Here is a 57,264-nt window from a genome sequence, read left to right on the forward strand (position 1 = left end):
GAACGAAGAAATCCGAAACCATCTTGTAAAATTTCTAATACACCATCACCAAAAATATCCTCACCACTTTTAGCATGCTGTTTGAAAATAGCAAAAATAATATCTTGCTTACGCATACGAGCTAAATTTTCTAATCCCATGCCTTCACCAAGAATTACTAACTCAGGAACCGGCATATTTTTTAATTCGGTAAGATTCATAATTTTGAATTCTTAACTTGCGATAATACATCTTGCTCGAACGTAAAATGACATGACAAATGGTAATATGAATAAATCATATTTTTAAAAAAAGTAAACAAACCAAACCACCACTTCATAATCTTTTCAGATATGAAGAAACAATAATAAAGTATTATAATCAGACACAATTCAATTATAAAAAAATAAACAACACTCAACAAAATAATCACACACTTAACATATACCTAACTCATAAACAGTATAATCATACAACACTAAATCCTCCATAACCAGTATATTATTAAAAACAACGACAACCAGAAAACATTATAATAACACAAACATCAAAAAACGTCTACACAGATCATAACAAAAATAATTGCACATATCAAAATCCTACTACTGAAAAAAACTTTATAAATTAATATTTAAAAACTCACATAACTCCTTTTTTGATAACACACCAATTTTACTAGAAATCATCACACATTTTCGAAATAACAACAATGTTGGAATACTACGAATATTATATTTCTTAACTGTTAATGAATTCCCATCAACATTGAACTTCCCAAATTGCACTGTTTCATGATATTCAATAGCTATTTCATCAAATACAGGAGAAAATATTTTACATGGATTGCACCATTCTGCCCAAAAATCAACCAAAAACAATTTATTCTCCTGTGCCTGAAGATAACTATCAAAATTAACATCGTTTAACACAAGTACCAAACTGGTCTCTATCATAACTATTACACCTCATCATAACTACATAATAACTATCTATATTTATATTTATGATATAAAAAACTATCAACCCTCATCTATAATCCTCAAATAACTTCAACCACCTTCATATCCTGCATATTACTACGAAGAAACTTACCAATTTTTTCAATTGGATGATTGCGAATAATATGATTAACTTTATATAAATTAATGTTATCAACCTTAATATCTTTAACAAACATCCCTAAATCCTCAATTGTCAAATTAGAAGACATAAAACTACTTAACACAGGCGATGCAGAATCACTAAATAAATAACTACCATATTCAGCCGTATCAGAAATCACTAAATTCATTTCATTCAATCGTTTTCGAGCAATAGTATTAGCAATTAAAGGCAACTCATGAAGGGACTCATAATACGCTAACTCCTCACTAATACCACATTGCACCATAATTTCAAAAGATAACTCTACACCAGCACGTATCATAGCGACCATAAAAATACACCGATCAAAATACATCTGCTCATCAATATAATCTTGACACACTGGTGCTTGCTCAAAATTAGAAAAACTATTTTTTTCACGCCATTTTCTCAATTTAACATCATTATTTTTCCAATCTGATATTATTTCCTGAGAAAATGTACCAGTAATAATATTATTCATATGCTCTTCAAATAAAGGACGCAACAACACTTTTAACTTTTCAGATAAATCAAATACACGTATTTTACTACTATTAGACAAACGATCAAACATTAATGTAATCCCACCATGCTTTAAAGATTCAGTAATTACCGACCAACCATACTGAATTAACTTACCAGCATAAGATGCATCAATACCATTAGAAACCATCTTGTTAAAACATAAATCAGAACCAATTTGCAACATACCACATAATATCGTTTGTTCACCCATTAAATCCGATTTCACTTCCGCAACAAAAGATGTCTCTAAAACTCCAGCACGATGACTACCAATTGATTCTGCCCAAGACATTGCTAATAAAATACCTTCATGTTGTGGATCATTCTCAGAATGTACAGCAATTAAAGACGGAACACCAAACCCTCGACAATACTCCTCACGAACTTCAGTACCAGGACATTTCGGGGCAACCATAACAACAGTAATATCCTTTCTAATTTGTTCACCACACTCTACAATATGAAAACCATGCGAATAACCTAAAAAAGCTCCATATTTCATTAATGGTTGAATCCGTTTAACCACTTCAGAATGACACTTATCAGGAGCTAAATTAATTACTACATCAGACGATGGCACTATATTTTCATATGTACCAACCAAAAAACCATGTTTAAGCACATTCCGATAAGAAACTGTCTTGTGAACAATCGATTCATCACGTAAAATATATGAAACATCAATACCAGAATCCCTCATGTTTAAACCTTGATTTAAACCTTGCGAACCACATCCAATAATTGCAACTTTTTTAGTTTGTAAATATCCTACAACCTTAGAAAATTCTGAACGGTGAATAAATCGACACCTTTTTAAGTGCTTTACCTTTTGAAGAAACGTTAACGTACTAAAATAATCAACCATAATTTATCACTCCGCACTTAAATTTATAAATTACACCTAATTCAAAAAATATAAAAACAACATAAATAATCAAACAACATAACGTAATACAACTTTTGTAATTGTAATATATCACTTTTAAAATAAAAATACACAAAAAATCAAAAAAATGACAAAACATACAAACGCTAACAAACCACAATACAACAAATAAACAAACGCTTACACACAAACACACCTCAATAAAATATTCACGTATATCATAATCAATAATATAACAACAACACCTAGTTTTTCATCACTAACAAAAAAAAATCATCAACATCCTCACAACAAAATAATTTACTACACAAATTCTCATTAAAAATTATCACATACTTTATTCGATAAAAAAAAACGATATGCTGGACTAGCTGTCACGTCATGATAATTGTAACCTAATTTTGATAAATGATCATTGAATTCAGGTTCTTCAACATCTAACTCAAAACCAGCTAAAACGCGACCATAATTAGTACCGTAACTACGATAATGAAATAAAGAAATATTCCATCGAGTACCAAGAGTATGAAGAAATTTTAATAAAGCACCAGATAATTCCGGAAAATCAAAACTAAAAATACGTTCACGCAATCCTTTGGATAATTTTCCACCTATCATATATCTTATATGCAATTTAGCCATTTCATCATCAGACAAATCTACAACATCATAACCACCAACTTGTATTTCTTTAAGTATCTCCGTCTTTTCAGAACCACCTCGTAATAAACGAACACTAACAAATATACAAACCGTATTTGAATCATTATAACGATAATTAAATTCAGTAACAGATCGATTACCTAATAATTTACAAAACTCCAAAAATCCACCTTTCACTTTAGGAATAGTCACAGCCATTAATACTTCACGTTGTTCACCCAATTCACACCGTTCCGAAACATAACGTAATTCATGAAAATTAACATTCGCACCAGAAAGAACATGAGCTAACCTCTCCCCCTGAAGATTACGCACCTGAATATATTTCTTCATTCCAGCTAAAGCTAATGCCCCTGAAGGTTCAGCAATAGCACGAACATCTTCAAACAAATCCTTAACAGCCGCACATATAGCATCACTATCAACGGTAATAACATCATCTAAATACTTTCGACACAAACGAAACGTTTCATGACCCACACAACGCACAGCTACACCTTCAGCAAATAAACCAATTTTATGCAAATATACAGGACCCCCCGCAGATAAAGCCGCACACAAAGATGCAGACTCTTCAGCCTCAACACCTATAACTTTAATATGGGGCATTAAATGCTTAATTAATACAGAAACTCCTGCAGCCAATCCACCACCACCAACAGGTATAAAAACACGATCTAAACTAGTATCTTGTTGCAATAGTTCCATTGCTAACGTAGCTTGCCCAGCAATAATTGCAGGATGATCAAATGGAGGAATAAAAGTTAAATTACGCTCTTTAGCTAATCGTATAGCCTCCAATTGTGCTTCATCAAAATTAGCTCCCCATAATATCAACTCTCCACCAAATCCCCGTACTGCATTTATTTTAATATCTGCAGTATTTTTAGGCATTACAATTAACGAAAAAATACCAAGTTTTCTTGCAGAAAGAGCTACCCCTTGAGCATGATTACCTGCTGAAGCAGTAATAACCCCACGAGACTTTTTTACATTACTTAAACTGGAAATCATCGCATAAGCACCCCTCAATTTAAAACTATGTACCAACTGTCTATCTTCACGCTTTACTAATATAGTATTAGAAAAACGTTCAGAAAGATTTTTCATAATTTGTAACGGGGTAACTTTAACTACCTCATATACTTGAGAACGTAAAGCAGCACGTAAATACTCCACCGGACGGGGCATAGCAGAAAGACCACCATTAAAATCTTTCATAATCATTAAATCACTCACCTTACTTACAATAACTGAGATTTATCACGTACCGCACCTTTATCAGCACTAGTAGCTAATTGAGCATATGCTTTTAAAGCAAAAGAAATATTTCTAATTCTACTACGCGGAGTCCACGCTCGATGCATACGAGCTAATTCCATACTTTTACGACTTTCTAATTCAATATCTGAAACATTTAAAACAATACTACGATCAAAAATATTAATATCGATCATATCTCCATCACATACTAAACCTATCAAACCAGCACTAGCAGCTTCTGGAGAAATATGACCTATAGATAAACCAGAAGTACCACCAGAAAAACGACCATCTGTAATCAACCCACAAGATTTATCTAACTTCATAGATTTAAGAAAAGAAGTGGGATACAACATTTCTTGCATACCTGGGCCACCCTTTGGCCCTTCATAACGAATCACTATTACAGTACCTGGTAAAATCCCACCAGACAATATAGCGTCTGACGCTTCCTCCTGACTTTCATATACTTTCGCTGTACCAGAAAATTTTCGCATATTAAACGCCACCCCTGCGGTTTTTATTAAACACCCATTTGCAGCGAGATTCCCATAAAGTACTGCTAAACCTCCATATTGACTATATGCATATTCACAAGAACGAATACAGCCATAACGGCGATCAGTATCCAATGAAGGCCAGCGACATCTTTGAGTAAAAGCCTCACTAGTACGAATTCCTGCAGGTGCTGCAGAATACATGCTTCTTACAGAAGCATTATTAGAAACCATAACATCATAACATGTTAATATTTCTGATAATGATTTTCCAATCACATTACAAACGCCCTGATTTAAAAAACCTGCACGATCTAATTCCCCTAAAATACCTATCACACCTCCCGCACGATGAAGATCTTCCATATAATATTGATTTGTATTTGGAGACAACTTACACAAATGAGGAATATTCCGAGATAAACGATCCACATCCGATATTGTAAAATCTATATCACCTTCCTGTGCCGAAGCTAATAAATGCAAAACAGTATTAGTTGAACCACCCATAGCAATATCCAACATCATAGCATTTTCAAAAGCTAATTTATTAGCAATACTTCTCGGTAATACAGTGTCATCATTGTCCTCATAAAACGACTTGGTTAATTTAACAATATAGCGACCCGCATCTACAAATAATTTTTTACGATCATAATGAGTTGCCAATAAGGAACCATTTCCAGGCTGAGCCAATCCTAAAGCTTCAAGCAAACAATTCATAGAATTAGCAGTAAACATACCGGAACATGAACCACAAGTTGGACACGATAAACTTTCAATGTAACGACTATCACCATCAGAAATAGTAGAATCAGCCCCATAAACAATAGCATCTACTAAACTTAATCTAACATTCTTATTAAAGAATACAGCTCTACCAGATTCCATGGGGCCACCAGACACAAAAATTGTTGGAATATTTAAACGTAGAGCAGCCATCAACATCCCAGGAGTAATCTTATCACAATTAGAAATACACACCATTGCATCTACACAATGAGCATTAATCACATACTCTATAGAATCAGCAATTAACTCTCTAGACGGCAAAGAATATAACATGCCACTATGTCCCATCGCAATTCCATCATCTATAGCAATAGTATTAAATTCTCTCGCAATACCACCACAAGCATAAATTTCTTGTGCTACCAACTGCCCTACATTTCGCAAATGAATATGACCAGGAACAAATTGACTAAAAGAATTAACAACAGCAATAATCATTTTTCCAAAATCAGAATCAGTCATACCAGTCGCACGCCATAAAGCACGAGCACCAGACATATTTCTACCAGAAATAGTAGCAAAAGAACGGTACTTAGACATAATTAATTACAACCCCGCCGGTAATATTATAGATGTTTATTATTGTAACCTACATATATATATTTATAATACAACAATAATACATCTATATTACAACAATATTAATAAAATGTAACTATAAAAATATATTACTATATATTAACTCGATCTAACCAATGCCATTTATCACGTGTTATTCCAGTAAATAACCCCAAAAATAATTCCTGTAATTTCTTTGTAACTGAACCTCGCTTACCAGTACCAATAAAAATACCATCAACACTACGAACCGGAATAATTTCAGACGCAGTCCCAGAAATAAAAATTTCATCTGCCAAATACAAAGATTCACGGGAAAACACCTCCTCTTTAACAACTAACCCAGAATCCTCCAATAACTTTATTATCGCAGCACGTGTAATACCGGGTAAAATAGATGAACTTAATGGAGGAGTAAAAACAATTTCATCTTTAACTATAAATATGTTTTCACCAGAACATTCCGAAACATAACCATGTATATCTAAACCAATTCCTTCTTGATAACCATGACGACGCGCCTCATTACTAATTAATAATGATGATAAATAATTACCTCCTGCCTTAGACATAGTAGGAATAGTATCGGCTGGTACGCGACGCCAAGAAGAAACCATTACATCAATACCTTCCTCAAAAGATTTGTTACCTAAATACACTGGCCAATAAAATACTGCAATAACAACATCAGTGTGATAATGATTATGAAATGTTGGATCAATGTCTATCCCAACATCTCCATTAAAAATTAATGGCCTAATATAAATATTATTATTATTAACCAATTTATTTTTTTTTAAAATAGAACGACATGCATCCATTAATTGATCTATACTCCAAATAACCGACATACGATAAATTTTAGCAGAATTAAGCAATCGCTGCATATGTTCACGATGACAAAAAATCACTGGTCCTTGATATGAATCATAACAACGAATACCTTCAAAAACTGATGTCCCATAATGCAAAGCATGAGACATCACGTGCACTTTAGCTGCATTCCATAATATAATTTCTCCATTAAACCAAATAAAATCAGTTCTCTTTATTGTCATTTTTATCTCTAATTAAATGTTATTTATGCTAGTTAATACGATTATAATTTTTAGTAGCACCTTGTACAACCACACATGAAACATCTATTAACTTATTTAAATGTTCACATAATACATCAATAGAACGTTTGCTCATCAAAGTTATATAAATATGCAATGTGTTATTTGTTAAATGACTGCATGGTAACATATTTAATGCATATAACACAAAACCTCTATGGCGAATTACACGAAGAATCCTTTCAACCACCTCTGGACGAAATTTAACTTCAATATATAAAAAATAATAAATCATCATATTATCTGTGTACCTATCCAATCAACATGACATCATTAGCAGCTCCTGGAGGTACTAACGGCCAAACATTATCAAATTCATTAATTATCACATGTAACAAAAAAGGAACTGCATCAGCAAACAATATATTAATTGCATTCTCAATTTGATCCTTATTGGATATAGACAAAGAACCAATCCCAAATGACTGAGCTAATATAACAAAATCAGGATTATCAAACAAACTTGTTTCACAATAACGTTTATCAAAAAATAATTCTTGCCACTGTCGTACCATACCCAAACGTTTATTATCTAATAAAATAATTTTGACAGGTAATTTTTTCCTCTTAATGGTACCTAATTCCTGCACATTCATCATAAAAGAACCATCACCAGAAATACATATTACTGTACTCTGAGGACGACCAACTTGCGCTCCTATAGCTGCTGGTATACCAAACCCCATTGATCCCAGACCACTAGAAGTAATAAAATTTTCTGGATAACTAAATTTCATATGCTGAGCAACCCACATTTGATGTTGCCCAACATCTGTAGTGACAATAGTATCACTTGGAAGATGATCACTAATATGTTTTAAAAAAACTGGAACAGAAATAGATTGATTACCTACATTATCATCATATAACCAACGATATTTTTGCCTTAAATCCTGCACTTCTAATCTCCAAGCATCAATAGATAACGACTGAGACAACTTTTCCAAAAAATCTTTTAAATTACCTAACAAAGTTACATCTGCACGACGTAATTTATTAAACTCAGATGGATCAATATCCAAATGAATAACTTTTGCCATGGGAGCAAAAGAACTAACTAAACCAGTTACACGATCATCAAAACGAGCACCTATAGCAATTAATAAATCACATCTTTGAACAACCAAATTAGCAGCTCGATTACCGTGCATACCTAACATGCCTAAATAGCACGGATCATGATAATCTACAGACCCTAAACCTTTCAAAGTCACCACAACTGGTATACCTGTCACACAAATAAATTCACGTAATTTCAAAACTGATCCTGAAATACCAACACCCCCCCCAACATATAATACTGGCCTAAGAGATTTAGTAATTAATGAAAATGCTACATCTACACCCGCATTTGATACCACTTTACTATCAATACAAGCTGTTTCTGAACTTAAAAAATTACAATTTATATTATTATCAGTCAATAATTGAATATCTTTAGGAATATCAATTAATACCGGGCCAGGTCTACCACTGGTAGCAATAATAAATGCTTGCTGAATAATATTAGATAATGCACATAAAGATTCCACCAAAAAACTATGCTTTGTACAAGCTAAAGATAAACCAAGAACATCAATTTCCTGAAAAGCATCAGTACCAATAAAATTTAGCCCAACCTGACCAGTAATAGCAATCACTGGTACAGAATCTAAAAGTGCGTCAGCTAATCCAGTAACAAGATTGGTAGCACCTGGCCCAGAAGTAGCAAAACATACACCTACCTTACCAGTTGCACGTGCATACCCAATCGCTGCAAAAATAGCACCTTGTTCATGGCGACACAATAAATGTTCTATCCCCCCATCAAATAAAGCATCATATATTGGCATTATAGCACCACCAGGATATCCAAAAACTACATCAACACCATGATCCTTTAATAATTGAACCACCCATTGAGCTCCATTCATATTACACTGCCTCATATTATTTATACTATTTATGATGCTATTTTTTATATAATGATACCTAAAATATTAATAGTAATTTAATATATTAATAAAAAACATAATAATTAATATGTTTAATTTTATTTTTTATAAATAATCATATGACACATAAAAATCAATTAATTATTTCTAACATTAGCCCACAAACTATTTTACAACAAATAACAAATAAACTAACAACACAATAAAAAACAACACACTTTATATTAATTACTTGTGACTCTCATTCAATTACATAATGAAAATCAATAAACTACATGACACTGATAACTAATTTAAACACAACAATAATAAAAAATAATACAAATAAAATCTCTAACTAATAACATAATTGTTTTATTCTAAATAACAAATTACAAATATCATTAATATAAATATGAAACATAAATAAAATTACATATTAAATAAAATAAATCAAATAATTTACAAAAATATATCAAATATATCTCGTTCACTCTAAACATCATATTGTTAAAATATTCCTAAATACTAATACAATATATAATTAAAATATTAATAAATATAAAATAATCACACTCACAAAACACCAACCACGACAAATTACCATCGTAATATTAATCCTCTTTTAAACAATACTTAAAATAAATAAATTACCTAAAAAAATTTAACATACAAACACTACATATAAACAAAAACAAAAAACGAACAAACAAAAAAACACATTACTTCTCATCAATATTATATGGTATATAACAATCACTCATTCAAACTTAAATTTAGTATATTTCATGTTTGTTTAAATATAATACACACTTGCACTCATACTATATCACTATATCAATATCAACACACTCCTGTAATCCATTAATAACAAAAATATTAATCGTTTAATTAATATTATAACATTTAAAAACATAATCACACTATAATAAATATAAAATTTATATATCAACACTATCAACACAATATGAAAACAACAAAAAAAATAACACCATACTCTATCATCTTAAGATAGTATCTTAAATCTTAAAATATAACAAAATCGTGATTAACCGAATAAGTATAACAACTATAAACGACTAAAAAAACCAAACAGGGGTGAAGAGACTTGAACTCCCAACTTCCGGTTTTGGAGACCGCCGTTCTACCAAATTGAACTACACCCCTTTAATCTGGCGGTGCGGACGGGATTCGAACCCGCGACCCCCGGCGTGACAGGCCAGTATTCTTACCATCTGAACTACCGCACCATTATTTTATTATAATCAAAAACCATACACAAAAAAATACAACACGATCATCTGCCACGCATTAAAAATTACTGGAGCTAAGCGGGATTGAACCGCTAACCCCCTGCGTGCAAAACAGGTGCTCTACCTATTGAGCTATAGCCCCATGAAATATAACCATACATCAGTAGTCAAATAAATAATATTTTATTATATCATTAAACATAATAAACATCACACCATAGAAATATCACCGCTATAAAACAAAAACACACATACCAACATTATTAACATTTTACAATATCCAATATACAGTTACTTATACCGATATCTCTGCCAAAGAAGAAAAACCATAACGATATAACACTAACGACCACTGCATAAACACTGTATCCGTAATAACAGAACAATACGCTTGATTTTCTATTGTTTTTACTCCAATATTTCCAACGTACATATTACTATTTTTTAATAAACAAGCAATACGATAAGCTAAATTTTTAGAAGAACCTACTAAACAAACTCTTTTTTGAAAAATCAATCGAAATTCATATTCTAAATGTAAAAAATGAGTACACCCCAGGATAATTGTATCAGGTTTCTTAGAAAGACTCAACCATGGACTAAAAATTTCATATAATAAATTAATAGAAACTTGTTTATTATTTAATACTTTATCTTCAACACAACGCACTAACTCAGAAGCACTTAATAACAAAATATTACAATGTGTTGATAATCGATTGATTATATTCAATATTAATTTACTATTGATGGTTCTGTAAGTTGCTAACAAACCCACAACACCATTACGCGTACACCTAATCCCTAATCGAATATCAGGTATTATGCCAATAATCGGAAAAAAAAAACAACTCCGCACTGTTTCTAAAAACGTCACTGTTGCAGTATTACAAGCAATAATTACCAAATCTAACTTATGATATCGACATACCGCCCTAAAAATACTATTCACACGATCTAATATAGATAAGTGTGAACTTTCACCATAAGGAAACACCTCATTATCAAAAAAATATAAATAACGTATATAAGGTAATAACACTCTAAGTTCCTGATAAATAGATAAACCACCTACTCCAGAATCAAATATTAAAACTGTTAACTGATGATTATTTAATCTAACGCAACAATTTATATCATTAACAACAACAACCATGCCAATATACTCATATACAAAAATTTCTAAATATCACAATTTTAACCAAAATCATTAAAAAATAATCATTATACACCAATAACATTAACTATATTAACCTACAATCACAAATAGCATTAAATAATAACTACCCAGCAAGCAATTCATCATTACACACCTTAAATAACACCACTAATCAGATTATTAACAAAATACTATCACAACAATTACATTTTACTACAAAAAATAAAAAACTAATATATTCTATCATATCAAACTGAACTAAACACCTTTACTATTTTTTCTTACACCTAACATAGAACATATAGCATAAGTAAGTTCAAAACGATTTAAAGTATAAAAATGAAAATCCCTAACTTCTTCACGAATTAAAATCCGTATTATTTCCATAGCAATGACAATACCAATCATTTTTTGAGTATTTTTATCAGACTCTAACCCATCAAACACACTTAAAACCCATCTTGGCAACACTACTCGAGTAAAAGTTAAAAAACGCTTTAATTGACAAAAATCAAACACAGGTAAAATACCAGGTACAATTGGAATTGATATGCCAGAAGATACACATAAATCTCGAAATTTTAAATATTTTTCAACATCAAAAAAAAATTGAGTAATCGCACGATTAGCCCCAGCATCAATTTTCTTTTTCAAATACAATAAATCAGATTGTGCACTAATTGCTTCAGGATGTACCTCTGGATAAGCTGCAACAGAAATATCAAAATTGGCAATTCTTTTCAATAACACAACTAAATCTATAGCATACATAGCTGATTGACAAACCTTATCCACAGGATCACCTCTTAATGCTACAATATGCCGGATACCATTATTCCAATATTTTTCAGCTAAAGCTGTTAATTGCTGCAATGTAACATCAATGCATGTTAAATGAGGTGCAACTGTCCAACCAGTACGACACTTAATCTCCTGAATAATATTATAAACATAATCACTATTTCTAAAATTCACACCAGAAGTAACAGAAACAAACACAGGTGCTAATTCGGATAATTTTGTAATAGATTGCCAAAAAATTTTCTTCATCCCTTCATTATGAGGCGGGAAAAACTCAAATGAAACATTAATACCATTGGATACATTTAACATAAATTGATCATCTAATAATTCTGAACCAACATATAATACATCCATATTATCCCCTAGCTAGTAACTTAAACATCATATAAAATAATGATTTTATTCGTACTAATAAAATAATATTGATATCTATTCTATTCGTAATAAAATATTAATTCAAAATTAAAAACACTGAACAATACTACCAATAATTAAAAAATTTACTTAGCAATCAATCTACTTTTGTCTATTCAATAAAATATTTTATAAAAATATTTACTCATTTTTTTAATTACAAAATATATACACCAAAACATAAAATAGTAAAAAAAACTAAGAAATATATTTTAAAATATAAATTACAACATCTCGAATAAGATCACATAAAAATATTTTACATATAAATAAAATTAAATAATACGTATTAAATAGATAATTTATACTTTTAACAACACAACATTTCAAACTAATATTACATTGTCTACCATCATAAATAATACATCATATTTAATAACACAAACGAATAAGATTTTTATAATATTCATACACAAAATAACAAAAAAAATCATATTCGATAAATCTTTCAAATATTTTAAATTAAAACATAAATTCTAAACTTCAACACCAACTATCATCAAATAACATTTCACAAACTAAATTTTTTTTAAAAATATACAAATATTATAAAATACTTTACCAAACTTAATTTAATACGAAAACAGTAATACACCCATTGTATATTTAAGTATATATTTTTAATACCTTAATCTAATCAAACGTCACTAATATACACTACATGATACCTAACGCATTCTTTAAATCATAAATTAAATCATTACTATCCTCAATACCCACAGAAACACGAAATAATCTATCACTTATACCAGCCCTATCACGCACTTCCTTAGACATAGCCGCATGAGTCATAGTAGCAGGATGTGCAATCAAACTTTCTACACCACCAAACGACTCAGCCAAAGTAAATAATCTTAAAGAAGACAAGAAATCGTCAATACTAACCTTAGTAATATCCAATTCAAAACTAAATATTGCACCAAAACCACGTTGTTGTTGAACAGCAATATTATAACCACTATTATTTAATAATCCCGGATAATACAAAATCTCTATTTGTGGCACATTTTCTAAAAAACAAATAATATCTTGAGCATTACGTTGTTGTTGTAAAATACGAGGCGTTAACGTACGAACACCCCGTAACAATTGATAACTATCAAAAGCACTAGCACTAATACCTAAAACATTAGCCCACCATGTTAACTCAGATAAATACTTAGAATCTTTAACAACAACAACTCCAGATACTAAATCAGAATGCCCATTTAAATATTTTGTACAGGAATGTATCACTAAATCAGCCCCTAAAACTAACGGCTGTTGAAACACCGGACTCATAAAAGTATTATCCACAATACATAAAGCATTTTTATTACTCTCATGAACCATTTTACAAATAGCAGAAATATCCACAACACGCAACAATGGATTACTTGGAGTTTCAATAAAAACTAATTTCAGACGAGGAGATAATGAGAGTTTCATTAATAAACAATAATCACTTTGATCAACAAAATTCACTTCATATAAACCACGTTCATGCAAAGCACATAACAGCCTATAAGTGCCACCATAACAATCATGCGGTGCTATTACTAAATCACCAGGCTTTAAAAAAGTCATACATATCAAATAAATAGCAGACATGCCACTACTTGTTATAATTGAACCAATTCCACCAGTTTCCAATTCCGCTAACAATCTTTGCACAACATCACGTGTTGGATTACTACGACGCGAATAATCATACGCACGAGGTTTATTAAAGCCTAAAAAATTATATGTGCTAGAAAGAGTAATAGGAGGAACAACGCAACCATATTGTTCATCATTATTTAATCCTGCACGTACCGATACTGTTGCCTGACTAAATTTACGATCCATTCAAAATGCCCATTTACACAACAAAACAAAACATATTTACTAATACTAAGTATGTAAAATACCCTCAACATTCAAAATATTTAATTATACAACATAAAAAAACATCAAAAAACTCAGTATACATGAATTTACCATTTTAATATAACATATTAAACATAATATTACAAATACTCATCAATTATTCTAAAAAAATTTAAAAAATTAATACAAATTAATGTAACTGAATCTCCTTTAAACAAACAACTCACACAACACTTTTCGAACATACTAAAATAATATTACATTCAATATACTACTAATTCACCAGCATAATATTTACATAAACACAAATATCTTAATGTTTAACAAAAATATTTTTTCATAATTTATGAACGAAATAACATATTAAAACGTTTATTAAATTTATTTATACGACCATGAGAATCAATAGTACGTTGTTTGCCAGTATAAAATGGATGACAAGCACAACACACATCTAGCACTATATCACGACTTAAAGTAGACTTGACACTAATCACATTACCACATGAACAAACTGCAGTAATTTTACCATATTTCGGATGAATACCATATTTCACAATAATACTCCAAAAATTAAGCGACCAATCTTTGTCTATTAAATAAAGACATTTAAATCAATCATATTTTATTTTTTCAAACACATAATATATTGTAATTATAATACCACATATAACCAAAAATAAAATAAATAACAAAACACTTAAAATAAAATCATGATCATTATTTCATATAATAGAGAACATCACTACGCTATAATTGTATTTAAATAATTTACACAAAATAACATTTTACTTTAAAAAATATACAAAACTAAAAAAAATCAACAACATATTATACAATTTTTACATACATACTTACATCATCAATATCTTAATGTTTAAAACATTTAAACTGCACATTCAATGAAATAGAAAATACTCAACATAAATAACAAAACAATACAAATTAAGTCATTAATATAATTGACAAATATTCACATTTGAATACAATGCATAACATTGTAGTTTTTATTAAAATTTTACAACCTAATGATTAATAAAGATTATGTATATATAAACACCTTCCAATATAAAATAAAAAAAAATAAAAATTATTTCATAAAAACATTATACTTAATCATCACTTGGATATTGATCGGTATACTGATTTTGCTAAATTGTTTTTGTACATATAAAAAAACATATATCAAAAATTCAAATATTACAACCACTGAACACATCACAAACAACCAACAGCAAATAAACGTAAAAATACAAACACTAAAAGAACGATGGAAATATATTGAAACACTACACAATCTGAATGCTGAATAAATAATAATACACACACGATGAATTTATTATATTAACATATAATATAATAATAATACATACACATAACATAATAGATTTATTATATTAACATATCATCCATCCGCAGAATAATAATCTAAATTAGCAATATTTTACATACTACAATATAAAATTACAAAAATATAAAAAATCACAATATAATAAAAAAAAATACGAACATATTCATCATATCACTCATAATACTCTACATAAAATAATCAACACTTCAAAAAATATTTTTAAAATATACTTAACATTATTAATTAAAAAATACCTCATTCAAAAACAAACAATCATAGCGTATAACACTAATCATAACACTTCAAATAAAAACAACCAATTCTACCATGGAGACAAAATAATGACTATATGGATTACTGGAGAAATAATAAACAACATACATTGGACCAACGAATTATTCAGCCTAACCGTACGAGCACCAATCGAACCATTCATAGCAGGACAATTCACAAAAATTAAATTAACAATAAACGGACGGAACATTCAACGACCATATTCATACCTAAATTCTCCAACCAGCAAAAATTTAATTTTTTATCTAGTAACCGTCCCTAAAGGAAAATTGACTCACACTTTATATAAATTACAAACCGGAGACACCATAAAACTTACAAAACAATCATACGGAAACTTTGTAATAAACAAAATTCCACAATGTGAAAATTTATGGATGATTGCTACAGGAACAGGAATTGCACCATATTTATCAATTTTAACACATGGAAAAGGATTAGAAAAATTCACTAATATTATATTAATATACGCAGTACGATTTTCAAAACATTTACATTATACAAATATCATCAATCAATTAAAAATAAAATACCAAAACAAACTAACAACACAAACTATTCTAAGTCAAGAAAAATCACCAGATACACTCACCGGACATGTACAAGAACTAATCGCTAACGGTGAACTAGAAAAAAAAATAGGTTTACAATTAAAAAATAAAAACAGCCATATAATGCTTTGTGGCAACCCCAATATGATTTACGAAACACAAACACTATTAAAAGAATATTATAATATGAATCATCACTCTAATACACACCCAGGACATATCACTACAGAACGTTACTGGTAATATATTAGTAGTATAATACATAATCGTAATATATAATTTATACAATTATAATATCAACCAAAAAACATATTCATATAAACTGTCAAATTAAAAAACTAAATCGACAAATATAACATATGATTATATAAAAAACAACAAAAACAATAAATCATCAAACCAATATCTAAAATTAAACATAAATAAAAAAATAAACAAACAATAGGTATTATACAAAACATATCAAACCAATCTAATATAATTTTAGAAACAAGTAAAAAATCACATGTATATAATAATACAAAGGAAAAAACAATGCGAAAATGTTTAATAGTCGCTAACTGGAAATTAAATAACAATACAAACACCATCAAAAAATTCTTTCACGAACTAAAAAAAAACGACCACATCATAATTAATACCGCTTGTCATATTGCGATCGCCCCATCATTAATGTACTTATATTTAATCAAAAAATATACTATCAATTACCCAAATATCGACTTAGCTGCTCAAAATGTAGACATCCATCTATCAGGAGCATTTACTGGTGACATATCTGCAGCAATGCTAAAAGATATTGGCGTACGCTATGTTATCATCGGCCATTCCGAACGGAAAAAATATCATAAAGAAAACAATAAAAACATCGCTAAAAAATTCGAAATTTTAAAAAAAACAGGACTAACTCCAATCTTATGCATTGGAGAAAACCAACAAGAAAAGAAAAATGGACAAACCGAATCCATTTGTGCTACACAATTAGAAACAATATTTAAATTACTTGGTCCACAAGCATTTGAAAATGCCATAATCGCATATGAACCAATTTGGGCAATCGGAACAGGAATCACCGATACTCCAGAAAACATACAAGCTACGCATAATTTCATCAGAAATTATATTGCCCACTACAATACATCAATAGCAAATCAAACAATTATTCAATACGGAGGATCAGTAAATCATACAAATATTAACAATTTATTAATACAACCAGACATCGATGGAGTTTTAGTAGGTACCGCTTCTTTAACAGCTTCAACTTTCACAAAAATTATAAAACATGCTCAAAAAATTAAATATTCATCCCTCAAAATTAATAACATATAAAACATTCGATGACTCATAAATAACTATTTTTATACATAATCACTATTTTTATAAACTATCAATGATAACCATCCTCATTATTAGCACCAAAATAATTAAAAAAATAAAAAACAAAAACATCATATCATTACATCACTATTAACACTATATATTCAATATAATACAATAAAACAACCGAAAATAATTTTTTTGCCATCCTTAATACATCATGACGAAAAGGACGCTTCATATACCGTATAGCAGTAACAATATCATGATGCACTAAACGTTCATCCTGTACACCAACACAACGCCCAGAATAACCACTTAACAACAACTCAATTGAATACGCGCCCATACGAGACGCTAAAATCCTATCATATGCAACAGGCTTTCCACCTCGCTGAATATGTCCTAAAACAGTAGCTCTAGTTTCCCTGTTAGTTTCCTTCTCAATATATCTTGCTAACTGAAACACATCACAAATATGCTCAGTAATAACAATAATTGCATGTTTTTTCCCTTTAGAAATACCTGATCTTATCTCACATACCAAATCTTTTGGTCTAAACTCGACTTCAGGTAAAACAATAAACTCACAACCACCAGCTATAGCAGCCGCCATAGTTAAATCACCACAACAACGACCCATAACTTCAACAATAGAAATTCGCTGATGCGAAGAAGAAGTATCACGCAAACGATCAATAGCTTCAATAATCGTTTCTAAAGCTGTAAAATAACCAATAGTATAATCAGTGCCAGCAACATCATTGTCAATAGTACCTGGTAAACTAATACATGGAACACCCATTTCAGTCAACCTACTCGCACCAATATAAGAACCATCACCACCAATAACAATCAGGGCATCAAGACCCCGCCGTTTTAAATTTTGAATAACAATTGATCGAATTCTATACTCACGTAACTCAGGAAACCGAGCAGAACCTAAAAAAGTACCACCACAATTAATAATATCAGAAACACTATATCTATCTAACCGCACCATCCGATCTTCAAATAAACCAAAATATCCATCATACACCCCATACACCTCTAACCCCTCAGATAAACTTGTTCTAACTACACCTCGAATAGCTGCATTCATACCTGGCGAATCACCACCACTAGTTAATACAGCAATTTTTTTAATCATATTCGCCTCTATAATCCATAAAAGTATTTTACAGAATTATAAATCTACTTAAATATATTGAAATATCAAAAATTTAACATCAAAAATATTTACTCACCCACTTAAATCAACAAAGTATTCCAAATATTTAACAAATAAACACCACAAAAAAACATTAAACATTACCATATACAACTTACATGCAAAATAACTACATATATCAATAAAATATAATATAACCTTAACAACCAATAACACAAATAACGATCATTAACATAAAATTCACTCCATAATATTTAATATTAAAGTATTATCAACGCACTACATGTATGTATCAAAAAACAAAGATTTCATGAAAAATACAGTATAAAAAAATAAACTCTTCATCAACACAAAACTTATTTATATATAAAATATATAATATTATTATCATGACAATGTCTATTTCAATACTCTCTAATTCTTAATTTTTCCCACCAACAACAACTTTTGCTGGATTACCAGCAACAGTGGTATACGCAGGCACAGAATGTAGCACCACCGACCCAGCACCAACTTTAGCATAACAACCTATTTCAATATTTCCTAAAATAATCGCACCAGCACCAATCATTACCCCCATTCGGATTTTCGGATGACGATCACCAATTACTTTATCCCCTCTGCCACCTAAAGTAACAAATTGCAATATAGATACATCATCTTCTACTATAGCTGTTTCACCAATAACAATACCGGTCGCATGATCAAAGATTACACCAGACCCAATAGACGCCGCTGGATGAACATCAACACTAAAAATACATGCAATACGACTTTGAAAGTATAATGCTAATAATCTGCGATTATTTTTCCATAACCAATGAGAAATTCTATAAGCCTGCAAAGCATGAAATCCTTTAAAATATAAAACAGGCACACAATATTTATCCACAGCTGGATCACGTAACCAAATAGCATGAATATCTCTCGCTGCACAAAGAACTATTTCGGGATCATTACTATATGATTCTTTAATTAAAATCATCATTTCTTGAAATGACATAATAGTACTACATAACTTATAAGCAAGTATACAAGTTAATACATCGGATAAATCCTTATGTTTTAACAACATATCCCATAATAATTGCGAACACATATACTCACTATCAACCAATATTTGCGCCTCAGATTTAATATTATTCCAAACAAATTCCATTATTTCTAAAGACATACAATATTCCATAAACTACGAATATTTCGTAAAACAACACCAATATCATTAAAATCGAGGATGTTGCACAACACCACACATTTTCTGTATTGTCCTATGAACGATCTAATAAACTTACAGCCGCATCATACACACTCTTATGATGGTATAATATATAATATACTTGTTCAGTGATTGGCATATACACACTATATTTAATAGATAGCAAATGTACTTCCTTAACATTACGAACTCCCTCAATAACCTGATTAATTCTCTTTTTGGCTTCAAATATACTCAGACCTTTCCCTAATAATAAGCCAAATTTTCGATTACGTGATTGATCATCCGTACACGTCAAAACTAAATCTCCTAAACCGGACATACTCATAAAAACATCAGACTGAACACCCATAGATTCACCTAAACGGGACATTTCTGCTAATCCCCGAGTAATCAATACTGTACGAGCACTAGCACCAAAACCAATCCCATCAGAAATACCAGAAGCAATAGCAATAATATTTTTTACTACACCAGATAATTGAACACCAATAAAATCTGAATGACAATATACTCTGAAATTTTTATTAGAATGCAATAACTGTGTTAAATCCGCAGAAAAACTACTATCTGAAGCCACTAATGTAATAGCAGTTGGCAAACCTGCTGCAAGCTCATGTGCAAAAGTTGGACCAGAAATAACCGCACATGGAATATGTGCCCCTAAAATATCACGAACAACATCACTTAAAAATCGACCAGTATCCTTTTCTAAACCCTTTGTAGCTATAATAATTCGATTATTACATCGCAAATACAACTTTAAATAGATCATAACAGTAGTAAAAACATAACTTGGCACAGCCACAAACACGTCTTTACAATTGCTCAACAACCCTGCAGATAAAGTATCCTCTACAGTTAAAGACGGAGGAAACAATATATTCGGCAAATAACTACGATTACAACGATCCTGCTTCATTTTTTTTATATGCAAGGGGTTATGTCCCCATAAAACAACATTATAATGCTTACGGGCTAACACAACAGCCAACGCCGTACCATAAGCACCAGCTCCTAAAACAATCACCGAAGGAACACTAGAGATCATCACTAATACCATAATATGCATCAAAAACAAAACATTTAAATAAAGAACTCCCACTAATTTCAAAGCTAAATCAATAATACACAACATTTTAAATTAAAAAATTTTAACAGCTATAACAACACATCTAAAAATACAATACACATAATCCAATCTATACAAAGTAAAAATACAAATAAACACATACAACACACAAAATAAAAATAATAAAAAAAAATAAAAAAACGTATATAACAAATTTTCTACACATCTACTATTTTTTATTTCCGAATATCTAACTACTACAACATATATTCTTAAACTTAATATTCACTATAAATTTTTATTTATTTATGTATAGCACTGATTAACATAACATCTAATTTCCCCTGATCATCCAAAACATACAAATCATCAGAACCGCCTATATGCTCATTATCAAAAAAAACTTGGGGTACCGTTGTACGACCACAACGATTTACCATTTCTTCATATAATTTCACGTTATCATCAATAACAATCTCTTCGAACAACACAGATTTTTTAATTAGCAATTCCTTAGCTCGCCGACAATAAAAACAATATTTCTTTGTATATATTTCAATTTTCATAATCATCTAATACCTAAATATAATTTTAATTTAAAAATTTTTATTAAATAAGTTAGTTACTAATTCATTTTAAATACACAAAAACTCACTTTTTACCTTGTACCAGTGGTAAAGATTCATTTTTCCAACTTGCAATACCACCTGCAAGCACATATATTGGACTAAACCCTAATTTATATAAACACCTTGCTATTGAACAAGACACAATACCGTTACTGCAAACCAATATCAATGATTTCCCTTTAAATGTAAATAATTCACGAGAACCATAAACACGAATATCTTCAGCATATAAATGTACACTACCAATAATATGCGATTGATAAAAATCATTCTGATTACGTACATCAATAACTACAGATCCTTCGGTGTTAATCAATCGAATAACATCATAACATGATATCTCTGAAAAATTAGACAACCACTTTAAAACAATTACATAAACCAAAGCAATAAACAAAAAACACCACGCCAAACTAATCAATACATGATCAGCAATAAACTCAATAAAATCTTTTATCATTAAAATTCATCTATAAAATAAAAATACCAAAAATAAACATACACATTACACAAAAAAACAACAAACAATATTAAAAAAATACGATATTTAATTAAATAACCTGGACGAAAAAGTGTATAATAACTTTATTGTTATTGCAAACTATATCATCGATTAAATTGATTAAATACTCACTACTATAATATTTAAAACAAATACACAAGAATAGATCAACATGATTATCGTTACTGGCGGAGCCGGATTTATTGGCAGCAATATCATTAAACATCTAAACAAACAAAACCATACAAACATTGTAGTTGTAGACAATCTTTCTAACAGCAAAAAACACACTAACCTAACAGATCTAAAAATTGTAGATTACATAGATAAAAAAGATTTCACTACAATCATCAACGTATCAAAAAACAAAATGAAAAACATACAAGCTATATTTCATCAAGGAGCATGTTCATCTACTACCGTTCAAAATGGACGTTACATTATGAAAAATAACTACCAATATTCAAAAAACATACTTCAATACTGCTTGAAATATAAAATTCCACTTTTGTATGCTTCTTCCGCAGCAGTTTACGGCAAACAACACTCACAATGCACTGAACATCATCAATACGAATACCCAATTAATATTTATGGATATTCTAAACTCTTATTTGACCAGTATGTACGCTCCATACTACCACAAGCGCAATCACAAATCTTTGGAGCACGTTATTTTAACGTTTACGGACCACGAGAACAACATAAAAACAAGATGGCTAGCATAATATTTCAAATTATTAATCAAATCAACAATAATAAACAACCCACACTGTTTTCCGGTAGTGAAACTTTTTCAAGAGATTTTATCTATATCGATGATGTTATTGACGTTAATATATGGGCATTTAAAAATAACATATCAGGAATTTTTAACATTGGAACTGGAATTTCAACATCATTTACCGAAATTGCTAACACTACATTAAATCTCTACAATAACGAAAAAAAACACACAATAAACTATATAAACTTTCCTATACAATTAAAACATTCCTATCAAACTTTTACACAAGCCAACATTAAACATTTACAACAATCTGGATATAACAAAAAATTCATTCCAACAGATCAAGGAATAAAAAAATATATTTCTTGGTTAAAAACTAATAACAATTAACATCATTATAAATGTTACCCCAAATAGCTACACCCTAAAACAACATAAATAACATCACATGTTAATGTGAATGTATTAACACAACCCCATTTAATAAATATTTTTTTACATTAAAATACACTCACTCAAAGTCAAATGACAATAAAATCTATCTACATATCATGAATTAATTATTAACAATTCAAATTAAATCAACTAACAATCAACAATTATGAGAATATTGATTATCGCACCATCATGGATCGGTGACGCCATAATGTCACAGACTATGCATCGTTTACTCGTACAGCAGGATCCAAAAATAAAAATTGACATTATAGCATCTACCTGGAACCAAGCCTTATTCTATAGAATGCCAGAAATTCACAAAGTTTTAACTTTAACACATGCTAAACATGGCTCATTTCCAATAAAAAAATATTATCAATATGGAAAACTATTACAAAAAAGTCAAAAATATCAACAATCCATAATTTTACCAAACTCATTTAAATCTGCACTTATCCCATTTTTTGCTGGTATACCAAAACGTACTGGATGGCGCGGAGAAATGAGATATGGAATAATTAATGATATGCGTATATTACACCCTAAAAATTTTCCTCTAATGATAGAACGATACGCCGCATTAGCTTTCAAAAAAGAAAATATTAACAACACCCTTGATTTACCACATCCACTCCCTTTGCCATATCTACATTATAATCCACAAGAACTACATGCCATATCAAACAAATTTAATATCACTGATAATACAACCAAAATAAGAATTGGCATCTGTCCCGGCGCTGAATCTAACCAAGCTAAACGTTGGCCAATACATCATTATGCTAGGTTAATATTAAAACTTATTAATCAAGGATACCAAACTATTTTGTTGGGTTCCTATAAAGAAATAAAAATTGGAAGAAGTATAAAAAACAGTATTCCTAAAAATCTACAAACATACTGTCATAATTTAATCGGCCTCACCTCACTAGATGAAGCGATTCTATTAATTAAAAAATGTCATGCAATCATAAGTAATGATTCTGGACTAATGCACATAGCTTGTGCACTACACAAACCAGTCGTAGCATTGTACGGTCCTAGCGATCCAAACTGTACACCACCATTATATCATCATACAAAAATAATAAAAATAAAAACTCATAACACCTACAAACAACAAACACAACACTCTTATTATAATCTAGACAAATATGATCCCAACTTAATAAATATTCAACCACATACAGTCCTAGAAACACTACACAAACTTCTATAATATGCAAACAAAAAAAAAAGTACTTATTATTAAAACATCATCAATGGGAGACATCATTCATACCTTGCCTGCTATTACAGATGCAGGAAAGGCTCTGCCATATATAGAATTCGACTGGATACTAGAAAAAAATTTCTCACAAATTCCAACTTGGCATCCACAAATAAAAAATACAATACCAATAACTCTCCGAACTTGGAAAAAAAAATATTATAACCTTAAATCATATCAAGCCTATTTCAAGTTTATCAACCAACTGAAAAACAAGAAATATGATATTGTTATCGATGCTCAAGGACTAATAAAAAGCTCTTTTTTAATTACCTATTTCACTCAGGGTGAAAAACATGGCATGGATTATAAAAGCATACGAGAACCAATCGCAAGTTTATGCTACAATAAACAACACAAAATACCAAAACAACAACACGCCGTTGAACGTATACGACAATTATTCTCTTTGAGCTTACAATATCCACTACCAACTAGCAAAATTAATTATCATATTTCACATAATTTTAAAACAAAAAAATACATATCACCATATTTAATATTTTTACACAGCACCACACACGCTAAAAAACATTGGCCAGAGTCTCATTGGAGAGATATATTACAAAAAACTATCACAGCGGGTTATAAAATTAAATTACCATATTGGTCATACAATGAACAATTACGCATAAAAAGAATAATTAATGGACTAAACAACAACATCATGATATTGTCACAACCCACATTGACAGAAATTGCTAAAGAAATCGCCTCAGCACGTGCTGTAATATCAGTAGACACAGGACTAAGCCATTTAACTGCTGCACTATCTCGACCTAACTTAACACTGTATGGACCTACTAATCCTCAACTAATTGGAGTATATGGTGATCATCAACAAAAAATACACTCAACAAAAAAAATTATGGATTCTATTACACCAGAAGAAGTTTGGAAAAAATTTCAAAAAATATTAAACAAACAAATATAATTATTTACATATATTTTATGTTTATTATGTAATAAACTACATAGTTATTAGTCAATAATCTGTGCATATTAAAAAATTACACACTGCTTACTAGCTTACTACATATACCACTAAAATATACTGCACAACAAAAAAATGATAGATATATCTAATTAATATCCAGCGTCAATTAACAAACAAATATGATTTCATTATTACACTAAACTAATATCAAATTTTCTTAATTATCCCAACTAAAATTCAACTATAAAATAACACTTTTTAATGACAAAAAATATCATTCAATTAGCAATTATACGACAAAAATACCGCATAGACGGAGGGGGGGAAAAAATTATTTTATCAATCTTACAAGGACTGAATACGTACAAAATACAACCACATATAATTACTAGATATTGGCCAAAAAATATACAACACATCAAATATAACGTCCACATATGTAATCCATTTATATGGAATCGAATATCAAGAGAAAAACAATTCTCTAAAACTGCTATGGAATATTGTGAAAAAAAATTTAACATCATCCAAAGTCATGAACGCATCCCTCATTGTGATATTTTTCGGGCTGGAGATGGTGTACACCAAGCATGGTTAACACAACGAAACCGCGTTTTACCCCGACATCAACAATGGTACCAAAATATAAACAACTACCATCAATACATATTACAAACAGAACAAAAAATGTTTGATTCACCCAAATTAAAAATAATCATTTGTAACTCACATATGGTAAAAAAAGACATAATAAATTTCTACAATATCAAACCAAATAAAATTAAAATCATTCATAATTCTGTAGATTCAAAAAAATTTTTTCCGGCAAACAATACACAATATTATCAAGCAAAAAAAAAATTGCAGATTCCACAACAATCTTGTACATTAATTTATGTAGGATCAGGCTTTGAAAGAAAAGGATTGCAACGAGCAATATATGCTATTTCACTTACTAATAGATATTTAATAATTGTAGGATATGATAAATATATAAAACGTTATCAAACACTATCAAAAGAACTCGGATGTTTCCATCGTACACGTTTTATAGGAATATCTAATAATTTACTGCCTTATTATCATGCAGCAGACGCTCTAATTTTACCAACATTATATGACCCATTTCCTAATGCAATACTTGAAGCTATGTCATGTGCATTACCAATTATAACTACTTGGCAATGTGGAAGTTCTGAACTTATTAAAACAGGACAAGAAGGATTTATATGCGATGCTCTTGATATAAACAATTTGCAAAAATTTGTTCTAGAAATTCCTTTAAAAAACAAATATCCTTATATGGGACTCGCTGCTAGAAAAAAAATTATTAATTTAAACAATAATATTCTTACTAAAAAACTAATCACCCTATATACAAACATTATTAATCATACTATTTAAATAATTATAGATTGTAAAAGTAATTTAAAATAACAACTAACTTCACTATAATTAAAAACTACATAACACTCTCAATATAAATTACTATAAACATTTCAAAACATATTATTTATCTACTATGCTATACTACATTATATATAACACTATTATATATTTAATACAACCAATAATACTAATACGACTATTGTGGCGTAGCATTAATATCCCTGCTTACCGAAAAACATGGAATGAAAGATATGGTTTTTATAATACAATAATACAACCACGAGGAATCATACTTCATGCTGTATCAGTTGGGGAAACATTAGCAGCTATTCCATTAATTCATGCATTACAAAAAAAATATCCATCTCTAAATATCATGCTTACATCAATGACACCAAGCGGAAAAGAAGTAGCACAATCCATACTTGGCAACACCATAAATTATGGTTATCTACCTTATGATCTACCAGGTGCAATACGACGATTCATACATCATACTCAACCAATATTAGTAATTACATTAGAAACAGAACTATGGCCTAATCTTATAAAAATATTATATAAATACCACATTCCATATATCATTGCTAATGCTCGACTATCTTCACAATCGGCTAATAACTACAAAAAAATAAAAAAATTTATCACTTTAATAATGCAATATGTTACTTTGATTGCTGCACAAAATAAAAAGGACGCCGAAAGATTCATTTCATTAGGATTACAAAATAAAAAAATAGCAATTACCGGCAACATAAAATTTGACGTTCCAATTAATAATAATTTACTCAAAAAAAGCCAAACGTTAAAAAAACTATGGGCTAACAACAGATATGTATGGATAGCTAGCAGCACACATAAAGGCGAAGAAACACTACTTTTACAAGTACATGAAAATTTACTAAAAAAAATTCCTAATTTACTCATGATACTTGCCCCACGCCACAAAGAACGATTCATTTCAGTACATAAAATTATAACAAAAACTAAACTTAGATTTATCACACGCAGCAGCGGTCAAAATCCAACATACAATACACAAGTCATTATTATCGACACTATAGGAGAACTTACGTTATTATATGGCGTAGCTGATTTAGCATTCATAGGGGGCAGTTTAATAAAACACGGAGGACATAATCCAATAGAAGCTGCGGCACATGGAATTCCCATATTAACAGGACCTTATGTCTTTAATTTTCATGCTATTTACAATATAATGATTAAAGCAAAAGCTTCAATAAAAATAACCAACATAACTTCGCTAGAAAACAAAATTTACACATTGCTAACAAATCAAACATATCGACTTTATTACGGGAAAAATGCCACTCATGTACTACGAACCAATCAAGGTGCCATAAAAAAATTACTACCCTTATTAGATCATTATATTCTAACAAACGATAAACTATCAACATATCAACACATAAAAAAAAATAAATACTCCACTAATGTCTCATAACCGACTATCTGTAGTAATAATTACACGCAATGAAGAAAAATCATTACCAGATTGTTTACAATCAATAAACTGGGCACATGAAATTATTGTACTTGATCATTTAAGTAGTGATGCAACCCGACATATTGCTAAAACAGCTGGAGCACGCGTATATAATTCAAAAAAATGGGAAGGATTTGGCAAACAAAGACAAATTGCTCAACAGTATGCAACTGGCGATTATATCCTAACACTAGATGCCGACGAACGCGTTAATACACAACTTAAACAATCAATATTGTCAATATTAAATCAAAAAATAAACAATAATATTGTATATGCATGTGCAAGACGCAGTCTATTCCTTAATCACTGGATGCGACACAGCGGATGGTATCCGGATTTTGTGATACGACTGTACCCTAAAAAATACTCATATAACTCAATGAAAGTACATGAATCACTAAACACTCATGATGCTAAAATAAATATATTGACAGGCGAACTACTACATATTGCTTGTCAATACTTACCAACATTTCAAAAAAAACAACTACAATATGCAGAGATTTGGGCACTAGAGCATTTTAAAAAAAAATGCAACCTACTCACTATATGCCTACACACCATAGGAACATTTTTAAAAGTACTATTGCTACAGATGGGATTTTTAGATGGAAAATATGGGCTACTATTAGCCCTTGTTAAATCTCAATACACATTTAATAAATACTCAACCATTTGGTCACTACAACAACAAATAAAACATGATATACACAACAAAAAAATAACAAAAAAAATAACAATATAAATTAAACTATATCTCCTTCCTTAATAATAATATCCTTACTGATAATCTAACTCTGTCAACCCAGACACACTAAATAAACATCCTCAAACAAAACATAAAAAATATGTAAAACAAACAAACACTGATGAAAAAAACAAACATATAATAAAAATATAAAATAAAACTACTTACCTTCTACATAAACTACATGCTTTCGAACGGTCGGATCAAATTTTTTCAGTTCTATTTTCTTAGATGGCCCCCGTTTACTTTTTACAATACTATAAAAATGACCAGTACCAGCTGAAGAATACAATCTAACTACCCCCCGAGTTCCTTTCACCATAATATTATCACCACTTACTATTCTGTTAATAATGCTATCATTAAATATTATTACCTGAAATTTAACAAAAATTACACATTACTGTTTTTTTTACAACGACGAAAAACAGAAAAAAAATGATTAATACCTTTCTTATCAATCATACGTATCCCCTTAGTAGAAACACGCAATTTAATAAACCTGTTTTCCTTTTCCACCCAAAATCGCCGAATATGCAAATTTGGATAAAATCGACGCTTCGTAGCATTCATCGCATGTGAACGACGATTACCAAATAAAGGACGCTTTCCAGTAACTTGACAAACACGAGACATAACTCATTCACCCCATACATCAATCATAATATACTAAAACAATAAAACCTAACACTAAACATCAACCACAAAATAAATCATCACTAAACTAACTGTCCTAACAATGTTAATTATAATCGCAAACATAACATAAACACTCTTAAATATAAAATGCAAACACATTATAACAAACAACTACTAAAAACCCAATCAACAATTAAAATTAAACACACAAAAATTAAACACATAAAATAAATTTATCTAACAAATATCATTTTCACCCAACATAATACACCCACAATATTATATTAAAATCTTTAAAATATTACGAATTACATACGCAACTCATTTAATCCTAGTTGTAAAAAATCAACTTTTATTATATAGTAAAAAATAAAGCCATACACATTTATATCTAAATCATTATAATTGCTGCAACATTCCATAGAAATACAAAAATTTCATAATACACAAATATTATTATTATGATATCATCAATAGAATTATGATATCGTCAATAGACTATTATTATATTATAGACATAATTTAATTGTAGACATAACATTATATATTTATAGATGTTATTATAAAATAAAATATATATTATTATAAAATATAAATTATCTCATGACTTCAAAAAAAACTACATAATATAACACACTATGCAAAAAACAATTGATATAAAGATTTTTGATAAACGTATAGGAAAACAATTCCCATTACCAAAATATAGTACAAAAGGTTCCGCCGGATTAGATCTACGTGCTTATTTGCACTTTCCCCTAAAAATATTACCAGGAAAAACATATCTCATCTCCACTGGATTAGCTATCTATATTGCTGATATAAATATAACTGCTATGATTTTACCAAGATCAGGGTTAGCACATAAACATGGAATCATACTAGGAAATTCAATAGGTGTAATTGATTCAGATTATCAAGGACCACTAATGATATCTATACTAAATAGAAGTAAAAAGATCACTTATATCAATCCAAATGAAAGGATAGCACAATTAATATTCATACCAATTATTCAAGTTAAATTTAACATTGTTACATCTTTTCAACAAATAACAAATAGAGCTTCCAACGGATTTGGAAGCTCTGGAAAATATTAAAAAAATAAAACTTTTCATCAATCAATTAACCAATAGTAATAATAATGTATTATTTTATTGTGATAACACACTAATAATGAATGTTGCATTGTAATACAAAAAATATAAAAATAACCGAACAAATAGAATTATTTTTTACCTTAACATCTTTCATATATATGCCATATATACACAATAATTCACTAATAAATATACCATTATAAGTTCTTCATGTAGGAAATATTATCTATGATTCGTAGTATGACAGCATTTATAAAAGAAGAAATACAACATGAAAATTTCACTGGCAGTTGGGAAATACGCTCTGTCAATCAGCGTTATCTGGAAATTCACATATACTTACCAGAACACTTTCGAAATCTTGAAACTAAAATAAGAACATTAATTATCAATACTCCTAATATCACCCGAGGACGAATAGAATGCAAATTGCATATTTACACATACTATGAAAATGAACAAAATACAATCAATTTAAATAACACACTAATTAAAAATTTAATAGAATCAATAAAAAAAATACACTATAAAAAAAATATCAATAAAATAGACCCAATCAAAATTTTATCTTGGCCAGGAGTAATTATTCACAAAAAAATAAATAATGAAATTAATTACCCAATAATAATTGGGTCATGTAAGACAGCATTATGCAAACTTATTACACTCCGTGAACTTGAAGGTTCAGCTTTGAAACCAATAATTGAACATAAATTATCTAAAATACAAACTGAAATAAATAATATTAAAAAAGAACTTCCAAATTCAATATTATATCAAAAACAAAAAATCTTAAAAAAAATAACAGATATAAATATAACAATAGATAACAAACGATTTGAAGAAGAAATACTTCTTTACACACAACGAATAGATATCGCAGAAGAAATAGATCGAATAGAAATACATATCAAAAATACCATTTCTACACTTTTATCAGAACAAGTTATCGGACGAAAATTAGATTTTATTATGCAAGAACTATATAAAGAAACCAATACAATATCAGCAAAATCTACAAATATCAAAATCATACAATCCAGTATTGAAATAAAAATACTTATCGATCAAATACGTGAACAAATACAAAATATCGAATGAAATAATATACTATAAAATAAAATAAAACTTGAATTTCACAAATCATTATATAATACTAAGACTTTCAGTATTTAAAATTTATTTTTATAGAAAATATCGATATAAAAATTAATATTTTATAATAATTTATAAAAAAATTATATTTATTATTTTGAATTTTAATATATTTACACGATTAACAAACAATATAAATAATTATTTTTCAATAATAAAATAAAATACTTTAATATTAATTAAATACTAAAAACCAAAAAAATACCCAACACCAACACAAATTTATTATGTTTATTATGTACATTACATATTTATAATTCACTAAATTTAATATTAGGATAAATAAATTCTATTTAAAATTAAACAACAAAAAATCACAAAATATAAAAATTTATTTTATATATTTAAATATAAAAAATTTTACTAAAAGTAACATTTGAAAATATGACTAATTAACAAAAATAATCTTATAAAATTTAATTCACTTACATTTTAAGTAAAATATAATCAAAAAATATACTGGAGGACACAAAAAAACTAAATTAATATACACTAATAAATTAACTTAAAAAACATTTTAAAATACATATATTAATATTAATAAACAAATAACATAAAAAATGATACTATCACTTCATTTTCAATAAATTATAAAGTACATAGTTATAAAGTACTACATAAAAAAGTACGCTGTATATTATGTTATTTATGTATATTTATATTTATGTATATGTAAAAAAACCATAAAATTAACTTTAACTAAAAGTAATTTATACTCTTACATTAAATAATATAGTAAGTTATCATTATATAGAGAAAATTAATCATGAATAGATCAAAAAATATTTCCAATGTGGTAGAATCTATATCACGAATTTATCATCGACTTCGTAAAGAAATAAATGGACAACTAATTAACGAAGGATTATCGATGTCAAAAATGAAAATTTTACACCTCATCACTACGGGAAAAACTAGCGCTACTGATATTAAAAATTACATGGGATTTTCATCACGTACTGTAGTAACAGTACTTGATGCATTAGAAAAAGAAGAAATGTTACAAAGACAACAAAGTGCAAGCGATCGAAGAGTAAAATATGTATATATCACAGAAAAAGGCCAAGACAGATTAGAAATTGCTAAAGAAACACACAAAACGATACTCAATCGCATATTTTCACCATTGTCTGATGCACAACTCGAAAATTTTAATAAGGTATGTAATTTAATTGAATCTCAACAAGGATAACATCCTAACATGAATAATTTAATATAATTATAGTATATTAATATAATACTAGTAATAAATAACATTAATAAAAAAATAAATAATATATAATCATATAATCGATTATGTACGTTATAATTATGAAAAAATCCTCAGTAAAAAATTTATCTATAATAACCAGAAATATATCGATTATCGATACTGAATATATATCTAAATTATCTACACATTGAAAATGCAGCATAACATTTTACTGACGGATTTTTTCAATTCATATTCTTTACTTTATACTCAACAATATTAAATATTTACACTATATAATTTTTTTTAACAACAAAACTTTTTATATGAAACAAGGTACTTTGTATATAATTTCAGCACCAAGTGGAACAGGAAAATCTACTCTAATAAAAAAAATTATTCAAAAAAAATCAACATTATACAATATTACACACTCAATTTCTTATACAACACGAAATATACGACCTACAGAAACTAACGGCATACATTATCATTTTATAACAATAAAAAAATTTAAAAAAATGATATCCAAAAATATTTTTTACGAGTATGCAAAAATATTCGGCCATTATTATGGAACTTCCAAAAAAAAAATACACCCTATATTACAATTAGGAATTGATATCATACTTGATATCAATTGGCAAGGAGCAAAACAAATTAAAAAAAAAATACCAAACGTTATAAGCATATTCTTACTACCACCATCAATGCAAGAACTCAAAAAACGTTTATACAAACGAGCAGAAGATTCAGAGAACAACATTTCAAAACGAATCGAAACAGCAAAAAATGAAATACAACACTACAAAAAATACGACTATATAATCATTAACGATAATGAAAACACAGCACTACTACACTTACAATCTATCATTATTTCCGAAAAATTACGTTACATACATCAAAAACCATGTTTAAAACAATGGCACGAAAATTTATTCAATAACTGAAATTTAAAACTCTCAATATCTCAATTTTTAACTAAAAAATTACATTTTTAATACATAATAATTTTGAACAATGTAAAATATATCGCAAAATATTACATTCTAATGTCAAATATAAAAAATAATCACTAAAAAACCATCATAGTGCTAATCTAATTTACAAAACATGAAACATTTTTAATATAATAATAAACAGTATATAGTAAATTTTAAATGATATTTCTAAACACATAATACTAAAACTAAATAATATATATTGAAAAAAATAAAAAAATATAAAAAACATCCATTAAAACCCATATTACACCAATATACAAAATAGAAAACAAAAAAGGAATTATATTACAATATCACATAATTTAAAATATATAATATACATCATGCATGTATATTGTATATAATCACTACTCACTACCTAACAAACACGTACACATATAATAAAATCACTAAATAAAAATACAACTTGCCCAATTATAAAATATTACTATATTTTATTATTATCATGACAAATTATAATCACATTTTTAAGGATCAACAAATGACATCTAACATCAACGAAATTTTACATGCTATCAATGAACAAAAAATAAAATTTGTTGACTTACGGTTCACAGATACAAAAGGAAAAGAACAACATATCACAATTCCATCTCAACAAGTGAACGACACTTTATTCCACAATGGAAAAATTTTTGACGGCTCATCTCTTCATGGATGGAAAAATATCCATGAATCGGATATGATTTTAATGCCCGATAGTAACAATTTTATAATAGATCCATTTTACACAGAAAAAACTATAATCCTACGATGTGATATCCTTGAACCTACAACAATGAAAAATTATAATCGAGACCCTCGATCAATAGCTAAACAAGCAGAAAAATTCCTAAAACACTCAAAAATAGCTGACGATGTATTTTTCGGCCCAGAACCTGAATTTTTTTTATTTGATAATATTTATTTTAAAACAGATATCTCTGGTGGAAAAGTATTTATTGATGATATCGAAGCCACCTGGAATAACGATAAAATTTACCCCAATGGCAACAAAGGACACAGACCGAACATAAAACATGGTTATGCACCAGTACCTCCAGTAGATTCCTCACATAACTTACGATCTACCATGTCTGTGATTATGGAAAAAATGGGATTAAACGTAGAAGCACACCATCACGAAGTAGCACACGTCGGACAAAACGAAATAGCTACACAATACAATACATTAACAAAAAAAGCTGACGAAATACAAATATATAAATATGTCGTACATAATGTAGCACATAATTTTAATAAAACAGCAACATTTATGCCAAAACCCATTATAAATGATAATGGATCTGGTATGCATTGTCATATTTCACTACTAAAAAATAAAAATAATATATTCGCTGGAAATAAATATGCAAATTTATCCGAAACAGCATTATTTTATATTGGTGGAATTCTTAAACACGCTAAATCACTTAATGCAATAACAAATCCAACAACAAACTCATACAAACGATTAATTCCAGGATATGAAGCACCAGTGTTATTAACTTATTCTGCATACAACCGATCTAGCGCAATTCGGATTCCAACAATTACTCACCCAAAATCCACAAGAATTGAAGTTAGATTTCCTGATCCTGCTGCAAATCCATATCTAGCATTTTCAGCTTTATTAATGGCAGGATTAGATGGTATTATAAATAAAATTACACCCGGAAAAGCTATGGATAAAAATTTATACTCTTTAACACAAGAAGAAATTAAAATAATCCCAAAAATGGCACACTCACTTGAAGAAGCACTATGCTCACTAAACAATGATTATCAATTTTTAACTCGAGGAAACGTATTCACTTACGATAGCATTCAAGCCTATATTAAATTGAAAAATGAAGAAAACATTCAAGTGTGCACAACCCCGCATCCCGTAGAATTTGAACTTTATTATAGTATATAAAAAACAAAAAATAACACACCCTACATAATAATAAACAATAAATGAGCTTATTTTTAATTGTAAAATTAAATCCCAATAACAAAAAAAATAAGCTCTATACACTTTATCATAACACTATTATATAAAATATATTTATATAATATAATATATATAATATAATACAAATATACATTTATAAAGTAAAAATAATAAAAATATCATCAAATTAACAGAAAATAATCTATAAAAAACATGTTCAACATATAAAATTTATAGATAAATAAATATTGTTATCTCATGTAAAAATAGTTTTTTACCTGTTATGAAGAAATATACGAATCACATAATAAATTATCTATTAAGTGCTCCAAATATTAACCAGCTCCCAAATGATCACATAACTGAAATCGCCTTTATGGGACGATCTAATAGTGGAAAATCAAGCACAATCAACATACTAACTAATCAAAAATTAACAAAAACAAGCAAAAAACCTGGATGCACAAAATTAATTAACTTATTTGAAATACCAACATTAAAAATTAGATTTATAGATTTTCCTGGATATGGATACGCTAAAACACAAAAAACAATAAAAACAACATGGGAAAACACTATTAATCAATACTTAAAAAAACGAAAAAACCTAATTGGTGTAATTCTTCTAATAGACATACGTCGATCCATTAACCAGACAGACAGAGCTATTGTACAACAAAACAACCAAAACAATACCCCTACACTTTTATTATTAAATAAATCAGATAAAATCACAGATCATTCATCATCTATACAATTACAAGAAATCTCAAAAACAATCAATTCACAAAATACACAAATTTTAATATTTTCATCACGTACAGCAAAAGGAATAAATAAGTTACGATACATTATTAAAAATTGGTGCTGCAATAAAAAAAACAATAACTACAAAAAAAATTATAATAACAATGCTTGTTTATAATTTCTATAATTACACTAAATATTTAATAAATTCAAAATACTATAAAAAATTTTCAAAAAAAAATAAAAAAAAGTAAACCATAAAAAATATACAATATATACAAATGTTATTTTGAAATACCGTTCCTACTATCATTACTATTCCACGATACATATTACAATTATTATTATATATTCAAAAAATGCATCTTAAAATACATAACAACAATAATCATGATCTAATACTGCACAAATATAACATGATTTATAATTATAATCTCATATATATTGTACATACATATCAATAAAAACACTCCATGATTTAAACTTTTTTACAACCATTTTCCTGTACTCAAATCACTTAACCAACGCTTAAATTCATATCGTTCAAAAAAAGACATTAAAACTTCAATATCTAAAGACTTTATAGATAAATCATCACACGATGATATACCTAACAACACATCTTGTTTAATAGTAACTAACTCATACGATAAAAACGCCAAATCACGATATTTTTCTAATCTCAAAAATATTGACTTTGCGCCTCTTAATCCAACTAATAAAGGAATCATCTCCAAATTCTGATATATAACATCAATACCCCCAAAATGTTGTAACAAAAATTTAGTTGTCACTATTCCTATCCCAGGAACACCTGGAATATTATCAGAATGATCACCTAATAATGACAAATAATCAATCATCATACTTGGAGATACCCCAAATTTTTTTCTAACTTCCTGACAAGTAAACAAGGTATCAACTCTGGTGTTCATCACAAAAACATTAGACGTTACCAACTGCATCATATCTTTATCACCACTAAATATATAAATATAACTATTCTGACAGTTATGAGAAAACAACACCGTTAAAGTGCCAATAACATCATCTGCTTCTACTCTGGGAACAACTATAACCGGAAAACCTATAGCTTGAATTATTTTATATACCACAGGAAGTTGTACAGATAGATCTAACGGCATAGATTTTCTATATAACTTATAATCCTGAAATAAATCATCCCGAAATGTACGACCAGGAGCATCAAAAACAATTATCATATACTTAGGCTTATACTTAATGAACACATTTCTTAATATACTAACAACACCATATATCACTCCCGTCGGTTCACCTGAACTATTAAATAAACTAGGAAATGCATAATACACACTATAAACATAATAAGAACCATCTACTAAAATCACTAAATCTTTTCCCATAATGACACAGATACTCACTAAAATTTAATTCTTACAATATCATTCAAAATAAACAAAACACTTTTAAACCTTAAACAAAAAATTAATCATATATATATCCACAATACAAACCATAGTATATTCCCCATATAAAGACAAATTACTTATCTAAAAAAACCATTAAAAAAATTATTTACATAAAAAATTACAACAATAATTAAATATCATGCAACAATAACTGCAATTTAATAATTATATATACATGTTCTACAAAAATTATTACAAAACAACAAAAATACTATCTAATATATATACCAACATCATTGACAACATCAACTTATTATCTTAAAAATTAACACACGTATTACCTCAGAACATTCTCTAATATAAGCATCCATGGACGACGTATCTAATCCATCACTTCTAATCATATACTTCCCATTCACAAAAATCGCAGGCACTCCATGTAACTGAAAATTAGATACCGCTTGCCGTTGCTTAAGAACTAATGATTTAACCTGCACACTATTCCATAACACATCATACTCTTCATCAGTAACACCAAACTTAATAAATAATAAACGAATATCCCGTATAGTATGAATAGCCTGCTTATGTAATTCAGAAAACATTGCAGCACTCATTTTATCTTCTATACCTAAAACCACTGCAACTGCCCACGCCTGAGTAAACTCTTTTCCTAATTCACCCAAAAAATCAACATGATACTTCACAATATTAATACCTTTCGGCAACGTTTTATTTATATTTTTTGAAATATGATATACTTCTTCAAACTGATAACAATGAGGACAATAAAAAGAAAAAAACTCTAATAACTGAGGAACATTGTGCACTGATTTTTCCAAAGAAATATATTGCTGCCCTTCATAAAACTCGGTCCCAAAAACATGAGTTAAAAACATAATACTGACCATCATAATAAATAAAGATTTCACAAAACACCACACTTAAAAAACAATATAACTATTTGTTCATAATATCTAACATCTCCCAAATAGTATCAATATAAATCTTAGTTTTATCATCCATCTTAACAGGAACCCCCCAATCCCTAGTTGTTTCACCCATCCATTTATTCGTCGCATCTATACCCATTTTAGAACCCAAACCAGAAATTTGAGTAGAAAAATCTAAAGAATCCACCGGGGTATTCTCAATAATAATAACATCACGCACCGGATCCACACGAGTAGTTATCGCCCATATTACATCTTTCCAATTACGTGCATCAATATCATTATCACATATAATAATATATTTAATATACATGAATTGCCGCAAAAAAGACCAAACACCAAAAAGAATCTGCCGAGCATGACCAAGATATTTTTTATTCATGACAACTATAGCTAATCTGTATGAACAAGCTTCAGGAGGTAAATAAAAATCTACAATTTCTGGAAACTGCTTTTGTAAAATGGGAATAAAAATTTCATTCATAACCATAGCAAGTATAGCTGGTTCATCTGGAGGCCTGCCTGTATAAGTCGAATGATAAATAGCATCCATTCTTTTTGTAACATGCGTAATAGTAAATATTGGAAAAGAATCTACAGAATTATAATATCCTGTATGATCACCAAAAGGACCTTCCATAGCCATTTTGTCCCGTTCAAGATATCCCTCTAAAACAATTTCAGCATGTGCTGGAACTTCTAAATCACAGGAAACACATTTAACTACCTCAGTTTTACATCCACGAAATAAACCTGATAATGCATATTCTGATATCGTATCCGGCACTGGTACAACAGCACTGAGCAATGTAGCAGGATCCGCACCTAAAACTACACTAACCGGAAATTTATTATTTCCTAAACTCGATCTACACCATTCTTGAAAATCTAATGCGCCGCCACGATGCGATAACCATCTAATAATAGTTTTATTTTTATCAATAACTTGCTGACGATAAATACCAAGATTTTGTCTTTTTTTCTTAGGACCTCGAGTTACCACTAATCCCCATGTAATTAATGGGGAAATATCACCAGGCCAACAATGCATAATCGGGAATTTTGTTAAATCCACTTCTTTATCAAAAAAAACTTGTTCTTGACACGAGCCTATATTTAACCTTTTGGTAGGCATATGGAAAATATGTCGAAATTGCGGTATCTTATTATATAAAAAATCACGAAAACCATGAGGAGGATCAGGCGCACGCAAAAAGGCCAATAATTTCCCTATATCGCGCAACGAAGCCATATCATTTGTACCCATACCAAGCAACACTCTATTGGAAGTACCAAACAAATTACATAAAACAGGCATAGAATAACCAGTCGGTTTCATAAACAATAAAGCTGGCCCGCTTATTCGTAAAGTACGATCAGAAATTTCCGTCATTTCTAAATAAGGACTAATAGAAATAGTAACTTTTTTTAAATCATTACCTGCTTCCAAAATAGCAAGAAAATCACGCAAACTACGATATTTCATAAATTTAATCAGTTCTGTAATATCAAACTCATAAAATCAAATAGCAAACCATTGAAATAATGGCAACCAGAATTAATATACTTAAATACTATATAACAAACATTAAACATTAATATTTATACCATAAAAATAAACACAAAAAATAACAAAAATATCTTTAACAAAGTAACATATAGAATATGCATTCTGTGATATCAAACATATAAATAAAATATATTATATAGTTTGATTCCAACCAATGATCCAAGTTATTATTCCTATTAATACTAAAAAAAATGAAAACAACATCATGCTTTCATCTTTAATAAACAACAAAATACCAATAAAAACAAAAATAGCACCAATTCCAAATAAAAATCGTGCATGCCCTTGTTTAACACGATTTAAATTAATATGCAATATCAAATTATGTATTGTCTGATTTAAAAATCGACCTTGCTTACAAACATCATACGTTAAATCTACTAATTCTGGTAACTTACTAAAATAAACAGGCGACTTTTCCCGCAAACACCGAAAAACCATTAAACAACTAATTTGATCTTTAACCCATTTTTCTATAAACGGACGAACAGTCTTCCAAAAATCTAACTTGGGATACAAATATCTTACCATGCCTTCCACATAAAATAATGCTTTCTGTAATAACATTAACTGCGGCTGTGCATCCATATTAAATCGTCTAGCAGTACTAAACAAACTTAACAAAACCTGACTACATGAAATATCCTCCAACGGTTTTTCAAAAATTGGTTCAAATACCATACGAATAGCAAATTCAAAATCTTCAATATTTGTATTCAACGGTATCCAACCAGAATCAAGATGTAACTCAGCTATTTTTCGATAATCACGATTAAGAAAAGCAATAAAATTTTCTGCTAAATAATACTTATCTTTTTTATTTAATGACCCCACAAGACCACAATCAATGCCAATATACTGCGGATCATCAGGATGTTCATAACTTACAAAAACATTACCAGGATGCATATCAGCATGAAAAAAACTATCTCGAAACACCTGAGTAAGAAAAATATCAACTCCACGCTCCGCTAATAATTTCATATTTACACCCTGCTTCTCTAAAGAGTGTAAATCACTTACAGGTATTCCATAAACACGCTCCATAACAAGCACTTCTTTACTACAATAATCCGTATACACTTTAGGAATATATAAAATAGCACTTTCATGAAAATTACGACGCAACTGGATGGTATTAACACTTTCACGCAATAAATCAAGCTCACACATAAGAGTTTTTTTATATTCTGAAATAATTTCTATAAATTGTAGCTTCCTTCTACCTAATAAAAATTTTGGAAGTATAACAATTAACCTATACATTAATTGAATATCTAACTGAATAACTGACAAAATATTAGGACGAATTACCTTAATAATCACCTCTTTATTATTTTTCCTCAATCTAGCAGTATGCACCTGAGAAATAGATGCTGAAGCCAATGGATTTTGCTCAAAATCATAAAAATATACATCTAATGAATGACCTATAGCACGTTCAATATGTTGCTTAGCAAGCAAACCATCAAAAGGTTCTACACGATCTTGCAGAATTTTTAATTGATCAACAATAGAATCACTACATATATCACGACGAGTAGAAAGCATTTGACCAAATTTTATCCAAATCGGCCCAAGCTCTTGAAGAGCTAAACGTAATCTCTCTTCCAATATTAATTGAGGATGCTTATTCAATATCTGAAATATTACACGAACAAACAATCTTATAGGAAAAAAAAACTTATTTTCCGGAATAAACTCCACTAACCCATAATTTAATATAACACGAATAATATAATACAAACGATAACATTCACTAAAAATCATTGGATTAACCTCCAATTCTTTTGATATTGCAATAAATAATAATTCGTATGTTTCTTTATTCCTATCGCTTTTTTGAATTAAAAAAACAACAATATTCAATAAAAACAATAAAATCCACACTTATATTTTTTATATCTGTTTATAAAAAATATACAATTTAATTACACAGAAGTAATAATATGACGAATAAATAAAACAATCAAATCACCTGATACTATTACAATACTAGAAAATATATCATTTGCAAAATGCCAAACGTACTCATAAATTAATAAATTGAATAATCATATTATTAAAACATTTACACATAAATCTCAACATATTCATATTTTAATATTAATACTTAATAACGTATAATACCACTAAAGACTACCATGCTATTTAACTAATAAAATATTCTATTATAATTACCACAATCTTATTTATAACCACGATGCAATACTGTAATCCCAAAAAACATATTAAAATATTCAACATTCTTAAAACCTGCTTCAGAAATCATATTTAATAAATGTTTTTGATCAGGATGCATCCGAATAGATTCAACAAGATATCGATAACTATCAAAATCACGAACAATTAACTGACCAAGATAAGGTATAACACAAAAAGAATAAAAATCATAAATCTCATCTACAAAATTACATACAGGTTGAGAAAAATCCAATACTAATAGTCTACCACCAGGTTTAAGAACTCTATACATAGAAGATAAAGATAACTCCTTCTCTGCTAAATTACGCAAACCAAAAGAAATAGACACACAATCAAAAACGTTATCTAAAAAAGGTAAATATTCTGCATCAGCTTGTACATAATAAACATTATCAACAATTCCAAGATCCCGTAATTTCTTACGAGCAATCGTTATCATAGAATCATTAAAATCTAATAAAACAACTATACCATCCTTACCAACTAAACGGGAAAATTTAATAGTTAAATCCCCAGTGCCACCCGCAACATCTAATACTTTATAACCAGATCGCACTCCACTATATTTCACCAAAAAATTTTTCCACAACCTATGAATGCCAAATGACATGACATCATTCATGATGTCATACCTTTTTGATACAATATGAAATAGATTATTTACTAAATGTTTTTTTTCATCATTGTATACTTCACGAAATCCAAAATAACCTTTTTTCCGTTTTTTCATACTAAAAAAATAACAAGCAATGGAATCTAAATTACAACAAAATATATACAATAATCAAAAACTCAAAACCACACAACATATCAATAATATACACCAATAAATATAAATCCAATACCCAACAGCAACCTATCCTATCCATACCCAAGTACTAACTGTATATATATTATCTATATATACTATTACTAATTTAATTAGTCTTAGAAGAAACATCATGCGTTTCATCTATTGAACAACATGATAAATTACTAGAAGATTCCTTTCTATTATTAAGCACAATAGGACGCTTAATCTTAACACCAAATAAACGAAATCTTTCAGCCTGACTAATTAAATTTCCAGAACCTTCAAATAATTTATTTTTTGCTAATTGATAACTATCTTGAACCTTATCAAGATATTGTCCAAGTTTATTAATGTCATCAATAAACAACCGAAATTTATCATATAAACGAGATGCTCTTTCAGCGATTTCTTTAGTATGACGATTTTGATATTCATGACGCCATAAATGGTTAATAATACGTAAAGCCACAAGCAATGTAGTTGGACTCACTAAAATAATATTATATTCCATTGCTTCAGTTAATAATGCCGATTCTTGACTTAATGCAATCATAAAAGCAGATTCAATAGGTATAAACATCAAAACATAATCCAAGGTTTGGACAGTAGAATATAAAGACTGATAATCTTTTTTCGATAATAATTTCATATGAGAACGTAATGAACTAATATAATTAGTCAACGCTATCTTTCGCTCATCAGCACTTTTTGCATTGAAATATTGTTCATAACTCAATAACGAAGTTTTGGCATCAATTATCACATCCTTGTTATCAGGAAGATGCACAATAACGTCGGGTTGCAAACGACGTCCATTATCTGTTGAAAAATTAGCCTGAGTATGAAATTCATATCCTTCTCGCATACCAGACGACTCTAAAACTCTACTTAAAACTACCTCACCCCAATTTCCTTGTAATTTATTATTACCTTTTAAAGCACGAGTCAAATTAATAGTTTCTTCAGCCATTCTTTGGCTAAGACCTTTTAAATTATTAATTTCATGCAACAAGGTATGTCTCTCACATTCTTCTTGAGAAAATTTATTTTTTATCTCCTGACTAAATCCATCTAATTGTAATTTTAAAGGCAATAATAACTTATCAAGACTTGATTTGTTCTGTATATTTATTTTTTTATTATTGTATTCAAAAACACAATTAACTAAATTTTCAAATTTAAGAGAAAACTGTTGTTCAAAATTAAAAAAAAACTTCTCCTTTTCTAATATTTCAAGATTTTTTTCCTCTAAACGCAACATCATCTGCTTAATTTCAAACTCACGAACAACATTCACCTCTCGCTGGACACGGAGCTCATCAATAGCTACATCATGTTTTTGACGATAACACAACAAAACAGATATCTGTTCTTCATATACAGCTATCTTAGCATATAATTTTTTTAAAATTTCTTCATCACTTCGTAATCGTTGCTCAACATCCTTGCGTACACTCAATTCTCTATCTAAATCTTTCACAAGCGACTGAAATGTATGTTCATAACCAACACGCTGCTTTAACCATTCAAGCTTTTGCTCTTTAAATCTAACAAAAAACCACAAAAAACTGCACAATATACCACACACTACACCACCGAAACCACCCAAAAACAACCAAAAAATCATAAATATAATACCTTATTAATGAAATAATAAAATATTCTAATAAATATGAACTTACACTATGATGTAATAAGTAAATGACTATAACTATTGTAAAAATAACGAACTGCTTCTAATACAGTTAGAATTGCACAGCTTTCCACTCCGCTAATCACCGATATATTCGGGGTTTCTTTTTGAAAACGATTTACAATGACTCCCAACACAACACCAGCATGTAAACCCTGTGTTTTACACATAGTTAATAAGGTTGAAGATTCCATTTCATAACTCATAACAGCAATATTTTTCCATTCTTCCATGGATCCCCGTAAATATCTAATGACACGTTGAGAATAAGTATCAATTCTTTCCTGTCCGGGATAAAATGTATCTGAAGACATAGTGACACCAATATGGTATTTCATACCAAGCTGTTCAACAGCTTTTACTAAGGCTGTATTACAATAAAAATCAGAAACTGCTGGAAATTCTATTGGCGCAAAATGACAACTAGCCCCATCATAACGAACAGCCCCTTCAATAATCAATAAATCACCTATATTAATATGCTCTTGAATAGCCCCAGTAGTTCCCACCCGAAAAAAAACACGGACACCTAACTGTGACAACTCTTCCACCACAATAGATGTGGAGGGGCCACCAATACCAGTAGAACAAATAACTACAGCATGCTCATCAACTTCAGCATACCACACAACGAATTCACGGTGAGTCACTAAATGGACTGGGTTTTTCATCAACAAAGAAATCTTTTCAACTCTTGCCGGATCACCAGGAAGAATTGCAACCTTAGCTCCCCGCAAATCAGAAGAATTTAAACGTAAATGAAAAACATGACCAGTAGTTAATAACATAAAATAATAAAAATCAAATAATAATACTAAACTTTAATTTATCATAACACTGATAATAAATCAACATATAAACCACTCAAAACAACCAAAACAACACTCTAAAATTTAAACAACAAGACAATTACACCACTTTGTATTACAAAAACCGCAAACACTCTTTTATACCAACCGATCAACTATAGTACCTCTTTACCCTAAATAATAAAATATACAAACCGTATTATATAATATATCTCATAAAAATTCCAATAATAAAACAAAATTATTAATAACTATTTTATCTATTACTGATTTTTAACACGAAACTCCCTTACTGCACCTACAATATTAAATAACGACTGCTTGATCTCTATCCAAGATCGAGTTTTCAAACCACAATCAGGATTCACCCATAAACGAGTTATTTCAATATACTCAATAAGTTCTTCTAAACGATTCAAAATAACTTCTTTAGAAGGAACATTAGGCGAGTGAATATCATAAACACCAGGACCAATTGCATTATACCGATATTTCTTTAATATTTCCAATGATTTTACACTCATCCGAGATGATTCAATGCTCAAAACATCTACATCCATAGCTACAATAGAATCTATTATGTCATCAAATTCAGCATAACACATATGAGTGTGCACCTGAACATCATCACTCACAACAGACGTAATAAACTTAAAAGACCGTACTGCCCATGCTAAATAATTTTTCCAACATGATTTTTTCAAAGGTAATCCTTCTCGCAAAGCAGGTTCATCAATTTGAATAATACCAATACCACATTTCTCTAAATCACACACCTCATCACGTATCGCTGAAGCAATCTGCGAGACCAAAACCTCTTGAGTCACATCTTCACGAGGGAACGACCAACATAAAATTGTCACAGGACCAGTTAATATCCCTTTTACTGGCTTATTAGTTAAAGATTGAGCATAAGTAATCCATTTTACAGTGATCGGTCCAGAACGTGTAACATCATCAAATATTATTGGCGGTTTTACACAACGCGATCCATAGCTCTGTATCCACCCGTTATGCGTCAACAAAAATCCATTTAAATGCTCTCCAAAATACTCTACCATATCATTACGCTCTGGCTCACCATGAACAAAAACATCTAAACCCAACTCCTCTTGTGCTAAAATAATATCTTTAATATACTGTTTCATAATAATATCATAAGACTCTTGATCTAAATTACCAATCCTAAAATTTAAACGAGCTGAACGAATTTTGGCAGTTTGGGGAAATGAACCAATAGTCGTAACAGGACATAATGGTAAATTAAACCTAGAACGTTGACACTGCATACGATATGTATAATTCGAACGAGAAAGATAATCAGAATTTATTTGCTCATCAACATGTTTTTTATGTTCTTTTTTTACAGCAGTTGCTAAATTAATGTTTAACCTATTTTCTGATACAATATTGTCAGTGCATAAATCATTGCTCACAACAGCATTGTTCAAAATATTACATAAACCTCTTAATTCATTACATTTTTGAATAGCGAAAGCAAATTTCTTCTTTAATGAACTATCTAATAAAATTTCCGCATCAAGATCTACTGGAACATGCAATAAAGAACAAGAAGAACCGACCCAAATAACACGTTTTCCTAAAAATGGGAATAACCTATTACACCAAAAACTTAAATTAGCACGCCAAATATTACGACCATTAATGACACCCACCGATAATACCCAATCTTCCGGTAACCCTGCATGAAGAACATTCAAATCATCATTTCCAGACACTAAATCAACATGTAAACCATCTACTAAAAGATTTGAAATAAAATTCATATGATGATGAATACTACCAAAATAAGTTGTTAGTAACAACTTTGTAAAACCGTGCATAGCCCTGTAAGCATCAAAAAATGCTTCACACCATCTTTCACTCAACTCCAATACAAGTATTGGTTCATCAATTTGCACCCAAATTACACCCTTTTCAGATAACATTTTTAATATCTGCCGATAGATTAATAACAACTCTGGCAATAAAGACAATCTACTATGTGATGTATTATGTGATGTATTATTACGCATTTTTCCTAGCCAAAGGTAACTCATAGGTCCTAACAAAATTACTTTAACTTTATGACCTAAAGACAATGCCTCATCTACTTCATCAAACAACTGCATCCAAGCTAATCGAAAAGTTTGTCCATAAATAAATTCGGGCACAATATAATGATAATTAGTGTTAAACCACTTTTTCATCTCAGATGCTATGATGCTTTTCTCACTAATATTCACTGTTGCACCGCGTGCAACATGAAATAATGTATCAACATCAACACAATTACTGCTATTTCTCTTTCTTTCATGACCGCTATGATTAACACGAAACCTATCAGGAATATTATCTAACATCAAACTAGTATTTAAAACATGATCATACCATGCAAAATCCCCTACTGAAACAAAATCAATACCAGAATCCCGCTGTTGACGCCAATGACGAATCCTAAGTTCGCGACCAACAGAAAACAATTCACTTTTATTAATTTTTCTACTCCAATACTTCTCTAACGCTTGCTTTAACTCACGCCTTAAACCAATCCGAGGAAAACCTAATATATGACTCAAAACAAGCATGATCTTCTCCAAAATAATGTATTTTATATACTACTTAAATCTTTAATCAATTATAACGAAATCAAAATAACATACTATTTACTACTACTTACTAATGTTAACAAAACAAACAAAACCACCAATATCAAGAACAATCAATAACTACCTAAATTATTAAATCATCACCTATATTTTTTCAAAAAAATCATATTCACAAATAAACACAAAATATAAAATAATACATCTGTCATCTATATATTATCTATTTTTTTAACAATAATTTTTTTTAACAACACAATATTAAATTGTATATTACCAATCAACACCTATCTATTAATATTACAAAAAAATACAAAAAAGATATCAAACAACCTAACACTAAACAATAAAAACAATTAACTCATTATAACTATAATTATATAACACAAAAAACACTACTAAACACACATTAACATATACATTTTTTTGACTCAATCACTGATCGCATCTTTCTCATAGCATTCCTTTCTAATTGACGAACACGTTCAGCAGAAATACCATATTGATTAGCTAATTCTTGCAAAGTACTTTTAGTATCTAAATCTAACCAACGAGAACGAATAATATGACGACTACGTTCATCCAAAAACTCTAAAGCTCGACCTATTTTCTCAGTAATATTCACATCCCATCTTTCTTCATACTCAAACGCTATATCGTATTTATCCTGCAAAAAATATAAAATAGAGACACCATCACGATATTCGTCATCCAAAGGTGACTCAAATACCATATCACGCGCAGACATTCGTGATTCCATTTCACGCACATCTTTACTACTAACGCTTAATTCTTTAGCAACTAAATCAACCTCACCAGGATTAAACCAACCCAAACGTTTTTTCGTCTTTCTTAAATTAAAAAAAAGCTTTCTTTGTGCCTTTGTAGTAGCCACTTTCACAATTCGCCAATTTCGCAATACATATTCATGAATTTCAGCTTTAATCCAATGTACAGCAAAAGAAACTAAACGAACATTTAATTCAGGATTAAATCTCCGAACAGCCTTCATCAAACCAATATTTCCTTCCTGAACTAAATCCGCTTGTGACAAACCATAACCTGAATAAGTACGAGCAATATGAATAACAAAACGTAAGTGAGATAAAATCAACCGTTTAGCTGCCTCTAGATCACCATGATAATACAGTTGTTCAGCTAACTCTCGCTCCTCCTCCGCTGTCAACATAGAATACATATTAGCATTTCTAATATAACCATCTAAAGTTCCTTGAGGCAATAAAGTTAAACTATTCATATTTCGAATCATCCTGAGAAATTCCTTAATACATTTAATCATACCATCATATCTGCAACACTAACTAAATCACTAATACAGCAACAAAATTACTAACTGAACAAAATACAGCACATATATTGATAACACATGCATTAATTATAACAAGTATTTCACACATTAACAACACAACAACTGTATAACAACACTATACAAATAAAACACAATTATACCAACGATAATTATCAATCTTTAATTTAATTTAATACAACCATTATAAACAATAATAAAACTACAACTCAGACATAACACATTAAAATATAATTTAAACGCTTACTATTTACAAATAATACCCGATAAAAATTTTTTACATACAACAATAAAAACATCTATATTAAAAAAGGCTGTATTAAAAAAACCAATATCTAAAAAAAAATTAAAACCAATGCAGATAAAATATCACCCCATTGCAATAACAAATACTAATATTTATAAAACAGATAATGATTAATGTTTATAATAAATAAACACTACATAACACAACCGAAACACGATCGAATAATATTACTTCAATAATTACATTATCCATATTATCCAGTATATATTAAAAAACTAATTAAAAATAGATTCAACAAAATCATTAACACTAAAACAATGTAAATCAGAAATCAATTTTCCACAAGATACATATCTAATAGGAATATTAAATCGATCAACAATAGAAAATAAAACACCACCTTTAGAAGTACCATCTAACTTACTCATAACAATACCTGTAATTCCAATACACTCATTAAATAACAATACTTGATTAACAGAATTTTGACCAATTGTAGAATCCAAAACAATCATAATCTCATCAGGAGAATTAATATCAAACTTTTTAATAACTCGAACAATTTTTTTTAATTCAGCCATTAAATGGCTTTTATTTTGCAATCTACCAGCAGTATCTATAATTAAAACATCTATGTACTTTGATTTAGCAAATTGAAAAGCATCATAAACAACTGAAGCAGGATCACTACCACAATTATGCGATATCACACAAACACCACTTTCAGCACCTAATATTTTAAGCTGCTCAACTGCTGCAGCTCGAAAAGTATCAGCTGCACCAAGAACTACACTTCTCCCCTCACAACGATAATGATATGCTAACTTCCCAATTACACTTGTCTTACCAACACCATTAACACCAACCACTAAAATGACAAATGGTCTTTTTTTTTCAAGTATCATTAATGAATGATCAATAACAGATAATATCTTTGACATTTCTTCACGTAAAATAAAATAAACATCTCGATCAACAAGTAAATTCGATGCAGAAGAACAACGATACGATAAAGAAGTAATAATCTTCTTAGCCGTATGCACACCAACATCAGCAATTAATAACTGATCTTCTAATTGACTTAGTAGAGTATCATCAATTTTTTTAGCACCATGAAACAATGTAAATAAACTATCTCCTAATTTCTTTCGAGTATTCACTAAACTATTCTTTAACTTAGTAAATAATATTTTATTGTTGTACACTACAATGACTCCACAATTTTCAAAATTAACCACGAAATGAATAATTGTAACAAATTATTAGAAAACTATAAAAAATAAATATCAGAAAAATATATCTTTAAATCATCAAATTTAAAAAAATATACACTTCATTATGAAATTTCATTATTATACTCCAAATTAATCTCCTAGCCTTACTAAAATATTTAACTTACTTACAATGAAATTCGCTGCCACCATAAACAAAAATCATCATACAAAACAAAATAAAAAAGGAAAAATACGCATCATTGGAGGAAGATGGAAAGGAAAAAAAATCAACATAACGCAACACCACTCATTAAGACCCACTACGAATCAAATACGAGAAACGCTATTCAACTGGCTAATACCAGTAATAAATGAATCTAAATGTTTAGATTGTTTTGCCGGCAGTGGAGCACTAGGATTAGAAGCACTATCTAGAAATGCTAATACAGTAACATTTTTAGAAAAAAACAAAAAAATTAGTAACAAATTGTACCAAACAATACAACTCTTAAATGCACAAAAACAAGCTACAATTATACATACAAACAGCAACACGTGGTTAGCTAACCCCACAAATAAAAAAAATCAATACAATATTATTTTTTTAGATCCACCATTCGAAAAATGGTGCTATATACTGAGCACTATACAACTATTGGAAAAATTTCAATATCTCACCAAAAACGCTTGGATTTACATAGAAAACTCAAAAATCAATAACAATAATATTATAAAAATTATTCCCAAACATTGGCAATTACATAAAAAAAAACTACTGGAAAAATCTCATACCAAATTTATATTAGATTAAGTATACCCAAATAATATTAGAATATAAAAAACTAATTATTCCTAATCCAATTAGTTATTTCAAAATAAATAACTCAATTAAATTCAAATATCAAAAAACTATTACTCAAAAATAACTGATAAAATTTAAAAATAAAAAAAACAACCATACACTAACCTAATAAATTTGAATATAATACCAATGTATATAACGTGTATAACCTGTCAATCTCCCACATCCAGGATACACGTCCAGATAATAACCACAAGCAATAAAAAAATATGTAAACATCATAAAATATAAAACATTAATCACGCCAATCCTTATAACAATTTATCAAACCATTAGTAGAACTATCATGCATATATACCATATGATTACTCTTTAATTCTTGTAGAATAATATCGGAACATCGCTTCCCTAACTCCACCCCCCACTGATCGAATGTGTAAATATTAAATATCACACCCTGAGTAAAAATTTTGTGTTCATACAAAGCAATCAATGCACCCAAAGTATAAGGAGTAAATTTACGCACTAAAATAGAATTACTAGGACGATTGCCCATACATATTTTATGTGGGGTAGCATATTTCGCATTAAATCCTTTAACAACACCATCCGAAAAATCTAAAAACTTAAATGATTGATGTACTTTAACATTATCACACAATTCACCAAAAGCTAATGCTTTAGTTTGCGCAAAAAAATTTGATAACAACTTAACATGATGATCATAAATAGGGTTATGACTAACAACTGGCGCAATAAAATCACAAGGAACCATCTTAGTACCTTGATGAATCAACTGATAAAAAGCATGTTGACCATTTGTACCCACCTCACCCCATACAATAGGTCCTGTTTCATAAGTAACTAAATTACCACAACGATCAATAGATTTTCCATTAGATTCCATGTTACCCTGTTGAAAATATGCAGCGAAACGATGCATATATTGATCATATGGTAAAATAGCTTCAGTCTCTACACAAAAAAAATTATTATACCAAATTCCAATCAAAGCAAGAATAACAGGAAAATTTTTTTCAAAAGGCATATGATAAAAATGTTGATCCATATCATGAGCTCCAAGCAGCAGTTGCTCAAAACACTCAAACCCCACAGACAGCACAATCGATAAACCAACAGCAGACCACAAAGAATATCGACCACCTACCCAATCCCAAACTTCAAAAATATTATCAATACTAATACCAAATTTTCCAACTTCTGTGAAATTTGAAGACAATGCAATAAAATGTTTTGATATATATTGTTCATTTTTTGCAAATTCCATAAACCACAAACGAGCAGTAAATGCATTAGTCATAGTCTCTTGAGTAAGAAAAGTTTTAGAGACTATTAAAAATAATGTAGTCTCTACATTCACAGACTTTAATGTTTCCATAATATGAGTGCCATCAATATTAGAAACAAAATGCATCCTCAAATGATTCTTATAAGCCTTTAAAGCTTCAGTAACCATATAAGGCCCTAAATTAGAACCCCCAATACCAATATTCACTACATCAGTAATAGATTTTCCAGTAAATCCTTTCCATGCACCAGAAATAATGCTTTCAGAAAACGTTTTCATTTTAAATAACATCAAATGAATATCAGGCATCACATCATGGCCATCAACAAAAATTGGTATATTACATTTATTACGCAAAGCAATATGCAACACTGCTCGATTTTCGGTACGATTAATCTTCACCCCATGAAACATAGCAACAATAGCACTCCTTAAATCACATTCTTCAGCTAAAGCAAAAAGTTTCATAAGCGTCTCTTGAGTAAGACGATTTTTAGAATAATCAATTAAAATTTCATCATTAAAAACACCGGAAAAGTTAGAAAAACGATCCTTGTCCTGATTAAACAAATCAATCATACGAATATCTTTTATATTATCAAAATGACTCTGTAATTCCTTCCACGCTGTAGTAGTAGTAGGATTAATATCCTTCATAACACACAAACCCCAAATCAAACAATTCAATACACTAAAAATTTTATTAATTAAAAATTATAATATATTTCTAAAAATATAACTATTCTTCAACATTTGATACGAATTAATTACACAAAAAAATAAAAAACAAATAATACAAAATTATAAACACACTCAAAACAGTACTTTAATTTAAAATTATGTAATTAATTTACTTACTACCTGCTATACTATGACACACTAAATTATAAAATTACAAATTACATAAATATCGTATATAATATAACTCATAATTTAATTATTAGTAATGATAATTAAATATCACAAACAAATTACCTTATTAACTTAAAGAAAACACGGATAATTCTTAATAATAATTTATTTAATTCAGCATCCACAAAACAACTATAATAAAAAAATATGATAAAATAAATGTAAAAAAACAGCAAGATAAAATAAATGTAAAAAAACAGCAAGATAAATACCACTAAAAAAACAATTTAAAAAATAATAAAAACAAAAAAAAATTTATAAATTATTTATTTAACGCCGTCCCTTATATCATAAGGGACCTTCTGATATACATAATAATTTAACCAATTAGAAAACAATAAATATCCGTGACTACGCCAATTCATTAATGGAAGCAAATTGGGATTGTTTTCTGGAAAATAATTTTCAGGCACAACCACTCTTAATCCATTCTTTAAATCACGATAATACTCTTGTGCCAAAGTCAATAAATCATATTCTGGATGTCCTGTAATAAACACTAAACGCTTATCGTGACTAGTAAACAAATACGCCCCTGCTATATCAGATTCAACTAAAACTTCTAAATCTGTAAACCGACGAATAACTTCAGCAGAAAAATCACTGTAACGAGAATGAGGAACATAAAAATAACCATCAAAACCTCGTGTCAATAAAGCATGAACATTTAATGTTTTATGCAAATAAACACCCATTAACTTTTCTTTTCTAGTAACTTTAGGTAAATCATATAATACATATAACGCCGCTTGAGCAGCCCAACAAATAAACAACGATGTTGTTACGTGTTCTAACGCCCACAAAAAAATAGTTTTTATTTCAGACCAAAAAACAATATCACAAAAATCAACCAATCCTAACGGAGCACCTGTAACAATTAAACCATCGAATTGTGCGTCACAAATATCCATAAAACTACAATAAAAAGTTTGTATATGCTCAATTGGAGTATGCTTAGAATTACGATGGTTAATACATAATAACTGAATATCTATCTGTAAAGGAAAATTTGATAACAATCTAAGAAACTGGTTTTCAGTTTCAATTTTTTTCGGCATTAAATTTAAAATCAAAATTTTAATAACTGCATCATGTTCATAATTAATTTCAATATTGACGTGCGATTGTTTCATAACAAAAATATTTTCCCCACGCAATAAACCCACCGAAGGCAACTCGTCTAATACCCGAATTGGCATAATTTTCACCTTTTATCATTCAACGTTAACAATAGGCCTGAGTGGACTTGAACCACCGACCTCACCCTTATCAGGGGTGCGCTCTAACCGTCTGAGCTACAGACCTAAAAACTTAATTAGTAACTTAGTTAAGATAATTATAACATCATCATACACATCATATCAAAAATACCAAGCTATCACTATAGAGAAAAATTCTGTTTTATATATTGTGAATAACTAGGATAATAAACTGTGAATAAATAGAGTATAAACTGAAAATATTTGTTACAACAAAAATATTCTCACACATTAACAACATTAAATAAAAAATACACAAAAAAACCACCCAAACACACATCTAAAACACACACACAAATCATATAAAAAATACAAAAAACACAATAAAATATCATATATAATAAAACAAAACACACAAAATACATAAACACAAATAAATATAATAATAATAATAATAAAGATAAAAAATTTGCAAAAAAACATAAAATTCACTATAGTATAAAACAAACAAAAAAATACTACACACACACCACCTTAAAAAATAAAAATAAAAA

46 protein-coding genes and 4 tRNA genes (1 of these 50 cut by a window edge) are annotated in these 57,264 nt (G+C 29.2%); 15 read left to right on the forward strand and 35 right to left on the reverse strand.

Going from position 1 to position 57,264, the window contains the following annotated elements; genetic code table 11:
• The 15 genes from rho to rpmE all read right to left on the reverse strand — a co-directional run.
• On the reverse strand, positions 1–200 hold the 5' portion of the coding sequence (gene rho, locus BTURN675_RS02905) for a transcription termination factor Rho (RefSeq protein ID WP_046289020.1). Its footprint begins 1,060 nt before the window's first position; only the first 200 of its 1,260 coding nucleotides appear in the window; the start codon lies at positions 198–200; its stop codon lies beyond the left edge, outside the window.
• Positions 201–596: 396 nt separating this feature from the next.
• Positions 597–932, reverse strand: coding sequence for a thioredoxin (trxA, locus tag BTURN675_RS02910; protein ID WP_046289021.1), 336 nt, complete (start codon positions 930–932; stop codon positions 597–599).
• 86 nt (positions 933–1,018) lie between these two features.
• Positions 1,019–2,494 carry a ketol-acid reductoisomerase gene (gene ilvC, locus BTURN675_RS02915; protein ID WP_046289022.1) on the reverse strand — a complete coding sequence of 492 codons (1,476 nt, stop codon included), beginning with the start codon at positions 2,492–2,494 and terminating at the stop codon, positions 1,019–1,021.
• A gap of 339 nt (positions 2,495–2,833) precedes the next feature.
• Positions 2,834–4,399: a threonine ammonia-lyase, biosynthetic gene (gene ilvA / locus BTURN675_RS02920; protein ID WP_046289146.1), complete on the reverse strand. Its 1,566-nt coding sequence runs from the start codon at positions 4,397–4,399 to the stop codon at positions 2,834–2,836.
• A 23-nt stretch (positions 4,400–4,422) separates the two neighbouring features.
• Entirely contained in the window at positions 4,423–6,270 is a 1,848-nt protein-coding gene (gene ilvD / locus BTURN675_RS02925; RefSeq protein WP_046289023.1) for a dihydroxy-acid dehydratase, read from the reverse strand.
• Between the two features lie 131 nt (positions 6,271–6,401).
• The gene (locus BTURN675_RS02930) at positions 6,402–7,346 is read right to left on the reverse strand and encodes a branched-chain amino acid transaminase (protein WP_046289024.1); all 945 of its coding nucleotides are present in this window, start codon (positions 7,344–7,346) and stop codon (positions 6,402–6,404) included.
• A gap of 28 nt (positions 7,347–7,374) precedes the next feature.
• On the reverse strand, positions 7,375–7,641 hold the full coding sequence (gene ilvM / locus BTURN675_RS02935) for an acetolactate synthase 2 small subunit (protein WP_046289147.1): 267 nt from the start codon (positions 7,639–7,641) through the stop codon (positions 7,375–7,377).
• Positions 7,642–7,657: 16 nt separating this feature from the next.
• A complete protein-coding gene (gene ilvG, locus BTURN675_RS02940; RefSeq protein ID WP_046289025.1) occupies positions 7,658–9,319 on the reverse strand; it encodes an acetolactate synthase 2 catalytic subunit in 1,662 nt (553 codons plus the stop codon).
• A gap of 1,093 nt (positions 9,320–10,412) precedes the next feature.
• Positions 10,413–10,486, reverse strand: a tRNA-Trp gene (locus tag BTURN675_RS02945).
• Between the two features lie 6 nt (positions 10,487–10,492).
• Positions 10,493–10,569 (reverse strand) — tRNA-Asp (locus BTURN675_RS02950).
• Between the two features lie 72 nt (positions 10,570–10,641).
• Positions 10,642–10,714 (reverse strand) — tRNA-Ala (locus tag BTURN675_RS02955).
• A gap of 153 nt (positions 10,715–10,867) precedes the next feature.
• Positions 10,868–11,728, reverse strand: a complete 861-nt coding sequence (gene murI, locus BTURN675_RS02960) for a glutamate racemase (RefSeq protein WP_046289026.1) — start codon at positions 11,726–11,728, stop codon at positions 10,868–10,870.
• 261 nt (positions 11,729–11,989) lie between these two features.
• The gene (gene metF / locus BTURN675_RS02965; RefSeq protein WP_046289027.1) at positions 11,990–12,889 is read right to left on the reverse strand and encodes a methylenetetrahydrofolate reductase; all 900 of its coding nucleotides are present in this window, start codon (positions 12,887–12,889) and stop codon (positions 11,990–11,992) included.
• A gap of 717 nt (positions 12,890–13,606) precedes the next feature.
• Positions 13,607–14,776, reverse strand: coding sequence for a cystathionine gamma-synthase (gene metB / locus BTURN675_RS02970; RefSeq protein WP_046289028.1), 1,170 nt, complete (start codon positions 14,774–14,776; stop codon positions 13,607–13,609).
• A gap of 365 nt (positions 14,777–15,141) precedes the next feature.
• The gene (gene rpmE, locus BTURN675_RS02975) at positions 15,142–15,354 is read right to left on the reverse strand and encodes a 50S ribosomal protein L31 (protein ID WP_046289029.1); all 213 of its coding nucleotides are present in this window, start codon (positions 15,352–15,354) and stop codon (positions 15,142–15,144) included.
• A 1,135-nt stretch (positions 15,355–16,489) separates the two neighbouring features.
• Between rpmE and BTURN675_RS02980 the strand changes: the two genes are divergently transcribed.
• Both BTURN675_RS02980 and tpiA read left to right on the forward strand, forming a co-directional pair.
• Positions 16,490–17,236 carry a ferredoxin--NADP(+) reductase gene (locus tag BTURN675_RS02980; protein WP_046289030.1) on the forward strand — a complete coding sequence of 249 codons (747 nt, stop codon included), beginning with the start codon at positions 16,490–16,492 and terminating at the stop codon, positions 17,234–17,236.
• Positions 17,237–17,527: 291 nt separating this feature from the next.
• Positions 17,528–18,325, forward strand: a complete 798-nt coding sequence (tpiA, locus tag BTURN675_RS02990) for a triose-phosphate isomerase (protein WP_046289032.1) — start codon at positions 17,528–17,530, stop codon at positions 18,323–18,325.
• A gap of 127 nt (positions 18,326–18,452) precedes the next feature.
• On the opposite strand, the gene pfkA is transcribed toward tpiA, so the two are convergent.
• The 5 genes from pfkA to BTURN675_RS03015 form a co-directional block, all read right to left on the reverse strand.
• Positions 18,453–19,463, reverse strand: coding sequence for a 6-phosphofructokinase (pfkA, locus tag BTURN675_RS02995; RefSeq protein ID WP_046289033.1), 1,011 nt, complete (start codon positions 19,461–19,463; stop codon positions 18,453–18,455).
• Positions 19,464–19,905: 442 nt separating this feature from the next.
• A complete protein-coding gene (gene cysE / locus BTURN675_RS03000; RefSeq protein ID WP_046289034.1) occupies positions 19,906–20,658 on the reverse strand; it encodes a serine O-acetyltransferase in 753 nt (250 codons plus the stop codon).
• Between the two features lie 94 nt (positions 20,659–20,752).
• Positions 20,753–21,751, reverse strand: coding sequence for an NAD(P)H-dependent glycerol-3-phosphate dehydrogenase (gpsA, locus tag BTURN675_RS03005; RefSeq protein WP_046289148.1), 999 nt, complete (start codon positions 21,749–21,751; stop codon positions 20,753–20,755).
• Between the two features lie 323 nt (positions 21,752–22,074).
• Complete coding sequence (gene grxC / locus BTURN675_RS03010; RefSeq protein ID WP_420021785.1) at positions 22,075–22,338, reverse strand: glutaredoxin 3; 264 nt, start codon at positions 22,336–22,338, stop codon at positions 22,075–22,077.
• Between the two features lie 85 nt (positions 22,339–22,423).
• Positions 22,424–22,861 (reverse strand): rhodanese-like domain-containing protein, encoded by a 438-nt coding sequence (locus BTURN675_RS03015; RefSeq protein ID WP_046289036.1) that lies wholly within the window; start codon positions 22,859–22,861, stop codon positions 22,424–22,426.
• A gap of 214 nt (positions 22,862–23,075) precedes the next feature.
• Here BTURN675_RS03015 and rfaD point away from each other — a divergent pair, with 214 nt between their 5' ends.
• From rfaD to BTURN675_RS03045, 6 genes are all read left to right on the forward strand, one after another.
• Complete coding sequence (gene rfaD, locus BTURN675_RS03020) at positions 23,076–24,023, forward strand: ADP-glyceromanno-heptose 6-epimerase (protein WP_046289037.1); 948 nt, start codon at positions 23,076–23,078, stop codon at positions 24,021–24,023.
• A 211-nt stretch (positions 24,024–24,234) separates the two neighbouring features.
• Positions 24,235–25,290: a lipopolysaccharide heptosyltransferase II gene (gene waaF, locus BTURN675_RS03025; protein WP_046289038.1), complete on the forward strand. Its 1,056-nt coding sequence runs from the start codon at positions 24,235–24,237 to the stop codon at positions 25,288–25,290.
• Between the two features lies 1 nt (position 25,291).
• The gene (waaC, locus tag BTURN675_RS03030; protein ID WP_046289039.1) at positions 25,292–26,275 is read left to right on the forward strand and encodes a lipopolysaccharide heptosyltransferase I; all 984 of its coding nucleotides are present in this window, start codon (positions 25,292–25,294) and stop codon (positions 26,273–26,275) included.
• A gap of 264 nt (positions 26,276–26,539) precedes the next feature.
• Positions 26,540–27,682, forward strand: coding sequence for a glycosyltransferase family 4 protein (locus BTURN675_RS03035; RefSeq protein WP_046289040.1), 1,143 nt, complete (start codon positions 26,540–26,542; stop codon positions 27,680–27,682).
• A 118-nt stretch (positions 27,683–27,800) separates the two neighbouring features.
• A complete protein-coding gene (waaA, locus tag BTURN675_RS03040; protein WP_046289041.1) occupies positions 27,801–29,132 on the forward strand; it encodes a lipid IV(A) 3-deoxy-D-manno-octulosonic acid transferase in 1,332 nt (443 codons plus the stop codon).
• Positions 29,122–29,922: a glycosyltransferase family 2 protein gene (locus tag BTURN675_RS03045; protein ID WP_046289042.1), complete on the forward strand. Its 801-nt coding sequence runs from the start codon at positions 29,122–29,124 to the stop codon at positions 29,920–29,922. Before waaA ends, BTURN675_RS03045 begins: the two co-directional genes overlap by 11 nt.
• Positions 29,923–30,085: 163 nt before the next feature.
• Here the strand turns inward: BTURN675_RS03045 and rpmG are convergent, their stop codons facing one another.
• Both rpmG and rpmB read right to left on the reverse strand, forming a co-directional pair.
• Entirely contained in the window at positions 30,086–30,247 is a 162-nt protein-coding gene (gene rpmG / locus BTURN675_RS03050; protein WP_046289043.1) for a 50S ribosomal protein L33, read from the reverse strand.
• Between the two features lie 71 nt (positions 30,248–30,318).
• Positions 30,319–30,561 carry a 50S ribosomal protein L28 gene (rpmB, locus tag BTURN675_RS03055; protein WP_046289044.1) on the reverse strand — a complete coding sequence of 81 codons (243 nt, stop codon included), beginning with the start codon at positions 30,559–30,561 and terminating at the stop codon, positions 30,319–30,321.
• A gap of 641 nt (positions 30,562–31,202) precedes the next feature.
• Here rpmB and dut point away from each other — a divergent pair.
• The 6 genes from dut (at position 31,203) to yihA (ending at position 37,858) form a co-directional block, all read left to right on the forward strand.
• Complete coding sequence (dut, locus tag BTURN675_RS03060) at positions 31,203–31,664, forward strand: dUTP diphosphatase (RefSeq protein WP_046289045.1); 462 nt, start codon at positions 31,203–31,205, stop codon at positions 31,662–31,664.
• Between the two features lie 228 nt (positions 31,665–31,892).
• The gene (locus tag BTURN675_RS03065; protein WP_046289046.1) at positions 31,893–32,765 is read left to right on the forward strand and encodes a YicC/YloC family endoribonuclease; all 873 of its coding nucleotides are present in this window, start codon (positions 31,893–31,895) and stop codon (positions 32,763–32,765) included.
• 820 nt (positions 32,766–33,585) lie between these two features.
• Positions 33,586–34,011 (forward strand): MarR family winged helix-turn-helix transcriptional regulator, encoded by a 426-nt coding sequence (locus BTURN675_RS03070; RefSeq protein WP_046289047.1) that lies wholly within the window; start codon positions 33,586–33,588, stop codon positions 34,009–34,011.
• Between the two features lie 326 nt (positions 34,012–34,337).
• A complete protein-coding gene (gene gmk, locus BTURN675_RS03075) occupies positions 34,338–34,964 on the forward strand; it encodes a guanylate kinase (protein ID WP_046289048.1) in 627 nt (208 codons plus the stop codon).
• A 535-nt stretch (positions 34,965–35,499) separates the two neighbouring features.
• A complete protein-coding gene (gene glnA, locus BTURN675_RS03080) occupies positions 35,500–36,915 on the forward strand; it encodes a type I glutamate--ammonia ligase (protein ID WP_046289149.1) in 1,416 nt (471 codons plus the stop codon).
• Positions 36,916–37,216: 301 nt separating this feature from the next.
• Complete coding sequence (gene yihA, locus BTURN675_RS03085) at positions 37,217–37,858, forward strand: ribosome biogenesis GTP-binding protein YihA/YsxC (RefSeq protein WP_046289049.1); 642 nt, start codon at positions 37,217–37,219, stop codon at positions 37,856–37,858.
• A 310-nt stretch (positions 37,859–38,168) separates the two neighbouring features.
• On the opposite strand, the gene BTURN675_RS03090 is transcribed toward yihA, so the two are convergent.
• From BTURN675_RS03090 to ftsY, 10 genes are all read right to left on the reverse strand, one after another.
• Positions 38,169–39,065, reverse strand: coding sequence for a 5'-3' exonuclease (locus BTURN675_RS03090; RefSeq protein ID WP_046289050.1), 897 nt, complete (start codon positions 39,063–39,065; stop codon positions 38,169–38,171).
• Between the two features lie 311 nt (positions 39,066–39,376).
• Positions 39,377–40,003, reverse strand: a complete 627-nt coding sequence (dsbA, locus tag BTURN675_RS03095) for a thiol:disulfide interchange protein DsbA (RefSeq protein ID WP_046289051.1) — start codon at positions 40,001–40,003, stop codon at positions 39,377–39,379.
• A gap of 28 nt (positions 40,004–40,031) precedes the next feature.
• Entirely contained in the window at positions 40,032–41,510 is a 1,479-nt protein-coding gene (gene ubiD / locus BTURN675_RS03100) for a 4-hydroxy-3-polyprenylbenzoate decarboxylase (RefSeq protein ID WP_046289052.1), read from the reverse strand.
• Between the two features lie 216 nt (positions 41,511–41,726).
• Positions 41,727–43,364, reverse strand: coding sequence for a ubiquinone biosynthesis regulatory protein kinase UbiB (gene ubiB, locus BTURN675_RS03105; protein ID WP_046289150.1), 1,638 nt, complete (start codon positions 43,362–43,364; stop codon positions 41,727–41,729).
• Between the two features lie 418 nt (positions 43,365–43,782).
• A complete protein-coding gene (ubiE, locus tag BTURN675_RS03110) occupies positions 43,783–44,529 on the reverse strand; it encodes a bifunctional demethylmenaquinone methyltransferase/2-methoxy-6-polyprenyl-1,4-benzoquinol methylase UbiE (protein ID WP_046289151.1) in 747 nt (248 codons plus the stop codon).
• Positions 44,530–44,716: 187 nt separating this feature from the next.
• Positions 44,717–46,219 (reverse strand): DNA recombination protein RmuC, encoded by a 1,503-nt coding sequence (gene rmuC, locus BTURN675_RS03115; protein WP_046289053.1) that lies wholly within the window; start codon positions 46,217–46,219, stop codon positions 44,717–44,719.
• Between the two features lie 56 nt (positions 46,220–46,275).
• Positions 46,276–47,073 carry a uridine phosphorylase gene (gene udp / locus BTURN675_RS03120; protein ID WP_046289054.1) on the reverse strand — a complete coding sequence of 266 codons (798 nt, stop codon included), beginning with the start codon at positions 47,071–47,073 and terminating at the stop codon, positions 46,276–46,278.
• Between the two features lie 284 nt (positions 47,074–47,357).
• Complete coding sequence (gene metE, locus BTURN675_RS03125) at positions 47,358–49,682, reverse strand: 5-methyltetrahydropteroyltriglutamate--homocysteine S-methyltransferase (protein ID WP_046289055.1); 2,325 nt, start codon at positions 49,680–49,682, stop codon at positions 47,358–47,360.
• Between the two features lie 427 nt (positions 49,683–50,109).
• Positions 50,110–50,970, reverse strand: coding sequence for an RNA polymerase sigma factor RpoH (gene rpoH / locus BTURN675_RS03130; protein ID WP_046289056.1), 861 nt, complete (start codon positions 50,968–50,970; stop codon positions 50,110–50,112).
• A 579-nt stretch (positions 50,971–51,549) separates the two neighbouring features.
• Positions 51,550–52,479: a signal recognition particle-docking protein FtsY gene (gene ftsY, locus BTURN675_RS03135; RefSeq protein ID WP_216697867.1), complete on the reverse strand. Its 930-nt coding sequence runs from the start codon at positions 52,477–52,479 to the stop codon at positions 51,550–51,552.
• Between the two features lie 199 nt (positions 52,480–52,678).
• Here ftsY and rsmD point away from each other — a divergent pair, with 199 nt between their 5' ends.
• Positions 52,679–53,299, forward strand: a complete 621-nt coding sequence (rsmD, locus tag BTURN675_RS03140) for a 16S rRNA (guanine(966)-N(2))-methyltransferase RsmD (RefSeq protein WP_245592132.1) — start codon at positions 52,679–52,681, stop codon at positions 53,297–53,299.
• A gap of 286 nt (positions 53,300–53,585) precedes the next feature.
• On the opposite strand, the gene pgi is transcribed toward rsmD, so the two are convergent.
• The 3 genes from pgi to BTURN675_RS03155 all read right to left on the reverse strand — a co-directional run bounded on the left by pgi (position 53,586) and on the right by BTURN675_RS03155 (position 56,816).
• Positions 53,586–55,256: a glucose-6-phosphate isomerase gene (gene pgi / locus BTURN675_RS03145; RefSeq protein ID WP_046289057.1), complete on the reverse strand. Its 1,671-nt coding sequence runs from the start codon at positions 55,254–55,256 to the stop codon at positions 53,586–53,588.
• A 521-nt stretch (positions 55,257–55,777) separates the two neighbouring features.
• Positions 55,778–56,710, reverse strand: coding sequence for a homoserine O-succinyltransferase (locus BTURN675_RS03150; protein ID WP_046289058.1), 933 nt, complete (start codon positions 56,708–56,710; stop codon positions 55,778–55,780).
• 32 nt (positions 56,711–56,742) lie between these two features.
• Positions 56,743–56,816: transfer RNA gene (locus BTURN675_RS03155), tRNA-Ile, on the reverse strand.
• Positions 56,817–57,264: the final 448 nt, after the last annotated feature.

The sequence above is a fragment of the Blochmannia endosymbiont of Polyrhachis (Hedomyrma) turneri genome (assembly GCF_000973505.1).
In the GTDB taxonomy this organism is placed as follows: Bacteria; Pseudomonadota; Gammaproteobacteria; order Enterobacterales; family Enterobacteriaceae; genus Blochmanniella.

What these genes read in the sequence shown, in the direction of transcription:
- trxA (WP_046289021.1), bottom strand. Translation starts at nt 932, where the DNA reads ATGATAGAGACCAGTTTGGTACTTGTGTTAAACGATGTTAATTTTGAT.
- ilvC (WP_046289022.1), bottom strand. Translation starts at nt 2,494, where the DNA reads ATGGTTGATTATTTTAGTACGTTAACGTTTCTTCAAAAGGTAAAGCAC.
- ilvA (WP_046289146.1), bottom strand. Translation starts at nt 4,399, where the DNA reads ATGAAAGATTTTAATGGTGGTCTTTCTGCTATGCCCCGTCCGGTGGAG.
- ilvD (WP_046289023.1), bottom strand. Translation starts at nt 6,270, where the DNA reads ATGTCTAAGTACCGTTCTTTTGCTACTATTTCTGGTAGAAATATGTCT.
- BTURN675_RS02930 (WP_046289024.1), bottom strand. Translation starts at nt 7,346, where the DNA reads ATGACAATAAAGAGAACTGATTTTATTTGGTTTAATGGAGAAATTATA.
- ilvM (WP_046289147.1), bottom strand. Translation starts at nt 7,641, where the DNA reads ATGATTTATTATTTTTTATATATTGAAGTTAAATTTCGTCCAGAGGTG.
- ilvG (WP_046289025.1), bottom strand. Translation starts at nt 9,319, where the DNA reads ATGAATGGAGCTCAATGGGTGGTTCAATTATTAAAGGATCATGGTGTT.
- murI (WP_046289026.1), bottom strand. Translation starts at nt 11,728, where the DNA reads ATGGTTGTTGTTGTTAATGATATAAATTGTTGCGTTAGATTAAATAAT.
- metF (WP_046289027.1), bottom strand. Translation starts at nt 12,889, where the DNA reads ATGGATGTATTATATGTTGGTTCAGAATTATTAGATGATCAATTTATG.
- metB (WP_046289028.1), bottom strand. Translation starts at nt 14,776, where the DNA reads ATGGATCGTAAATTTAGTCAGGCAACAGTATCGGTACGTGCAGGATTA.
- BTURN675_RS02980 (WP_046289030.1), top strand. Translation starts at nt 16,490, where the DNA reads ATGACTATATGGATTACTGGAGAAATAATAAACAACATACATTGGACC.
- tpiA (WP_046289032.1), top strand. Translation starts at nt 17,528, where the DNA reads ATGCGAAAATGTTTAATAGTCGCTAACTGGAAATTAAATAACAATACA.
- pfkA (WP_046289033.1), bottom strand. Translation starts at nt 19,463, where the DNA reads ATGATTAAAAAAATTGCTGTATTAACTAGTGGTGGTGATTCGCCAGGT.
- cysE (WP_046289034.1), bottom strand. Translation starts at nt 20,658, where the DNA reads ATGTCTTTAGAAATAATGGAATTTGTTTGGAATAATATTAAATCTGAG.
- gpsA (WP_046289148.1), bottom strand. Translation starts at nt 21,751, where the DNA reads ATGATCTCTAGTGTTCCTTCGGTGATTGTTTTAGGAGCTGGTGCTTAT.
- grxC (WP_420021785.1), bottom strand. Translation starts at nt 22,338, where the DNA reads ATGAAAATTGAAATATATACAAAGAAATATTGTTTTTATTGTCGGCGA.
- BTURN675_RS03015 (WP_046289036.1), bottom strand. Translation starts at nt 22,861, where the DNA reads ATGATAAAAGATTTTATTGAGTTTATTGCTGATCATGTATTGATTAGT.
- rfaD (WP_046289037.1), top strand. Translation starts at nt 23,076, where the DNA reads ATGATTATCGTTACTGGCGGAGCCGGATTTATTGGCAGCAATATCATT.
- waaF (WP_046289038.1), top strand. Translation starts at nt 24,235, where the DNA reads ATGAGAATATTGATTATCGCACCATCATGGATCGGTGACGCCATAATG.
- waaC (WP_046289039.1), top strand. Translation starts at nt 25,292, where the DNA reads ATGCAAACAAAAAAAAAAGTACTTATTATTAAAACATCATCAATGGGA.
- BTURN675_RS03035 (WP_046289040.1), top strand. Translation starts at nt 26,540, where the DNA reads ATGACAAAAAATATCATTCAATTAGCAATTATACGACAAAAATACCGC.
- waaA (WP_046289041.1), top strand. Translation starts at nt 27,801, where the DNA reads ATGCTATACTACATTATATATAACACTATTATATATTTAATACAACCA.
- BTURN675_RS03045 (WP_046289042.1), top strand. Translation starts at nt 29,122, where the DNA reads ATGTCTCATAACCGACTATCTGTAGTAATAATTACACGCAATGAAGAA.
- rpmG (WP_046289043.1), bottom strand. Translation starts at nt 30,247, where the DNA reads ATGGTGAAAGGAACTCGGGGGGTAGTTAGATTGTATTCTTCAGCTGGT.
- rpmB (WP_046289044.1), bottom strand. Translation starts at nt 30,561, where the DNA reads ATGTCTCGTGTTTGTCAAGTTACTGGAAAGCGTCCTTTATTTGGTAAT.
- dut (WP_046289045.1), top strand. Translation starts at nt 31,203, where the DNA reads ATGCAAAAAACAATTGATATAAAGATTTTTGATAAACGTATAGGAAAA.
- BTURN675_RS03065 (WP_046289046.1), top strand. Translation starts at nt 31,893, where the DNA reads ATGATTCGTAGTATGACAGCATTTATAAAAGAAGAAATACAACATGAA.
- BTURN675_RS03070 (WP_046289047.1), top strand. Translation starts at nt 33,586, where the DNA reads ATGAATAGATCAAAAAATATTTCCAATGTGGTAGAATCTATATCACGA.
- gmk (WP_046289048.1), top strand. Translation starts at nt 34,338, where the DNA reads ATGAAACAAGGTACTTTGTATATAATTTCAGCACCAAGTGGAACAGGA.
- glnA (WP_046289149.1), top strand. Translation starts at nt 35,500, where the DNA reads ATGACATCTAACATCAACGAAATTTTACATGCTATCAATGAACAAAAA.
- yihA (WP_046289049.1), top strand. Translation starts at nt 37,217, where the DNA reads ATGAAGAAATATACGAATCACATAATAAATTATCTATTAAGTGCTCCA.
- BTURN675_RS03090 (WP_046289050.1), bottom strand. Translation starts at nt 39,065, where the DNA reads ATGGGAAAAGATTTAGTGATTTTAGTAGATGGTTCTTATTATGTTTAT.
- ubiD (WP_046289052.1), bottom strand. Translation starts at nt 41,510, where the DNA reads ATGAAATATCGTAGTTTGCGTGATTTTCTTGCTATTTTGGAAGCAGGT.
- ubiB (WP_046289150.1), bottom strand. Translation starts at nt 43,364, where the DNA reads ATGATTTTTAGTGAATGTTATCGTTTGTATTATATTATTCGTGTTATA.
- ubiE (WP_046289151.1), bottom strand. Translation starts at nt 44,529, where the DNA reads ATGAAAAAACGGAAAAAAGGTTATTTTGGATTTCGTGAAGTATACAAT.
- rmuC (WP_046289053.1), bottom strand. Translation starts at nt 46,219, where the DNA reads ATGATTTTTTGGTTGTTTTTGGGTGGTTTCGGTGGTGTAGTGTGTGGT.
- udp (WP_046289054.1), bottom strand. Translation starts at nt 47,073, where the DNA reads ATGTTATTAACTACTGGTCATGTTTTTCATTTACGTTTAAATTCTTCT.
- metE (WP_046289055.1), bottom strand. Translation starts at nt 49,682, where the DNA reads ATGCTTGTTTTGAGTCATATATTAGGTTTTCCTCGGATTGGTTTAAGG.
- rpoH (WP_046289056.1), bottom strand. Translation starts at nt 50,970, where the DNA reads ATGATTCGAAATATGAATAGTTTAACTTTATTGCCTCAAGGAACTTTA.
- rsmD (WP_245592132.1), top strand. Translation starts at nt 52,679, where the DNA reads ATGAAATTCGCTGCCACCATAAACAAAAATCATCATACAAAACAAAAT.
- pgi (WP_046289057.1), bottom strand. Translation starts at nt 55,256, where the DNA reads ATGAAGGATATTAATCCTACTACTACTACAGCGTGGAAGGAATTACAG.
- BTURN675_RS03150 (WP_046289058.1), bottom strand. Translation starts at nt 56,710, where the DNA reads ATGCCAATTCGGGTATTAGACGAGTTGCCTTCGGTGGGTTTATTGCGT.